Source organism: Vibrio sp. 1CM23M (assembly GCF_023161755.1).
Classification (GTDB): Bacteria; Pseudomonadota; Gammaproteobacteria; order Enterobacterales; family Vibrionaceae; genus Vibrio; species Vibrio coralliirubri.
The window spans coordinates 554208-611878 of the sequence record NZ_JALNTR010000003.1 but is presented as its reverse complement, the minus strand read 5'-3'; the positions used below and the strand labels follow the sequence as shown (position 1 = coordinate 611878).

At 37.6% G+C, this 57671-nt stretch carries 54 protein-coding genes and 1 pseudogene (2 of these 55 cut by a window edge); 22 read left to right on the top strand and 33 right to left on the bottom strand.

Going from position 1 to position 57671, the window contains the following annotated elements; translation table 11 throughout:
• A protein-coding gene (locus MSG35_RS13610; RefSeq protein ID WP_050620776.1) for an ATP-dependent endonuclease crosses the window boundary here: on the top strand, positions 1-609 show its final stretch. 1140 nt of this gene lie to the left of the window's left edge; the window shows 609 of its 1749 coding nt (coding positions 1141-1749); its start codon lies beyond the left edge, outside the window; the stop codon is at positions 607-609.
• A gap of 171 nt (positions 610-780) precedes the next feature.
• On the opposite strand, the gene MSG35_RS13605 is transcribed toward MSG35_RS13610, so the two are convergent.
• Both MSG35_RS13605 and MSG35_RS13600 read right to left on the bottom strand, forming a co-directional pair.
• A complete protein-coding gene (locus MSG35_RS13605) occupies positions 781-1275 on the bottom strand; it encodes a DUF1097 domain-containing protein (RefSeq protein ID WP_017059817.1) in 495 nt (164 codons plus the stop codon).
• A 204-nt stretch (positions 1276-1479) separates the two neighbouring features.
• Entirely contained in the window at positions 1480-2385 is a 906-nt protein-coding gene (locus tag MSG35_RS13600) for a LysR substrate-binding domain-containing protein (RefSeq protein WP_048613690.1), read from the bottom strand.
• A gap of 259 nt (positions 2386-2644) precedes the next feature.
• Here MSG35_RS13600 and focA point away from each other — a divergent pair, with 259 nt between their 5' ends.
• Positions 2645-4096, top strand: a complete 1452-nt coding sequence (gene focA, locus MSG35_RS13595; protein WP_248384282.1) for a formate transporter FocA — start codon at positions 2645-2647, stop codon at positions 4094-4096.
• Positions 4097-4377: 281 nt separating this feature from the next.
• On the opposite strand, the gene MSG35_RS13590 is transcribed toward focA, so the two are convergent.
• The 3 genes from MSG35_RS13590 to MSG35_RS13580 form a co-directional block, all read right to left on the bottom strand.
• Positions 4378-4947, bottom strand: a complete 570-nt coding sequence (locus MSG35_RS13590; RefSeq protein WP_017059819.1) for a YceI family protein — start codon at positions 4945-4947, stop codon at positions 4378-4380.
• Positions 4944-5483, bottom strand: coding sequence for a cytochrome b (locus MSG35_RS13585; protein WP_248384280.1), 540 nt, complete (start codon positions 5481-5483; stop codon positions 4944-4946). Before MSG35_RS13585 ends, MSG35_RS13590 begins: the two co-directional genes overlap by 4 nt.
• 153 nt (positions 5484-5636) lie before the next feature.
• Complete coding sequence (locus tag MSG35_RS13580; RefSeq protein ID WP_017059821.1) at positions 5637-5882, bottom strand: DUF2164 domain-containing protein; 246 nt, start codon at positions 5880-5882, stop codon at positions 5637-5639.
• A 252-nt stretch (positions 5883-6134) separates the two neighbouring features.
• On the opposite strand from MSG35_RS13580, the gene MSG35_RS13575 reads away from it, so the two are divergent.
• Both MSG35_RS13575 and MSG35_RS13570 read left to right on the top strand, forming a co-directional pair.
• Positions 6135-6770: a hypothetical protein gene (locus tag MSG35_RS13575; RefSeq protein ID WP_061038302.1), complete on the top strand. Its 636-nt coding sequence runs from the start codon at positions 6135-6137 to the stop codon at positions 6768-6770.
• Between the two features lie 575 nt (positions 6771-7345).
• The gene (locus MSG35_RS13570) at positions 7346-8083 is read left to right on the top strand and encodes an EAL domain-containing protein (protein WP_248384279.1); all 738 of its coding nucleotides are present in this window, start codon (positions 7346-7348) and stop codon (positions 8081-8083) included.
• A 180-nt stretch (positions 8084-8263) separates the two neighbouring features.
• On the opposite strand, the gene MSG35_RS13565 is transcribed toward MSG35_RS13570, so the two are convergent.
• From MSG35_RS13565 to MSG35_RS13555, 3 genes are read right to left on the bottom strand one after another with little or no spacing between them, the layout of a single operon-like run.
• A complete protein-coding gene (locus MSG35_RS13565) occupies positions 8264-11323 on the bottom strand; it encodes an efflux RND transporter permease subunit (RefSeq protein ID WP_248384277.1) in 3060 nt (1019 codons plus the stop codon).
• Positions 11320-12375: an efflux RND transporter periplasmic adaptor subunit gene (locus MSG35_RS13560; protein ID WP_248384276.1), complete on the bottom strand. Its 1056-nt coding sequence runs from the start codon at positions 12373-12375 to the stop codon at positions 11320-11322. Before MSG35_RS13560 ends, MSG35_RS13565 begins: the two co-directional genes overlap by 4 nt.
• The gene (locus MSG35_RS13555) at positions 12375-13463 is read right to left on the bottom strand and encodes an efflux RND transporter periplasmic adaptor subunit (protein WP_248384274.1); all 1089 of its coding nucleotides are present in this window, start codon (positions 13461-13463) and stop codon (positions 12375-12377) included. The genes MSG35_RS13560 and MSG35_RS13555 overlap by 1 nt, the downstream gene beginning before the upstream one ends.
• A 150-nt stretch (positions 13464-13613) precedes the next feature.
• Between MSG35_RS13555 and MSG35_RS13550 the strand changes: the two genes are divergently transcribed.
• Positions 13614-14354: a TetR/AcrR family transcriptional regulator gene (locus tag MSG35_RS13550; protein WP_248384273.1), complete on the top strand. Its 741-nt coding sequence runs from the start codon at positions 13614-13616 to the stop codon at positions 14352-14354.
• 127 nt (positions 14355-14481) lie between these two features.
• Here the strand turns inward: MSG35_RS13550 and MSG35_RS13545 are convergent, their stop codons facing one another.
• From MSG35_RS13545 to MSG35_RS24045, 3 genes are all read right to left on the bottom strand, one after another.
• Positions 14482-15753 (bottom strand): DEAD/DEAH box helicase, encoded by a 1272-nt coding sequence (locus MSG35_RS13545; RefSeq protein WP_248384272.1) that lies wholly within the window; start codon positions 15751-15753, stop codon positions 14482-14484.
• Positions 15754-15810: 57 nt separating this feature from the next.
• Positions 15811-16422 (bottom strand): ACP phosphodiesterase, encoded by a 612-nt coding sequence (locus tag MSG35_RS13540; protein ID WP_248384271.1) that lies wholly within the window; start codon positions 16420-16422, stop codon positions 15811-15813.
• Between the two features lie 206 nt (positions 16423-16628).
• A complete protein-coding gene (locus MSG35_RS24045; RefSeq protein ID WP_017059831.1) occupies positions 16629-16757 on the bottom strand; it encodes a hypothetical protein in 129 nt (42 codons plus the stop codon).
• Positions 16758-17203: 446 nt separating this feature from the next.
• Between MSG35_RS24045 and MSG35_RS13535 the strand changes: the two genes are divergently transcribed.
• Together MSG35_RS13535 and MSG35_RS13530 are read left to right on the top strand one after the other, a co-directional pair.
• Positions 17204-18427, top strand: coding sequence for an aromatic amino acid transport family protein (locus tag MSG35_RS13535; RefSeq protein WP_059018584.1), 1224 nt, complete (start codon positions 17204-17206; stop codon positions 18425-18427).
• Positions 18428-18575: 148 nt separating this feature from the next.
• A complete protein-coding gene (locus MSG35_RS13530) occupies positions 18576-20000 on the top strand; it encodes a methyl-accepting chemotaxis protein (protein ID WP_248384270.1) in 1425 nt (474 codons plus the stop codon).
• 407 nt (positions 20001-20407) lie between these two features.
• Here the strand turns inward: MSG35_RS13530 and MSG35_RS13525 are convergent, their stop codons facing one another.
• The 3 genes from MSG35_RS13525 to MSG35_RS13515 all read right to left on the bottom strand — a co-directional run bounded on the left by MSG35_RS13525 (position 20408) and on the right by MSG35_RS13515 (position 23799).
• On the bottom strand, positions 20408-21133 hold the full coding sequence (locus tag MSG35_RS13525; RefSeq protein WP_248384268.1) for an HAD-IA family hydrolase: 726 nt from the start codon (positions 21131-21133) through the stop codon (positions 20408-20410).
• 302 nt (positions 21134-21435) lie between these two features.
• Positions 21436-23244 (bottom strand): HD domain-containing phosphohydrolase, encoded by a 1809-nt coding sequence (locus MSG35_RS13520; RefSeq protein ID WP_248384267.1) that lies wholly within the window; start codon positions 23242-23244, stop codon positions 21436-21438.
• 60 nt (positions 23245-23304) lie between these two features.
• Positions 23305-23799 (bottom strand): hypothetical protein, encoded by a 495-nt coding sequence (locus tag MSG35_RS13515; protein WP_248384266.1) that lies wholly within the window; start codon positions 23797-23799, stop codon positions 23305-23307.
• Between the two features lie 248 nt (positions 23800-24047).
• Between MSG35_RS13515 and MSG35_RS13510 the strand changes: the two are divergent.
• From MSG35_RS13510 to MSG35_RS13500, 3 genes and pseudogenes are all read left to right on the top strand, one after another.
• Positions 24048-24149, top strand: a pseudogene (locus MSG35_RS13510) (lipoprotein); the annotation flags it as partial.
• A 96-nt stretch (positions 24150-24245) separates the two neighbouring features.
• Positions 24246-24719, top strand: coding sequence for a CreA family protein (locus MSG35_RS13505; RefSeq protein ID WP_248384265.1), 474 nt, complete (start codon positions 24246-24248; stop codon positions 24717-24719).
• A 162-nt stretch (positions 24720-24881) separates the two neighbouring features.
• Positions 24882-25193 (top strand): hypothetical protein, encoded by a 312-nt coding sequence (locus MSG35_RS13500; protein ID WP_248384264.1) that lies wholly within the window; start codon positions 24882-24884, stop codon positions 25191-25193.
• A 48-nt stretch (positions 25194-25241) separates the two neighbouring features.
• Here MSG35_RS13500 and MSG35_RS13495 read toward each other — a convergent pair whose 3' ends face one another.
• The 4 genes from MSG35_RS13495 to MSG35_RS13480 form a co-directional block, all read right to left on the bottom strand.
• On the bottom strand, positions 25242-26498 hold the full coding sequence (locus MSG35_RS13495) for a Y-family DNA polymerase (RefSeq protein ID WP_248384263.1): 1257 nt from the start codon (positions 26496-26498) through the stop codon (positions 25242-25244).
• A gap of 2 nt (positions 26499-26500) precedes the next feature.
• The gene (locus tag MSG35_RS13490) at positions 26501-26905 is read right to left on the bottom strand and encodes a S24 family peptidase (RefSeq protein WP_248384262.1); all 405 of its coding nucleotides are present in this window, start codon (positions 26903-26905) and stop codon (positions 26501-26503) included.
• 144 nt (positions 26906-27049) lie between these two features.
• Positions 27050-28765, bottom strand: a complete 1716-nt coding sequence (locus tag MSG35_RS13485) for an LA2681 family HEPN domain-containing protein (protein ID WP_248384261.1) — start codon at positions 28763-28765, stop codon at positions 27050-27052.
• A gap of 105 nt (positions 28766-28870) precedes the next feature.
• Positions 28871-29110 carry a hypothetical protein gene (locus MSG35_RS13480; RefSeq protein ID WP_248384260.1) on the bottom strand — a complete coding sequence of 80 codons (240 nt, stop codon included), beginning with the start codon at positions 29108-29110 and terminating at the stop codon, positions 28871-28873.
• Positions 29111-29275: 165 nt separating this feature from the next.
• Between MSG35_RS13480 and MSG35_RS13475 the strand changes: the two genes are divergently transcribed.
• The 6 genes from MSG35_RS13475 to MSG35_RS13450 all read left to right on the top strand — a co-directional run bounded on the left by MSG35_RS13475 (position 29276) and on the right by MSG35_RS13450 (position 33550).
• Positions 29276-29671 (top strand): XRE family transcriptional regulator, encoded by a 396-nt coding sequence (locus MSG35_RS13475; RefSeq protein WP_248384258.1) that lies wholly within the window; start codon positions 29276-29278, stop codon positions 29669-29671.
• Positions 29672-30095: 424 nt separating this feature from the next.
• A complete protein-coding gene (locus MSG35_RS13470) occupies positions 30096-30638 on the top strand; it encodes a hypothetical protein (protein WP_248384257.1) in 543 nt (180 codons plus the stop codon).
• 59 nt (positions 30639-30697) lie between these two features.
• On the top strand, positions 30698-31225 hold the full coding sequence (locus MSG35_RS13465) for a GNAT family N-acetyltransferase (RefSeq protein ID WP_248384256.1): 528 nt from the start codon (positions 30698-30700) through the stop codon (positions 31223-31225).
• Positions 31226-31338: 113 nt separating this feature from the next.
• Positions 31339-31854, top strand: coding sequence for a GNAT family N-acetyltransferase (locus tag MSG35_RS13460; RefSeq protein ID WP_248384255.1), 516 nt, complete (start codon positions 31339-31341; stop codon positions 31852-31854).
• Positions 31855-31935: 81 nt separating this feature from the next.
• Positions 31936-33063 (top strand): N-6 DNA methylase, encoded by a 1128-nt coding sequence (locus MSG35_RS13455; protein ID WP_248384254.1) that lies wholly within the window; start codon positions 31936-31938, stop codon positions 33061-33063.
• 142 nt (positions 33064-33205) lie between these two features.
• On the top strand, positions 33206-33550 hold the full coding sequence (locus MSG35_RS13450; RefSeq protein WP_248384253.1) for a hypothetical protein: 345 nt from the start codon (positions 33206-33208) through the stop codon (positions 33548-33550).
• A gap of 35 nt (positions 33551-33585) precedes the next feature.
• Here the strand turns inward: MSG35_RS13450 and MSG35_RS13445 are convergent, their stop codons facing one another.
• Both MSG35_RS13445 and MSG35_RS13440 read right to left on the bottom strand, forming a co-directional pair.
• Positions 33586-34545 (bottom strand): hypothetical protein, encoded by a 960-nt coding sequence (locus tag MSG35_RS13445; protein ID WP_248384252.1) that lies wholly within the window; start codon positions 34543-34545, stop codon positions 33586-33588.
• Between the two features lie 77 nt (positions 34546-34622).
• Positions 34623-35144, bottom strand: coding sequence for a hypothetical protein (locus MSG35_RS13440; protein ID WP_248384251.1), 522 nt, complete (start codon positions 35142-35144; stop codon positions 34623-34625).
• A gap of 138 nt (positions 35145-35282) precedes the next feature.
• Between MSG35_RS13440 and MSG35_RS13435 the strand changes: the two genes are divergently transcribed.
• On the top strand, positions 35283-35879 hold the full coding sequence (locus MSG35_RS13435; RefSeq protein ID WP_248384250.1) for a putative immunity protein: 597 nt from the start codon (positions 35283-35285) through the stop codon (positions 35877-35879).
• A gap of 445 nt (positions 35880-36324) precedes the next feature.
• On the opposite strand, the gene MSG35_RS13430 is transcribed toward MSG35_RS13435, so the two are convergent.
• The 9 genes from MSG35_RS13430 to MSG35_RS13390 form a co-directional block, all read right to left on the bottom strand.
• Positions 36325-36813, bottom strand: a complete 489-nt coding sequence (locus tag MSG35_RS13430) for a hypothetical protein (protein ID WP_248384249.1) — start codon at positions 36811-36813, stop codon at positions 36325-36327.
• 11 nt (positions 36814-36824) lie between these two features.
• Complete coding sequence (locus MSG35_RS13425) at positions 36825-37712, bottom strand: hypothetical protein (RefSeq protein WP_248384248.1); 888 nt, start codon at positions 37710-37712, stop codon at positions 36825-36827.
• A gap of 288 nt (positions 37713-38000) precedes the next feature.
• Positions 38001-38837, bottom strand: a complete 837-nt coding sequence (locus MSG35_RS13420) for a hypothetical protein (RefSeq protein ID WP_248384247.1) — start codon at positions 38835-38837, stop codon at positions 38001-38003.
• A gap of 93 nt (positions 38838-38930) precedes the next feature.
• A complete protein-coding gene (locus MSG35_RS13415; protein WP_248384246.1) occupies positions 38931-39884 on the bottom strand; it encodes a hypothetical protein in 954 nt (317 codons plus the stop codon).
• Positions 39885-39957: 73 nt separating this feature from the next.
• Positions 39958-40233, bottom strand: coding sequence for a hypothetical protein (locus MSG35_RS13410; RefSeq protein WP_248384245.1), 276 nt, complete (start codon positions 40231-40233; stop codon positions 39958-39960).
• Positions 40234-40302: 69 nt separating this feature from the next.
• Positions 40303-40680, bottom strand: a complete 378-nt coding sequence (locus tag MSG35_RS13405; protein ID WP_248384244.1) for a hypothetical protein — start codon at positions 40678-40680, stop codon at positions 40303-40305.
• A 26-nt stretch (positions 40681-40706) separates the two neighbouring features.
• The gene (locus MSG35_RS13400; protein WP_248384243.1) at positions 40707-41633 is read right to left on the bottom strand and encodes a hypothetical protein; all 927 of its coding nucleotides are present in this window, start codon (positions 41631-41633) and stop codon (positions 40707-40709) included.
• 1733 nt (positions 41634-43366) lie between these two features.
• Complete coding sequence (locus MSG35_RS13395; protein WP_248384242.1) at positions 43367-44038, bottom strand: hypothetical protein; 672 nt, start codon at positions 44036-44038, stop codon at positions 43367-43369.
• A gap of 25 nt (positions 44039-44063) precedes the next feature.
• A complete protein-coding gene (locus MSG35_RS13390; RefSeq protein WP_248384241.1) occupies positions 44064-46169 on the bottom strand; it encodes a hypothetical protein in 2106 nt (701 codons plus the stop codon).
• Between the two features lie 242 nt (positions 46170-46411).
• Here MSG35_RS13390 and MSG35_RS13385 point away from each other — a divergent pair, with 242 nt between their 5' ends.
• Positions 46412-46573, top strand: a complete 162-nt coding sequence (locus MSG35_RS13385) for a hypothetical protein (RefSeq protein WP_248384240.1) — start codon at positions 46412-46414, stop codon at positions 46571-46573.
• 222 nt (positions 46574-46795) lie between these two features.
• Here MSG35_RS13385 and MSG35_RS13380 read toward each other — a convergent pair whose 3' ends face one another.
• Positions 46796-49978: a hypothetical protein gene (locus MSG35_RS13380; RefSeq protein ID WP_248384239.1), complete on the bottom strand. Its 3183-nt coding sequence runs from the start codon at positions 49976-49978 to the stop codon at positions 46796-46798.
• Positions 49979-50712: 734 nt separating this feature from the next.
• On the opposite strand from MSG35_RS13380, the gene MSG35_RS13375 reads away from it, so the two are divergent.
• A complete protein-coding gene (locus MSG35_RS13375; RefSeq protein ID WP_248384238.1) occupies positions 50713-51270 on the top strand; it encodes a hypothetical protein in 558 nt (185 codons plus the stop codon).
• 50 nt (positions 51271-51320) lie between these two features.
• Positions 51321-52445, top strand: a complete 1125-nt coding sequence (locus tag MSG35_RS13370) for a hypothetical protein (protein WP_248384237.1) — start codon at positions 51321-51323, stop codon at positions 52443-52445.
• Positions 52446-52591: 146 nt separating this feature from the next.
• Here MSG35_RS13370 and MSG35_RS13365 read toward each other — a convergent pair whose 3' ends face one another.
• The 3 genes from MSG35_RS13365 to MSG35_RS13355 form a co-directional block, all read right to left on the bottom strand.
• A complete protein-coding gene (locus tag MSG35_RS13365; protein WP_248384236.1) occupies positions 52592-53692 on the bottom strand; it encodes a hypothetical protein in 1101 nt (366 codons plus the stop codon).
• 125 nt (positions 53693-53817) lie between these two features.
• A complete protein-coding gene (locus tag MSG35_RS13360) occupies positions 53818-54117 on the bottom strand; it encodes a hypothetical protein (RefSeq protein WP_248384235.1) in 300 nt (99 codons plus the stop codon).
• Between the two features lie 146 nt (positions 54118-54263).
• Complete coding sequence (locus MSG35_RS13355) at positions 54264-55388, bottom strand: hypothetical protein (protein WP_248384234.1); 1125 nt, start codon at positions 55386-55388, stop codon at positions 54264-54266.
• Positions 55389-55543: 155 nt separating this feature from the next.
• On the opposite strand from MSG35_RS13355, the gene MSG35_RS13350 reads away from it, so the two are divergent.
• A complete protein-coding gene (locus MSG35_RS13350) occupies positions 55544-55918 on the top strand; it encodes a hypothetical protein (protein ID WP_248384232.1) in 375 nt (124 codons plus the stop codon).
• A gap of 27 nt (positions 55919-55945) precedes the next feature.
• On the top strand, positions 55946-57671 hold the 5' portion of the coding sequence (locus tag MSG35_RS13345; RefSeq protein ID WP_248384230.1) for a hypothetical protein. The gene runs 917 nt beyond the window's last position; only the first 1726 of its 2643 coding nucleotides appear in the window; its start codon is at positions 55946-55948; its stop codon lies off the right edge, out of view.

Sequence of the window (57671 nt, the reverse complement as noted above, 5' to 3'; positions counted from 1 at the left end):
GCCAATCAACTCAACATGAACCACTTCAGTAAAGATGAACTTCGTCGAATTGGTTTTCATATCCGCTTCCACCGATCTGGGGCGCTGTTTGCTCGCTGTTGGCTATTAGTCGAAGGTGAAACCGAGGTTTGGTTGTTCAATGAACTTGCCAATCAATGTGGCTATAACCTAGCAGCGGAAGGTGTGCAGATTATAGAGTTCGCTCAATCGGGACTTAAGGCGCTGATTAAAGTTGCACAAGAGTTTGGCATTGATTGGCATGTAGTGACCGACGGTGATGCCGCTGGTAAAAAGTATGCCGCGACAGTGTTATCGAAGCTTGGTAATGATCAGGAAAGACATCGACTCACGGAACTGCCAGATAAAGATATCGAGCATTACCTTTATATGAATGGGTTTGAGAGCTTTTTCCGTGACATGGTTAAGATTCCCTACGATCACCCTATCCCTCCGAAGAAAGTGGTTGCCAAGGTATTGAAGAAACATGCAAAACCCGACCTTGCACTCGCCATTGTTTCTCATTGCGAGAATCAAGGACAAGAATGCATACCGCTTTTATTAAGATGGACATTAAAACGCGTGATCACCATGGCGAACGGAAATACCTAAGCATAATTTGTTTTATAGAAGCTATCAGTTGCTCTACTGATTAAATATTTAGCTAATCACCTTAACCAAAAAAGGCACACCAAACGGTGTGCCTGTATAAATCGATATACAAATTAATTGGGGGTTATCTTGCAAGAGTTCACAGTGACTAACTAAGGTTAGGTTAACGAATTAAGCCTTTGCCTGTTTAGCGTGTTGTTCAACAACTTCCGAAGATTGGGTCGATTTCTCGTGAAGCCATAGCCCCGTTGCTTTCATCAAGTATCCAAATACACCACCAAGCAGCAAAGATGGCACTACAAGTTGCCAATCGCCACCTGCAGCAAACGTCGCACAGCAACCAATAAAGGTTCCTGGGATATAACCTAGCCACGCTTGTTTCGCTTGGATACACATAAAGAAAGCCACAATAGCAGTAATCATGTAGCCTAAAATCTCTAACCCTGCGAAGGTTGAGCTTTCGATAATCACCATTGCCCAGAATACGCCAGTCATGTTGGTCAATAAGCTACCTGCAAGCCCTTTAACGCCGCCTGTTGGCGAAGCAAAGTAACTGGTGCAACCTAAGAAACCTGCCCATGACAATAAGCCGAAAGAGATGGCAATCCATCCCCATAGACCTGACAAAATACCTGTTGTTAATGAAATCGCGACTAATGTACTCATACTATTTCTAAAGCCTAATTACGTAATTGTCCGCAACCGGATTTAGCCTCACTTAAAATCAAGTAAGCATACTATGGGAAGACAGCCCTTATTTAGCCGATCACGATCACATTAATAATGTATGCGAACATGAATTTATCACCATATAGATACCGAAATCGCTTATTCAACACAATTAGTTATTAGTATTTTATCAAATCTACCTTACAGAACCGATGGCTTGCCTTTCATCATGCGCTTACCTTCACGCTTGATACATTCAGCAAGTGGGTTCTCTGCCATGTCAGCTCGCCAAATAAAGGACAAGGTTCTTTCCATTTCAAGCTCAGGAACATTCAACGTCACCAGTTGACCTGACTCAACAAACTGTTCGACATCTAGATAAGGTAAACACGTTAAATATGGGCCGTTTGCAACCAAACTTCTTAAAACAGGAACGTGTTCATACTCTCGCCATACATCGAGATCGCCAATTAAATGGTGAATAGAGCTATCAAAAACTTTGCGAGTACCCGAACCATGTTCGCGTAATACCCACTTTGCTTGTTCTAATTGTGCCAAGCTGACTCGTTCACGCTTCGCAAACGGGTGATGAGCCGATGCAACCACCGTTAAATGGTCAGTACACCACACTTCTTGGTGAACTCGGTTGTCATCACAACGACCTTCGATAACACCCAAGTCATATTGATAATCTAATACACCATCAATGACTGCGTCGGTACTTTGCACGCCAAGCGAGATTCGCATCTCAGGAAAGTCGTTATCAATAATACTGATGAGATCCGGAACGAGGTGTTCCGCTGGAGTTTGGCTAGCACCTAATTTGAGTTCGCCACTCAACAAATGCTGCTCGTAAAAACCCATCTCAATTTGCTGCGCATCTTGCAGTAAACGCTTCGCTTTTGGTCTTAACCACATGCCCCAATGAGTCAGGGCCATTTGCTTGCCCTGCCTTTCAAACAAAGGTCTTCCGAGCATTTTTTCCAACTGTGCAAGAGACATACTTGTCGCCGACTGAGTCAACGCCAATTTGTCTGCTGCCTGACTAACGCTCCCGGAGTCTGCTACTGCATCAAATACCGCGAGTTGCTTTAATGAATAACGCAAAATTCATCCTTAATGCTTTTAATTATTTGTGTCCTGATGCTCGTTTTTTATAAAGCCGATGAGCAATCAATTTCATTCTACGCTTAACCAAATCTATATCAATAAATTTGATGTGGTTTCTAAAAATTATCAATTTTACCTCTACCCCTCAACGCCCTAATCTGAAATGGCAGGACACAACGAGCCCTGCAAAACATTACTGATTAACCAAGTCATTAACACTAGGAATTACACATGACGGATTGTTCAAGGGGGGGATATGGCAACCAGCACTTCTGAAAATCATCAACTGTTCTCACCAACAGAAATGATGGCGGAAGCAGAGAAGTTTGCATTAAGTAAAGCAAATAAAACCAGCAGCATGACATTGAGTTTGGCAATCATGGCTGGCGCATTCATCGGGCTTGCTTTTCTATTCTACATCACGGTAACCACGGGCAGCGCTGATGCTGGATGGGGATTAAGTCGCTTAGCCGGCGGTCTTGCCTTCAGTATGGGTTTGATCTTGATTGTGATTTGCGGTGGTGAGCTATTTACCAGCTCAGTGTTATCAAGCATCTCATGGGCTAACAAGCAAATCACCTTTACGAAGATGCTGTCTATCTGGGGCAAGGTGTATGTCGGCAACTTTATCGGTGCCATGTTCCTATTGGCTTTGGTAAGCGCAGCAGGCTTATATCAACTGGATGGCGGGCAATGGGGCTTAAACGCTCTAAACATTGCTCAACACAAGCTACACCACAGCCCTGTTCAAGCGTTTGCTTTGGGTGTGCTTTGTAACTTGTTGGTGTGTTTAGCGATTTGGTTAACGTTCAGCTCTGCTAACGCAATGACCAAAGCAATGATGACCGTGTTACCCGTTGCAATGTTCGTAAGCTCAGGCTTTGAACACTGTGTGGCGAATATGTTCATGGTTCCTCTAGGCATCACGATTCAAACATTCGCCCCGGAAAGCTTCTGGATGCAAATCGGTGCAACACCAGCGCAGTACGCAGACTTAAACGTCATGCAATTTGTCACAGCAAATTTAATACCAGTGACAATCGGCAACATCGTAGGTGGTTCAGTATTGGTCGGCTTAGCCAACTGGAGTATCTACCGTCGCCCACAACTTAAAGCAGCAAAAATTACCGCTATTACACAAACAACAGAAATTACGTCAGTTAAGGAAATTACTATGAACACAGCAACTACTATCAAGCAAATCATGAACACTCAACCAATTACACTGAGCGTAGAAATGCCAACATCAGTCGCGATTGATTCACTTTTAGACGCGCAACTTGTTAGCGCTCCTGTTTGCGATGTTGAAGGCCGTCTAGTGGGTGTCTTCTCGGTTCATGACGTAATGGTTGACCTTTGGTGCCAAGATTACATCCCAACTAAAGGCCAAAAAGTCGTAGACCTAATGAGCCGTGATGTTGTGGCAATCGATGCAAACGACAAGCTAGTAGACGTTGCTGAGTTCCTATGCATCGACAAAGAGCAACTGTACCCGACTACAAGCATGGGCTTCGCTACTCGCCTGACATCTCTTTCTCTAGAAGAGCGTGCAAAAGCGATGAAAGTAAGCCAACCACATATGCTTCCAGTGTTAGAAAATGGCGTGATGGTGGGTGTTTTGACTCGCATTGAAGTGATGCAAGCACTGCGTCCAATCTACGGTGACCGACTAAACGTGGTTCCTCAAGCTGAACTAGAAACGGCTTAACTAATCTTAAGTCGAACTATTAGGGATTAGTAGTTCAACTAGATAACTCAGTCATGGCAACGTTGACTGGCTAGAGGTAAATGGTGGCTTTTAACGTACTAAACGGTTTGACACAAAACAGACCTAAACACGTTGCCATTTATCTCAATAAAAAAGGCGCAAAGTGAAAACTTTGCGCCTTTCTCTATTTCTAACTGTTGACCTATTTAGTATCGATGATGTCTCTAAAAAATGTTGATACCTGTCAGAGAGCTAGAAAGCTAGAAAGCTAGAAAGCTAGATTACTTCTTTACGCCTTCAACGTGTAGATCCATATCTACATAGCTTGAAGCGCCCATTACTGGAATGTTGAAGTCAGCAAGCTCTAGACGAGTTGTACCAACGAAACCTGCACGCTCACCGCCCCATGGGTCTTGACCAGCACCGATGAATTCAGCTTCGATAACGATAGGCTTAGTTACACCGTGAAGTTTCAGATCACCCATAACTTCAAGTTTGCCGTCACCTTTATCAACCACTTTTGTGCTGTTGAATGTCGCATCAGAGAACTTACCAGCATCGATGAAATCACCGCTACGGATATGCTTATCACGTTCTGCGTGGTTTGAATCAAGGCTTGTAGTATCAACCGTTACGTTTACTGTAGACGCTTCAACGTTGCTTTCATCAAATGAGAAGTCACCTGAGAATGTGTTAAAACGACCTTGGATAAAGCTGTAACCTAGGTGGCTAACTTTAAAGTTAACTGAAGCATGCGCACCTTTTGTATCAATCACGTAATCAGCGGCGTTCGCAGCGAAAGGCATTGCCATTGCAAATGCTAATCCTGTAGCGATAATTGACTTTTTCATTTTGAAGCTCCTATCATTTTTCGTAGCGTATCGTCTTTGTCGATAACGTGGTGTTTTATCGCCGCTAAGGCGTGCACTGATGCCATGATGATCAGTACCCATGCAGCATAGTAGTGAATCGTTCCTGCGAGATCAGATTGGTTTGCAAACAGCTCGCCCATACTTGGTACAGTGAACCAATTGAATACGTCGATCCCGCGACCATCTGATGTTGAAATCAAATAACCTGAAATAAATAAAACCGCTAAGTTAATGTACATAAAGCCGTGAGCGAACTTCGCTGCTGCAACTTCATAGCTTTTACCTTCCACTTTAGGTGACGCGGTAACTAACTTCCAAACCAAGCGGATAACGGTAACAGCAGCCAAAAGAATGCCTACCGAGCGGTGGTAGTCTGGTGCTGTTTTGTACCACTCGCTGTAGTATGAAAGATCAACCATCCACAGGCCTACACCAAACAAACCAAATATCGCGAGTGCTGAAATCCAATGCATCGCTCTAGCTAAAGGGTTGTAATTTCTAACGTTGTTGTCCATGCATCTCTTCCGAATGTTAACGAGTCGTGTAGTTTTGAAAAGCGTACCCTACACTAAGTTTGTGTAACATATTATTTACCAAGCTTTACAATAGTTACATCATTGCAAATTAAACGAGTTATTCAAATTATTTGAACAAGTTTGGGCTAAACGTTAAATTTCAACAATTTGCTCGATCTCGTAGAGCTCATCTGAGATGTCTAACATTTTGCGTTCCATCACTTTCTGAGCGTCTTCTATCCCTTTGTTGTAGTAAACAGCACCAAACTTTTTGCTGATGAAGTCGACCAAGAATTCCGTGTCGAACTGACCAAGCTCCACATCAAGTTCATCTTGCAGATACTTTTGGAGCGTATGAGTAAGCTCAGACTTTTGTTTCGAATCTAATTGAATGGTCATGAATGTTTCCAAATAAAGAGTAAGTAGATCAATTGTGATTTGCTGACTAGACTATAGTCGAGGTAACTAGCTAGAATTCCTCATAATTTAGAATACAGACCTGTAGAGCGCCAGTGCTATCCATAAAATCACTCAGCAATGGTTAATTTTGATAGAGAGATCAAGAACTCGCACTTTGACGATAGGTAACGGAACCGCAATTACCGTACTATTGCCCATCAATAAGATAGTAGCTGTGTATAAGGGACTTCATTGTTATTAGATCTAGTGATTAAAAGCGTTAATCAATTTCAAGACGATTGCCTAAAGCTCTGTGAACGCCACTACCCTACTGTACACAATCAAGGGATCAGTGAGCACCATATAGGTAAGGCATTTGCCCGCCGAATGGAGCACACCTTCGTTAGCTTTAATCATGCAAGCAACATCAGCCCACTTGAAATGCTTTCCTCTGGCGAAACGCCTCGACACTTCCGAATATCTTCCGAAATCGGTACCGTTTGGATGATCAGTCATCATATGGTGAGTGCCGGGAAAACCTGTCGTAGAAAGTTGATGTTAGACATCCATAATTGGCAACAAGAGTATGGATTTTCCATTCAACCCAATGACGTTTTGATCATTGTCTCAGACCATTGGATTAGCCGAAGTAAAAACAGCGGTGAATTACTGCATTGGTGGATGGGCGAGCTCCCAGACGAGATCACGGAATATAGCCAACAAGGTATCACTCTAAGAGAGAGTGATTCTCAATTCGCCACTGAGTTAAATAACAACTTTAAAATCAGCCCTTGCTTTATTAAATTTGGACACCCTTTAAAACGGTCAGGAAATCAACAACTGGTTCGTAAGTACCTGCAACTTTATGCGGTACTTCAATGGCAGTAAGAATACGGGTCAACTTTTTCAATCAGTTTTGAAAGTACATTGTTAGACCTCTATCCCAATATTTATAAAACCAAACTCAAGCCCTGCCTAATAATCAATCAAAGTTTATCTTCGATAAAATAATAACTTATCAGATCATCATTCATATTTTGAGAAGTAGATATCATTTATATGCAAACGGAGTTACTTGTTAATATTGCGACTTTGACATTCCCCCATAACCTGGAGCTTTGTCCCTACTTTTAACTGGTGTATTTGCTTTGAAAGCTTATATTGATTGGCGTAGATATGAGATAGATTACTCAGAAGTTAAATTCACAATAGTCATTATTAATGGTGAATGATAAGTAATTTTAATGACTAATATCAACTATCATGCTGTTTTTTCGTTAATTATATTTATTTAAATATTGGCTCTACAAATGAGTTTTTATTAATTGACAATTTACTTACACCTGTCAATATTGTGACAGCCGAGACATGTAAGTCCGCCATTGAATAACCCCTCTTTACTAGCGACTATGATTTTATCAGACAGAAGTGAATTTATTAGCTGTATATCCGTAGATGCTGATATGCAGTTTATTGCGAAATACCAAGACCTGACGCTTAGCAGCGTCTATCAACCTATATTCGACTCTTCTATGACTCAAATAGGTGTCGAGGCTTTGGTGCGCATTTCAAATAACAAAGGTGATATTGTTCGTCCTGATCACTTCTTCCATTCCGACGAAACCTCAAGCACAGACAAAATCAATGTCGAGAGGCTGAGTCGAGCGATTCATATCCGTAACTTCGCACAATCGACAATCCGTCATTTACACCTATTTTTGAACGTTCTTCCAAACGTTGGTGAGTTGTTTGCTGCAGAGAAGGTCAGCGAGAGCTTGTTAGCTAAACGCCTTCACGAGCTTAATCTTTCATGTGAACAGATAGTGATGGAGTTGGTAGAGCTTAATGCAGAAAGTGAAGAGCGTTTGAAAGATGCCGCCCTTTCGCTTGCGGATAATGGCTTTCAAATAGCGGTCGATGATTTTGGAACACAAGCATCAACCGAACAGCGCGTTCGCCACATTAACCCTCATATCATCAAGATAGACCGCTCGGTTATGTTGGACTTTGAACAAGGCGACACTCGAGAAATGGAGCTAGTGCTTGATCTTGCAAACCAAATTGGCGCAAAGACAGTGATTGAAGGCATAGAAACCCAACAACAACTCCAAGCGATGCAGAGCTTAGGCTTCAATATGTATCAAGGCTATCACTTAGCCATGCCAAAGCCGATTGAATTAGACATACGCCTAGCAATCTAGAATCGCCCTATCCTTCTCAACGCCGCTTGACCATTGAGTAGCGGCTTTTTTAATGCTTGCCTATTCGTACCCTCTTGCCGCTCTCACGTGTCAACACATTTCAGGACGGGACAATACGTATAAAAAAGCCCAGTCGAATTTGACTGGGCTGGCTTAAAAGAATCTGTTTTATATCATTCCCTAATAACCCGCAGTGGACGGTTTGATTCTATATAGAATAGCGAACATCACTGGTACTACTATTAGCGTTAGTACGGTAGCAAAGCCTAAGCCTGCCATGATGGTAATCGCCATCGAGCCGAAAAATGCATCGAATACCAAGGGAATCATGCCCAAGATAGTTGTTAGTGCTGCCATAGATACCGGTCGCACACGGCTGATCGCACTGTCGACAACCGCTAAATATGGGTCTTTACCTGTTTGTAGCTCACTGTTGATTTGGTCAAGCAGTACGATACCGTTCTTCAAAATCATGCCACTTAGACTCAATAGGCCTAAGAACGCAGTGAAGCTAAATGGCATATTAGTACCTAACAGACCAATCGAAACACCAATGATAGAAAGTGGCACCGTAAACCAAATCACAAGTGGCTTACGAACCGAGTTAAACAGAAGCATAGTGATGATAAACATCAACAAATAACCCATTGGCAGTGAACCAAATAGAGATTCTTGTGCATCTTTAGAACTCTCGTACTCACCGCCCCAACTAATGTTATAACCTGCTGGTAAATCGAGTGCTTCAACCTTTGGTTTTACTCGAGCAAACAAGCTAGCTGGTGTTTCATCACCCAACACATCGTGATCAGCCAGAACCGTTAACGTACGCTTTCTGTCACGACGTTGAATCAGTGGTTCAGACCATTGAAGCTCAACCCCATCAATCACTTGTTCTACAGGAATGTAGGTTTGCAGCGATGGGCTCCAGATCTTCACATTGTTTAGTGATTCAAAGTCAAAACGCTCTTCTTCAGGCAAGCGAGCCACGATAGGTAACATGTGCGTACCATCACGCAGTAAGCCGATGTTGTAACCACCAAACGCCATTTGTAACGTCTCGGACAGATCCGTCTTTGAAATACCAAGGCGACGTGCCTTTGATTCGTTAAACAGTGGCACGAGCTCTTTGGTGCGTTCGCGCCAGTCATGACGTACATTTCGAGAGCCAGGGTCCGCCAACAGAATATCTTCTACCTCAACAGCGATGCTTCGAAGGATCTGCGGGTCTGCACCGCTAATACGAGCTTCGATTTTTGAAGCTGGCGACGGACCAAACTCAATCAGTTTAAATTGGAACGTCGGTTGTTCAAATTTATTGGCCAAGTCCTTGTCTAGCCCTTCTAGGACTTTAAACATGGTGTCTCGGTCAGTCGTTCGTACCTGCAGTTGACTGTACGCTTCGTAACTTTTCTCGGGTTGATATGTCAGCGCAAAACGTTGCATGCCCTGTCCAACCGTTGTTGTCACAAACTCAACATCGTCTTGCTGGCGAATGTAGCTTTCAACTTTTTCTGTCTGCTTGATCGTTTCACGAACATCAGTGCCTTCCGGCATCCACATGTCTACATAGAACATTGGCGTGTTTGATGGCGGGAAGAACTGCTGCTTCACCATACCAAAACCGACCACAGAAACTGCTAATAGCGCGACCATAATGACTACGGTAAGCCATCTAAATCGAAGTGCTACTTTCAGACACGCACCGAATACAACAAAAAGGATGCCTTTGTATGGGTCTTCGTTCTCATCAACCTTGTCTTCTTCTTTAAGCAACATCTCGGCAAGGAATGGCGTTAGTGTTAGTGCTGTTACCCAACTCAAAAACAGTGAGAAACACAGTACCCAGAACAGCGAACCCATGAACTCGCCTGTCGCATCTTTCGACAAACCAATCGGTGCAAACGCCGTGATAGCGATAATGGTCGCACCTAACAGTGGCCATTGTGTTTGCTTGACGATGTCTTTCGCTGCTTGAAGCTTGGTTTTGCCTTTCTTCAAGCCAACCAAAATACCTTCAACGACAACAATCGCGTTATCCACCAGCATACCTAGCGCGATGATCAAAGCACCGAGCGAGATACGGTGCAGTTCAACATCGTTGTAATCCATCAAGATGAACGTACCGAACACAGTCAGTAGCAGTACTAAACCGATGATCAAACCACTGCGTAAGCCCATCGCGAACAGAAGTACGATGATAACAATTGCTACCGCTTCCACTAGGCTGATCAAGAAATCAGCAACGGACTTGTCCACTTCTTGTGCTTGGTTGTAGAAGTAATTCAACTCAACACCGGCTGGCTTAATACTTTCTAAGCGATCAAGTTCTGCATCAAGCGCATTACCGATTTCCACCACGTTTACGCCCGATGAGAATGCAATGCCTAGGTTGATCGCTGGTTTGCCGTTGTAAGTTAATACATTCCCTGGTTTTTCTTGGATTCCGCGAGTGACCTCAGCGACATCTTTCAAGCGAATTAGGTTACCCGTATCGCGACCATGAATGATTAAGTTTTCTAACTCTTCAACCGTGCTCAGGGTGCCGTTAGGTTTGATGGTTAGGCTTTGACCATTGAGCATTACCTCGCCAGCCGATACCACACTGTTTTGCTGTGCGAGCAATGCTGTCACCGTCGACATGTCTAGATTTAACGCCGCTAAACGCTCAAGTGACATCTCAACGAACAATTGCTCTTGTTGGTCGCCTGCGATACTTACCTTGCCTACGCCTTCAACCAGTTCGATTTCACGTGTGAGATAATCAGCATACTGTTTGAGCTCGACGTAATCGTAACCATCACCCGTCAGCATGATCATCACGCCAAACACATCACCAAAATCATCGATGATCTGAACAGAGTTAACACCACTCGGCAGCATTGGCTGTAGGTCGTTGATCTTACGACGCATTTCATCCCAGATTTGTGGTAGCTCGTCCGGACCGTAGTCCATCTTCATGCTGACCATAATTTGAGACATACCATTCGATGAGGTCGATGTGATCTTATCGATGTAAGGGAGCTGTCGTATCTCTTTTTCAAGTGGATACGTCAACTCCTCTTCAACTTCCATTGACGTTGCGCCAGGGTAAGTTGAAATAATCATTGCATCTTTAATGGTAAAAGCTGGGTCTTCTAAACGGGATAGGTTGCCAAAAGACGATACACCGCCAATGGCCAAAATGACTAGAAACAGCCAGCTGATTACTTTGTTTTTTATTGAATATTCTGCGATGTTCATTCTGCTTTTCCTGACAATTGGATTCCGTCACGGAGTTTTCTTAGGTTCGAGTTTACGAGTCGATCACCTTGCTCAACGCCATGAGCGATTAATGCGCCTTGGCCACTGATCTTGTCGACTTCTACTTCGCTTTTGAATGCTTGTCCGTCGTCCATTTTCCACACATAGAATTGATTCGCTTCAGAGCCCGCTTCTAGCGTTGTCATTGGTAACTGGTAGCCTTGAACATCGCTCAGGCCCGCTTTCGCCATATCCACATTGACCGTAACGCTCGTGCCCGGCAGAATTTCACTTTCAGGCTGTTGCATCTGCATCCAAAATTCGTAGGTACGTGATTGTGGGTGCAGTTCACTGGTGTGTTCTAGATACGTCAGTGGATATTGGCCTGTGTGACCGCCAAAGTTCGCCTCAGGACGATAGCTATTTGAACGCATGTCAGGGCTTATCGACGCTAAGATCGAATCGGAGACTTGGATTCGTACGTAGACCTTATCGTTCTGATACAAGCTAAGAAGCGTTTCGCCCGGTGTCGTGTTTTCGAATCGTTGCTTATCGACAGTTGAAACTGTTCCTGAGAATGGCGCTAAAAGTTCTGTGTAACTTAGCTTGCGTTTTGCAGCCGCCAAATTCGCCGATGCGAGCTTGTAGTTAGCCGTCAGTTGGTCGTGTTCTGATTGCGATAACATTTCGCTGCCAAACATCTCAGTACCGCGGGCCAACTGTTTGCTCGCCAGTTTGAATTGAGATTGAGCATCAGTCAGATCTTGGACGTACGTTGCATTATCTAAGGTGGCTAATAACTGCCCTTTTTCGACGTTATCGCCCGCTTCGACTAGTACTTGTTGAATCTCGCCTGCTAGCTTAAATGCCAAGGGAGTCAATTCAGCTGGCATCACCTGCCCATTAAAACTTCTGAACTGATTAGTCAGCGGCGCGCCAACTTCAAAGGTAGAAACCAACAGAGGCGGTTGTTCACGGTGTATAGCTTCATTGTTACAGGCTTGAAGTAACAGAGCCGACGCGACAATAACTGATAATTTTGAAAGGTTCATTAAATACCGCCCTCACGAAGCCAAGCTTTTACTTGTTGTCCGTCTGATAACACATCCACACCAGCTTCAACGATAAGGTCACCAGACGACAATCCTTCGATAACCTTGCCTTGCTCATCAAGAAGGACTTGTACTTTAGAAATCAGTTGAGAGTCAGGGTTATAGCGCCATAATTGACCATGGCCTGCGTCTTTGTTTAACCAAGCTGAATCCACAATACCAATGCCGTAGTCAGATTTACTCTTCTGAACTTCAACTTGCGCTGTCATACCAGAAAGTAGATTGATGCCTTCTGGCTTTTCGATAGACACAACCGCTTGGTAGCTGTTGGTGTCTTCATCTGGTTGCGTTGAGATTTCTTTGAAGCGAGTCGGGATACGAATGCCGCGGTGGCTATCCATCACAACCCACATGTTTGAGCTCATTAGGTCTTGAATCGAACGGTCTTCAAGCTTTGATACTGGAATGGAAAACGTCACATCCATTTCACTGTGATTCAAGATATTCAGTACAGGCTGCTTTTCTGCGATCAATTGATATTGCTTTCCAAACACCATCGATACCACGCCATCGAATGGAGCAACTAAGGTAGTGTAGCCAAGGTTTGTTTTTGCTTGGTCCAACTCAACTTCAGCGGCAGTAAAAGTGTTTACTGCTTGGTCGTAGTAATCGGTACTGACCAATTTTTTCGCATACAACTCAGAAGCTTGTTTGTATTGGCTGTTCGCGAGATCAAATTTAGCTTGGGCAGCATCAACGGCAATACGGTAATCCCTCGCGTCTAATACGGCTAACACCTGACCTTTCTTCACTTCTTGTCCCATACGAACATCGAAGGTTTCTATATCGCCACCCACTTGGAAAGAAAGTGCCGCACGGTCGGTTGCATCAACCTTTGCAATGAAGCTATCAAGATCAATATCAGTCTGTTGCGGGATTTCGAACAACTTGACTGGCTTGATTACCTGCTCATTTTCCTCTGACTGAACTTTGTCACATCCGGTTAGAGAGCCTGCGAGCAATAGTGCTGCAATAACAGCTCCCATGCGCTTGCTCGATACGGCATTGATAGACAAATTGGACTGCATGATGTCTCTCCATTTAATTATTATGATTTATTACACAGGTGGGCAGTATATTTAATATTAAATAATTCTCAAGCTTTACTTTCCACTTGTGCAGTATTTTTTATTTCAGTAAAAACAGTGTAGAATGTGGTAATCAGGTAATTATGTGAAATGAAGATGACCGAAAAGAAACAAGGTAGAAGAAGCGCAAAAGACGCTGAAGAGACTAGATTTTTGATCATGGGTGTTGCTGCGGATATGTTTTGTGAGCAGGGTTATGATAGCGTTTCGCTTCGTAACATCAGTGAAAAGGCAGGCGTATCACATAGCCTTATTCGCCATCACTTTGGCAGCAAAGAAAAAATCTGGCATGCGATAAGCGATTGTTTACACGCCTATTTTCAGTCTTATATTGCTAAGATTATGGAAGAGTTACCAAAAGACGTCGCACCAAACATTACTATCTATTTATTTAGTATGCGGCTCTTTAGCAACATGATTCACTCACGAAAACCGATGCAACTTATCACTGACTCTGTTCGCCAAAAAGATAACTTGGTCGATTACTTTATCGACAATGTTGGCGATGTTGAAAAAGAAATCAACATGTTAGCTGAACAATATAACGATGCGAATCCAGAGAGCTTGATCAACATTTATGAGATTAAGTGGCAAATGATCATGTATGCGCACGGAGCAGTATGTCTCACTCCCTTTATGGAGAGCACTTGGAATGAAGGTGATATGGTCACCTCACCCGAAGATGCCCTACTTAAGCATTGGCAGCTTTTCAACACGCAGATGGTGAGCAAGTTCAATATTGCTGAAGAGTGGGTTCTAAATCCAACCTCGATTGAAGAGCTGATTTACGAAGTGCCCTGTGTATGGAAGTGCAATCAAGAACATCATTAATCCAATGTTTTTATCTTCCTTGGTCGTAATTTGATTTACTTGAAACAAAAACGCGCCGTTACAGAACTAACTGTAACGGCGCATTTTTATATGTATAGATCTTTAAACTGGAGCTTTTTCTAGCTTGTTAGCGACGTGCTTTTCCGCGGTTTTGGTGAATCTTAAGCTTCGCTTTCATCTTACGTTTTTCTGATGAACGGCTCTTACTGCGACCACCACGATCGGGCGCTAGATCTTTTTCTAAGCTTGGTTCAAAGCCCTCTAGCCACTCTTGAGGCAAGCGCGTATCAAGTAATCGCTCAATATCACCCAGTAGGTAAGCTTCGTCCTGACTCATCAAAGAGATCGCTAAACCACTGTTGCCCGCACGACCAGTTCGTCCGATACGGTGAACGTAATCTTCGGCTTTGAATGGCATGTCATAGTTCACAACTTGTTCAAGCTGCTGGATATCAATACCACGAGCTGCCACGTCGGTTGCGATCAACGCACGAACTTTGCCTGACTTGAAATCGTCCAGTGCTTTTTGACGCGCACCCTGGCTCTTATCGCCATTGATTGATGCCGCTTTAATACCGTCTAACTTAAGCTCTTTAACGAGAGCATCAGTGCCCTGCTTAGTCTTTGTGAACACCAACACTTGTTGCCAGTTTTTTGAGCCAATCAAATACGCCAATAATTCACTTTTACGCGACTTATCTACCGGGTAAACCATCTGTGTTACGGTTTCAGCGGTGCTGTTTTTTGGCGTAACTTGAATTTCACTTGGCTTTTGCATCATACGGTGTGCAATCGCTTTGATTTTGTTATCAAACGTTGCAGAGAAGAACAGGGTTTGACGCACTTCGTTCATGCGAGAAAGAATACGCTTGATGTCAGGCATGAAGCCCATATCTAACATACGGTCAGCTTCATCCAGTACCAGTACTTCCGTTTGGCTCAACATGATGTTTCTAGTGAACATGTGATCAATAAGACGACCAGGCGTCGCGACAAGAATATCTGCGCCACCGCGTAAGTTATCAGTTTGCACCTTCATGCTAACGCCGCCGTAAGCCACCACGACTTTAATGTCGGTTCCCTTAGCGTAGCTCGTTAAGTTATCGAAAACCTGTTGTGCCAATTCACGAGTTGGTACTAATACAAGCGCACGAACGAGCTTAGGGCTCGGAATAACGTTGTCTTTCGTCTCGATTAATCTTTGAATAATCGGTAAACCAAACGCGGCCGTTTTACCTGTACCCGTTTGAGCACCAGCAAGTACATCTTTGCCTTCTAATACCAATGGAATCGCTTGTTCTTGAACACTGGTAGGAGCCGTAAAATTAAGCTCTGATAGCGTGGCAAGAAGATGCTCAGATAATCCTAGTTGGTTAAAAGATTTTGTAGATTCAGACATAGTATGATGCTCAAAGATTAAATAGGCGCGGATTGTAGCAAACCTGCATTACGCTGTTTACCTTTCCTTTTGATTTTTCTTCATTTGGAGCGCATTAAACTGCTTCGCTTCTTCTAAAACGTTGGGGTAAAGCTCGTTAAAGTGACACTGCAACGTGTCGTAGTGACGTTCGAGGTCATCGTAACACGCCTCGAGCATACCGAGCTTGGGCCTTCTCAACGCCATTCGCTGCAATACCACCTCTATAGAAGACATGTCTTGATAGCTCTCTAACCATCGATGCTCAGCCATTTTCTGATGAACCATAACGAAACTTTCTGGCCAGTGTGGTTCTTGATGTTCAAAGATCTGCTCATGGCTATCGAAACAAAAACGCTCTAATGTCTGCTGTGAAAACTGAGCCCAATGATTGGCTAAGCAGTGATCCCAAAATACATCGAGTGCGATAGGCGCAAAGCGTCGTGTTTGGTCTGAGAAAAGTGATTTTGCAGAACGAGATACATCATGATGATCAGTATAGCTATCAACAAATCGATGAAGCCTAATGCCGTCAGAAAGGGAATCAGAATAGTGTTTATTAGGGTCGCCTTTAACAAAATCACCTAACAGGTTACCTGCTAAGTTACTGTTACAGTGCTTGGCGATGTGAAGGTGTGCGAGAAAGTTCATTGAACCTCATTAAAGTATCGAGAACTAAGTAACATGGTAAACGTACTCGTTTATCTTCGCGAACTTTAATGAGGATAGTTTTGGTATGACGTGTGAGCGAATGAGATTTGCTCAGTTTAGAATTGTTTGCTTTGAGAAGCTTTCAGCTAAGAAAACTTTTAGCTTTAAAACGTTTCAGTTGAAACTGAATTAAAGATCTTAAAAGCTTAGTTCGACGACTTAAAAAGCTCTTCTGCTAACTGTTTCACTGTCTGTTCATAGTCAGACAAATCAATACCAATTTCCATAGCATCTAACAACTCTAGACTTTCGTCATTATAAGATTGGTCACTCATAGTGCCCCCTCTATTCCTTGGTGTGGACATGTTGTCCGATTAACTAGTGCACCATCTTGGACTTATATTATGTCACTTTGATGAACGCACTCTACTCTACCCATTCCATATTCATAGCTTAAAGCTACTCGCGATCATTAACGCTTTTTTACGCTAAAGGGGTATACGCGAACGACATATGTACTGCCACCTTACACCAAGTACAACAAATTACTCTATAAATTTTGAAGCCGATCATGGTCAAACGTTTGCTTTGCTCATTTGAATGCTGATATGCCCCTTCATGTAAATATTAGTTTACAGTGGATATTTTTAATTACAATAAGAATTGCATTTGGAATTAAACTCAATCAGAATACTTCAAAATCGAGATATTCTTTGGGTTTATGCGCTTAAGCTAGAAGAATTACAATGAAAACACACCCTAACGTAAAGAATTATATACAATGAATAAATCAAAGGTTTTTGGTAGTACTTTGATCATTGCAGGCACAACCATTGGTGCTGGCATGCTCGCTCTCCCACTTGCTTCTGCAGGTATTGGCTTTTCAACTTCACTTTTTTTGATGCTGGGTTTATGGGCGTTAATGGCCTTTACGGCGCTATTAATGGTAGAGCTTCACCAATTCGCAGAATCTGACGCGACCCTACACACGTTAGCTCATACCATTTTAGGGACAAAAGGAAAGTGGATTGCGAGCTTCGCGGTAATGTTTCTATTCTACGCTCTGTGTGCGGCATACATAGCTGGCGGCGGTGCGCAATTTAACCAACGAATTTCGGATATCGCGGGTATCGAACTCAATGCTCAAATCACCACGCTTCTATTTACCCTATTAGTTGCCGGCGTTGTGACGATTGGTACACACAGTGTTGATAAAGTTAACCGCGTTTTATTTGGCTTAAAGCTTATCGCAATGGTGTTGGTACTCAGCTTCCTAGCTCCAAACATTACCTCTCAATACTTAATGAGTATGCCTTTACAGCAAGGCCTGATTGTTGCCGCGATTCCGGTTGTGTTTACCTCTTTTGGTTTCCACGGCAGCATCCCATCAATTGTTCGATACCTAGATGGTGACGTCCGCTCTTTACGTAAAGTAATGATTATTGGCTCTGCACTGCCTCTGGTTATCTACGTTTTCTGGCAAAGTGTTACTTTGGGCGTGATTAGCCAAGAGCAGTTGTTGTCTGACACAAGCTTAGGCGCGCTATTAGTCTCGCTATCGCAAACGGTTCATCAATCCAACCTAAGCGTGATCGTCGGTGTGTTTGCGGACCTTGCACTGCTGACATCTTTTATTGGTGTGAGCTTGGGCTTATTTGAATTCATGGGCGACTCACTGAGCAAGAAACTAGGTAACGCAAAACGTGTTAAGACAGCTGCTATTACCTTCTTACCGCCACTGGGTTTTGCCTTATTTTACCCACAAGGCTTCATCATGGCTTTAGGCTACGCAGCCATTGCACTTTCAGTGCTCGCGATTCTGTTACCTACAGTGATGGTATATAAAGTTCGTTACACTGATTTCTCTGTCAAACCACAATCTTCAGATGCCAGTTACCAAGTGTTAGGCGGTAGCAAAGCGTTGTTTTTAGCAGGTAGCGTTGGCGTATTTATCATTGCTATTCAAGTTCTTATTTCAGTAGGGTTATTGCCTTCTTTAGGCTAATAAACCTATACAGAACTAATTTACTTGATTCAGATCTCATAAATGACATGTCACTATCATTAATTTTCACAATTAGTCGATTGAAGTCACATTTTTATTGAGGTCGGTTATTTAGAGTCCACGGTAAAGGATTTACCGTGGAGTTTTTATGAAAGAAGTACAATTTCGAACGATAGACAAGCTGTTTATCAAGATGTCGATCAACGACAAGTTTTGGGTCATTTTCTTAATCTTTTTTGCCGCTCTGGCAAGCCTAGCTGGACTGAACTACGTCAACAAAATGGAACACATTGACGTAACGGCAAAACAGCAGGTCGAGTATCAACTGCAAGGCATTTTATCAGCATCAGATTCCCCTGCTTCTGTTCGCTCTGTTAGCCAGCAAACTCGCGCTCAACAAACCACTATTTCAAACAATGGTTCGGTGACTGCCACAGCACTCGCACAAGATGGCAACTACTACTCACTTACCGTTTCAACTAACGATATAAAGAATCAAAAGCAGCAAGCACTGTACACTTTATTACTGAGCTTCTTGTGGTGTGTGCCTTTTGGTCTTTTTTGTTACTGGGTTGCGACTTTCCTAGGTGGCGCACTTTGGGTTCTTTACTCAACGACTCAAAAGATTGGTGATGGTGACTTAACATCACGCCTTGGCTTCCACCCTGGCCGTGATGAGTTCGGCACAATTGGTTGTGCGCTTGACCGTTCAATGGACACGCTTAGTGAGTTAGTCAACAACGTAAACCACAGTGCAGCAACGCTAAGTGAAACGTCGGCTTCTTTCGAAACAGAGATGAAGCGCAGCGAAACACAAATCATGAGCCAAAATGCCTCTCTAGACTCTGTAGCGACAGCAATGGATCAGATGACAGCTTCGGCAAATGAAGTCTCTAACATCTCTGCACGCTCAACGGAACAAACCGAGCAAGACGCGCAGCAAATCAACGATAGCCACGCGAAAGTTCAACAAGCGATCTCAGAAATCACCACCCTTTCTTCTTTGATTGAGCAAACCTCATCTTCTGTTACTAGCTTGAATGTGAATACGAGCCAAATTAACGAGGTCATCACGACGATCAATGCCATTTCAGAGCAAACTAACTTACTTGCTTTGAATGCTGCGATTGAAGCGGCTCGTGCGGGCGAACAAGGCCGTGGTTTCGCTGTTGTTGCAGATGAAGTAAGAACACTGGCAAGCCGCACTCAGTCGGCTACAGTAGAAATCCAAGCGATGATTGAACGCTTACAGCAAGAGAGCCAAAATATCGCGAAGATCACCGAACAGACGGTTGACCAAGCACAAACCAGTAGCCAGTTGATTTCAAACATTGGTCACGACGTAAACTCGATTGCAGATTCAGCTCAAGCACTAATGGACATGAGTATTCAAATTGCAACATCGGCAGACGAGCAAAGTAACGTTGCCAATACGATTGCAGCAGAACTTAACGATATTCGCAGCCAATCCGATGTGATTAAAGACGTCGCTCAAAACTCTTCAAATGGTGTATCTAGACTAACAGAAGCGTCGGTTTCTCTATCTCAGACGTTGGCACGCTACCGTACTTAAGGCTCAACTGACGAACTAGCGGCGCGAATTGAAAACAAACTAATGAGGACTCGTAATGGGTCCTTTTTTTTGGCTTTTGTTTAATAACATTACAAGGGGCATGGTCAATAACGATGACATTATCAATTACCATGAAGCAAGTCGCAAAGGAGAGATTAAGAAGTGTCAGAACTGTCTAATATTCGAGCTTAGGAGTAATCTAATTGAACGGGTCTTTTTTCGCTTACCCTCTTGCTGCAGGTGACACATAATGAATAAAACAGAAACACCAAACACCGACGACATTACATGCCCTTTATGCCAACACGACGAGTATCTGCTTTCAGAAAGTGGAGAGAAGTTTACTTGTGCATCTTGCGGTTTCCATACCAAACAATTTAGTAAGGTAGTCAGCCTTCAACTAAGCTCTACCCCACCAAAGCTGCAGAATTCGATATACCACCATTTGAGCAGTGCTTGCCATTAATCCACACTGAAATTTCTTCTAAACTGTAGATATCCTGAGCCGCGAGTTCTGTTGAGTCGGCTTCGGGATCTACGATTGCTTCATCAATACTCGGGCGTAATCGAAACGATTGGATACCCGCGCGAACACCAGCCTCAATCCCTTTCAACGTATCATCCACGTAGATGCACTCATTCGGTAGAAAGCCCATGTTCATGGCTGTGTACATGATTAAATCAGGCTCTGGCTTCCAACTATTAGCATCAAAAGCTGAGAACACTTTGCCTTTGAAGTCGTCTAGCATGCCTGTCATCGCCAATGAAGATTCAACTCTAGATTTCGGTGCATTGGAAGCAATACAAAACTCGATGTCTTGTTGTTTGAGAAATTCAATAAGTTCGATAGCGCCGTCCATCGGTTTTAAATGACGCTGGAACAGTGCTTCTAATTCAGTGCGATATAACGGTTCAAGTGTATCAATCGAGATAGATAACCCAAGACGTTCTTGTGTATCCATTAAGATGTCGGCTAGCTTCCCGCCTTGAAAGTGCGCATAGCAGTCGTTGACGTTTAGCTCCGCTCCAAAGCCACTGAAAACGTTCACCAAAGCTTGGCAGCACAGCTTTTCACTATCGATAAGTGTCCCGTCACAATCGAAAATCACACATTTAGTCTGTTCTAACCGCATAGGTATCTCACTTAGTTTGAATCCAAGTTTTATCCTATAGTGTTCTTTCAATAGGCGAGATGATTGAGGTAACAGTTTGCGGATACAGGCTTATTTCTCTTCGCGAAATATGGAGTTGATCACTTTATCGCTCGGCATAAGCAACAGTTCTCATCAAATTAACCCAGATCCTACGAAATCAAATACTGCGAGGTTTGCATAAGCGACTCAATTTCAGGGGAAAATATAATCACCACTTCCTAGCCGGATCGCGATGAATAGATAAAAAATAAGACTTATAGGCTACTCAGATAAAGCAACGGTTAGCTAACAACCGACTCTTCTAATACCTTAGCTTCAATCGAAGGTGAAGACGCATATTCTATAGTTCCAGTATCGGGATACGAATCTCGGATAGCGACAAACTCGGGTAAGTGTTTCAGTAGCAATTTAGTTAGCTGAGGATCAAACTGGTAGCCACACTCTCGCTCGAACAAATCGACCACCATCTCTAACGGCCACGGTTCTTTGTAGCAACGTGCACTAAGCAGGGCATCAAATACATCGGCTACGGCGGTGATACGAGCAAACAGGTGTATTTCATCCCCCACTTTGCCATTCGGGTATCCAGCACCATCCCAACGCTCGTGATGTTCGTTAGCAATGATTGCTGCGAGGTTGGTAATATCACCCGCTCCGCTCTTCAGTAAGTTATAGCCAGCCGTAGTATGAAGCTTCACCACCTCCCACTCTTGGTCGGTTAATTTCCCAGGTTTATCCAAGATTGATTCAGGGACTGAAATCTTACCCACATCGTGCATTGGGCTGATGATCTCAATCATCTCGACCTCACGATGGCTCAAACCACGATACTTCGCAAGCAGTGCAGACAACTTGGCTACACGCTTAACGTGATTACCTGTTTCGCCAGAGCGGGTTTCAATTGCTTCTCCAAGAACATGAATCATATCCTTTTGGATATTCAAAGTCTGTTTTTGAAGCTTTAAGATTCGTTTGTTCTTATTCGCCAACTCTTTCTTTTGGCGCAGAGTGACGAATTGCATCAAAATGATCAGGCTTAAACCCACAAACACCATCGACAGCCCCAATAACAACTGGAAGTTTTTGCGAATAAAGGACGAAGGCTCATTAATGAACACCGCTTCGTCAGGTAACGCGTTTGCACTAATCCCGTATCGCTTCATTGCAGGATAATTGAATACAAAACGTTTGTTATCTCCGGGAATTAACGGTGCCGTAAAACCAAGAGGAAGATATTTATCTAATGCAACGACAGCCTCTTCAGCCATGCTTTGTGAGTGATTAACGTAGCCACCGAGTACATCACCCGAAATATAGAACTGCCATAAAGCAAACACCGGAGCAGCACTCGCTTTTGACAACGTATCCGCAATCCCTTGGTAAGTGTGGTAAACCCCTTGCTTCAACTCGGTGTTGTAATGACTGAGCAATACCGCATCGTCCGCAGAGATCCCTTCCAAAAACTGGCCTGTATGCTCCAGCGACAAGGCGCGAATTTCTACGAGATTGATATTTGGGAACTCAGCCATCATTCTGGTCATTTCTTTGTGAATCAGCTCAGACGTGACACTGTAATCATTTACAAAATAGAGATTCTTTAGATTAGGTCTTAATTTGGAGATCAGCTTAATATTAACGTTTATCTGATCGTTCTCATAAAGTACGGTTGCTCGGTCAGACACCGCGTACATGTCGGTGCTGAAATCATTAATGCCGACTGCAACGACAGGTGTAGAGCGATCAATCAAATTAGGCAGAGATTCAAGGAAATTGGCCGCGTTATCGTCCGTCACAATTACGCCATCAAATTTATAACCTGCATATTTCGCACGTAAGTAGTTCGCGAGAGAGTCGTAATATTCCGGGGTGTGGACACGTTTTGAATCCAAATACTCGATTGAGAGTTTAACTTCGGTTTGAGATTGGTTGAACGCACTGTCTATCCCTTTTTGGAAGTCAGCAGTCCATTGGTAAGAAGGTTCGTATGAGTGTAAAACTAGGATGCGCTTTATATCCCAGTCGTTAGCAACGCTGAGTGAAGAATAAGCGCTAACACACAATACAGCGATTGATATCAATAGCTTGTACATACAATACCCTTTAAATAAGACGGGGTATTGTACTTAGATTAACGCTTTGTCAAAGAATCTTTAGTTCTCGATCCACACTTTATCGCAAGAAGCATGATCTTGTGCCCAAAAATCGTATAACTGCTTAGCAAAGTTGTTGATGCTTTGACCATTTCCAGCAACGACATCCGAGATCAATAAGGAACCATCCGCTTCTGTGACGATTGCGCTCGCCACAACCTCACCATTTTGAGTACCAATATATAAGACATGATCGTCAGAAAGCATAATTTGGCTCAGGAACTCAAGCATGTGTGCCCTTTCCGTTTCATCTTGGTAAACGCTTGCTTGGTTAAGTGAAAATAGCACGGTCAATTTATGGAAATCGACTTTATGCAGTTCATCAATTTGGGAAGGAGTTTGATCTTGTGCTAGGAGTTGGTACGTCTTGGATGGAAGTTTGCTTTGATAAAGTTCACGGCCGAGGAGACTCTCTTTTGCGGGATAAGCAATATCGAGCTGACTAAATAGCCATTGGTTTTTCTTGTGTGCAATTTCAGGTATTTCGTTATTCATTCTTTTAGTACCTACGGTTAGTATCCCCAAATATCGCAATTATTTGGAAGACATACGGTCGACTGAGGTGCCGAGCTACAAGCAGAGAGCATACAGAGCATGACCAAGGCCAACAAGTACTTTAAATGCTTCATATTTTTCATTATCTAACAACATCCTTTAAGAACTTAGCGAAAAGCTCTACACTCGTATTCAAGCTTTCAATATCCTTATAGTAAACAGAACTATATAAATAAAAAGGACTTCTTATGAAAAAAGCCTTAATAGCAGCAGGTATCGTCACAATGTTAGCTGGCTGTTCGGACAACGAGGTTGGCGACGTCTCACTAGGTTTCTTCACAATGAAGGATGCATAAACCATTACACAACCATTATACACTCTAAACAAATTTTAACCATGCTTTGTGCTACAATCTGAAAACACTCTTGATTACAGGCGTTTACAAATGAAGAAAATCTTATTGGCTGGGTTATTCGCTGCCCTGATTTCTGGCTGCTCTGACAATGAAGTTGGTGATGTTAGCTTGGGAGCATTTACATTAAAAGATATAAAAATCGGGAATCTTAAAGACGAAAAAATCCCATCTGTCGTTTGTCATATTGCTTCAATCGAAGATAACTTTAGCTTTGCAGATCCATCAGACAGTTCAATCTCTTGTCGTCAGGTTGGTGAAATTACGCCAGAAATGATCGCTGACATTGATAAGAGTAAATCAGGTGAAGTAGTGTTTAAGAAGTCGAAAAGTATCTTCTTCAAAACAATGAAAGTTCGTAGAATTTTTGATGCTGAGAATCAAACCCTACTCTACTTGTCTTACACGACCAAAGAGACGGAGGGAAGCTTTAAGCACAGTCTTTCAACTGTTCCACTATACGACACAAAAGCATACGTAGAACCTACTCAGGAAGCGATACAGTAGATTCAATCAGCCACTCAATTGAGTGGCTTTTTTATAACCAAGAATGTACCGTTTTTTTAAGCCGATTTAAGCTATACAAAGGCTACAAGACATTTCATCTTCGGTATGTTGACCAACGCCATCAAGATCAGGAATATACTCTCCTTTTAGGAGTGTGTAAGAGTGACAAAAAAAACTTCATATAGAGATTCTTTACCAGTGCTGGCACGTAAAGCTTTGGACAAGGCAGAGCCAAGACAATACATTGCAATCGAACCTGAATTGATGAGCCGACTGACAAAAAACAAAGTTCTTTTCAATGCCATGACCCTGTTAATGCAGCTAAAGCCTAACCAAAGAATTCAATACGTAACCTTGGAAGAATTACAGCATAAGCAAATATTTCTTAAATTAGGGCTAATCAAAGAAACAAAAAAAGTTGGTGCTGACAGGTTCGTTGTCCCTAAAACATCAGCATATTGCGGAATCGATTAACTAAAAAAGGGAAGCGGTTTCACTTCCCTTTAAAATCCATAAATTGGTTTAGCATTTAATTTTTGGAATATCAGACCATTTGGTCGTGTATTGCTTTGAAAGCAATTGCCTTTTCATGCTCCATTCCTGCTTAATTCCCTGTCCAGCCATAAACAAACAATCAGTTCCATACTTTCGATTTAAACCATCAAAAATCTTGTTGAGTTTGTCATTTGAAGGACTTTCATTGAGCAAATCTAATTGCTGCATAGTTCCATCAGACAAATCTAACAGCCCTACTCCAATTTTGTAGAATCGAACTCCTTCTTTAAAAAGTTCATCTGCTGCTTTAGATGCTATTTGAGATAGATGAGTAATGTCTGATGTTGGATAACTAAATCTATGTGTTGTTTTTAAAGACACAGGCTTTTCGTCAAATGGTGATGACGCAGCAAAACAGAACATATGTTTTGTTAACGAGTTTTGTTCTCTGAGTTTTTTTGAAGCAATTCCTGCATGTCTAACCAGTGCTTGTTTTAAACTATCTTTATCAGTAATTCGCTCACCAACAGATCTAGTTGAAAAGATCTGTTGTTTATTTGCTTTAACCAAATCCCATGATTTACAAATTTGACCGTTCAGTTCTCGTGCTGTTCGTTCTACTTCAACATTAAACTCTTTCTTTAACAGACCAATTGGATATACAGCCAAATCATAAGCCGTGTTGATACCCATGAACTGCATTCGCTTTGATAATTTACGACCAATTCCCCAGACATCACCAACATCAACAGCTTTTAACAGTTCCAATGTTTTTGTCTGGTCATCTAAAACACATACACCATCTAAACCACGATTCTTTTTAGCCAAATGATTCGCCATTTTTGAAAGCGTTAATGTTGAGCCAAAACCAACACAAACAGCCAGTCGAGTTTCTTTCCAAACCGCCTTTCGTAAACTCTCACCATGAGTCTTTAAACATGGAATTGCTGGAAATGTTCTGTGAAATGAGAGGAAACTTTCGTCAATCGAATAAACAAATTGTTCAGGAGCAAAACGACCAATAACATTCATCATTTTTGCACTCAGATCTGAATACAATTCATAGTTAGAGCTAAACGCAATCACACCTTTTACTTCACATTCAGTTTTGATTTTGAAGTAAGGTGAAAATTTGGGGATTCCAAGATCTTTAGCCCTACGATTGGCAGCAACAATGCACCCATCATTATTAGAGAGAACGATGATAGGCTTATCTCTTAAATCTGGTCTAAAAACCGTTTCTGCACTGCAATAAAAAGAGTTGGCATCAACCAAAGCAAACATTTCTATGCGCTCAACAGGTAGCTTTTCTTAAACATTCTAACTGAACTGACCACAACACCCTCAATAGTAAAAGTATCGCTCTCAGAGATGGTTACAGAGCTATAATTACTATTTGCAGACAGTAATTGGCGATTCTTAAAGCTTATGATTTTACATACAAACTCACCATTCAAATTTGCCACAATCACATCAGACTCTTGAACGGCTGGAAACCTATCAACGATAAGTAAATCACCGTCGAAAATTCCCACTTCAATCATTGAATCACCTTGCGCAAATCCAAGGAATGTACTGGAAGGACGTTCAACCAATAACTCATCCAAAGACAAGTCTAACTGGTTGTACTCCGCAGCAGGAGATTCGAAACCAGTGATGCCAGCAGAAGCGCAAAGAGGAATTACTTTCATAAAAAATCACTATACTGTATGGATATACAGCATTATGGTTCATGCCAACAATTAGATCAATATCGCTTGAACTGAACGCTTAACTTATAAACAAAAAAAGAGAAGTAATACTCCCCTTTCTTACGATATTTCAATGAGATATATTTATTTTTTTAACGGAATATTCATTGGAATCGAAACCCCTTTTTCACTGGATTGCTTGATAGTGCTGTCTAAGTTGATTGCGAGAGATAGATACATAATTGAAGCTCTAACAAGTTTAATCAATGTAAACAAACGTTTTTCAAGTTCATCAACAGACACATGAAGAGTGTGCGTAGATAGTTTTTGTTTTTCGTAAAGCTTATGCTCATCTTTCTTTAGTTGAAGTTCAAGTGCGCTACGTTGTTCCAATAACACAGAGAGCTTTTCCGAATCCTTTTTTTTACGAGCGGCTGAAATGGATTGTCCAAGAAGTTGTAATTCATGCTGAGTTTCAAGCATTTTCTTTTCTAAATCATCCAGTTTCATTTTTGCATAACTGTTGTAATTAACGGACAAGTCATACATCTCAGCATCCACAACAATCAGTGATCTGTGCTCCATAGCATTTCTAATCTCTGTGAATTTCTTCGCTGATGGATCAACCCATTTTGAGACTGAGTCAAACCCTTTAACATCTCTGAGGTCTTGAAGTATAAAAAACAGAGCATTTATGAAAAAGTTCTGACCATTTTCAAGCTTTTCGTTAGGTTTCCAACCGTTGCCACTGAGTTTCTTAAACAGCTTATCAATGTAGATTTGGTTGTCTTTTGAGATATCGTTCAAATCGAAAAATCGATGCGTAAAGTAAGCAATCTTGTCGAAAATTGAATATAGAGTTTTGAAAGCTGATTTTAAATGACCTACTTTAAGATTGTCCAAGTTTCCGCAGTTACCATCAACATGCTGATAAGTGTTGTTGAAATAGTGCTTTTCGTTGTCCTCTATCGTAGAAGCCTGAAACATCAAGTATCTCGCATAACAATAGTCGTTCTTAATCTCGTCATAATTAGAGTGATAGGCAAGTTTTTCAGACTCAATCAGTATCGGATTTATAGCCATTCCGAATGAAGAAAGACCAAGAACGTCTTGATAAACGATTTCATTTTGGCAAACGTCATTCAAATCGTTTAAGAACAGGTTGTGATCTCCACACCATTGCAAAAATGACTGTTGTTCAGCAGATTCAAAATCTTCTTTAAAGTTTTTAAAGTGGTCAAAATCTTTGAGCTTAAAGCTACTGTGAAACCACTTTTTAAAGTCATACAGCATGCCTCCCTTCTCAATCGGTATTCGTTGTTCTGATTCGAGTTTATGTGTGAATGGTTCTAACTCTTGGATCAATTTCGCAGCAGTATAATAATGGTATTGCTTGTGTCCTACATCATATAAAGACTCAGCGATAAAAAGTTCATTACGAGCTTTTGACACGTAAGCGACTGGATTGTTATTTAACCTGATTGCTTCATCAAAAAACTCGATACAACAGAATGCTCTACCTTGCGAAGACAAGTGATTACCCAAATTTGTAGAGATCATTGATTTCAACTGTACGGAATTAGCATCAAGAGTTGATTCACTGAGCATTGACAGTGCTTTGCGGTAACAAATAACAACCTTAGAAGATTCGGCTGCATACCATTTGGAATGACTGGGATGAAACAACGCTGAATAACAATTGCCTAAAGCGTAATAAAATTGAGCTTCACCAGTCGAAGAATCGAAATCGTGATCTTTATCAGCATAACTTTCAACAAATTTTTTCAGACCATTTAGATTGCCTGATAACAAATAGTCGTCTGCTTGTTTTGAGAACTCTTCGAGGTTTTTATTATTCATGAATCAACCACCAGTTTAGAAACGAACAAAGTAACTTACTGATATTACGTGGCTGTATGCAAAAAGCCTACTGGAACATAGGCTTTGATGATGTGAATGTGATGATTAAGAGTGTTTCAAATCAGACTTTACAGTGCGCCAAGCCTGTTTACACTCTTCCACAGTGTAAAATTTCTGATTATAAGCAATTCCCAAATCCATAAGTTCATCATCGCTATTATCAAAAAAATCGACAACTGGAAAACCAAGTTCCTGAGCAATCAACCTTAAGCATTTTTCGGCATATGCTTCTTCATTCTTCATTCCAACAAAAGAAATTAAATTACTAACCACTTCCAAACGCATAATTAACATTTCCAATAAATATTTAATTTATTATAACTTAAGAAAATCAATTAAAAAACATTTAATTTAAAATAATTTATATTTTTATATCGCTTGGAGTATTTACAACACTTTAAATCATGATACAAAGTTTAAAGAATACAATAATTACGAAAAGGAATAAAAATGACAACAACAAAAGATAAAATCAAAAAAGCAAACAAACAGATAGCAAAAAATAAAAAAACAAAAGAAAAAGATGACGAAGCAAAAAAACGTATAGCAATAAATAAAAAAAGAAAAGAAAAAACTAACAAAGAAAACAAGCTAACTATAATGAATGCGATCAAAGACATTAAAGAAAAAGAAAGATTAAAGCAGAAAGAAATAGCGACATTACTGGATATAAAACAACCAAGAGTTTCAGACTTACTAAACTTAAAATACAAAAGATTTTCAATAGATATTCTGATAAATTATTTAGACGACTTCGGCCTTATAGTAAACTTCGAAAAAGTAGACACTAAAAGCGGCAAACCGATAAAAGTTAATATAATAAACATAAAAAAGAAAATCATTTAATAAAACCGCCAAAAGGCGGTTTTTCATTGCTTTAAAAACACAACAATAAACAAAAACCATTCGAGATCACATAAAACCATTCTTTTAAAATAAGGTAAATAAAGTATTTTTATTGTTTTAAAAAACGATAAATTAATATCAAGCTTAAGATCAAGCACTTACCTCACCTCACGAATTCTTTCACTTTTAAAACAATGACTTGCTTTAAAATAAGCAAAATAAAGTCCTTGTACTCCAAATTTAATTGTTCTAGAGTAATTAGCGTTCACAGAGAACAACAATAAATCGATAAACAAAATGACATTGAGGTTTAAACGGAATTAATACACATTCTAATAGTATGTGTATCTTAAACTACTACAGAAAATAATTTACTGTATATATTGGAGAAGTCGGATTGTTTATCCCAACAAAGGATAAACTTATGAAAACTACTGTAACAACTAAAATCGAAAACGTGACTGATTCAATCAACCACTTTTTGTGTAACCAAAGCAACGAACCAACTTATCAGACATTAACAACAGACACTATGTTGCGTTCATACGTCAATGCTGTGCTTCCGAACAACTATAAACAAGCAATAAGCGTTATTCGTCATCAAGTCTGGTCTAAGAACCAGATAGAGCACTTCACGCTTGCTTTGATCACTGCCTTTAAGCAGACAGACACAACTTACTGCAAATTGCTATGGAACGATCTGGAGTCATTTTCAGATAGCTACAACCAATACGATTTAGCCATTAGCTTTAACATCTTGAAAGACTACCTTGAGATCGGTAAAGACAAGCAAACAACCATGATGATTTTGTATGGTGTGCTGGCTGAATTAGTTAACAAGAATAAACACTATTTCATATTAAATGACCTATCAGCTCTGCTTGATGAAGCAAAGCTTGTTTGTCTGACACAAATACTTATTGAGCTTGAATCAATTCCAAATGTAGCTGTTGCAAATGCAGCTTAAACAATTAAACAATTAAACAATTAAACAATTAAACAATTAAACAATTAAGGAACTAAAACATGATAAACAATCAAACAAAAAAATTAGATATGGTATTTAAAACTAACAACAAAAAAACAATCAAACAACTCCAGATGAACTTTGCAAAATCGCAGTATGCAGCATCGAACAAAGCGATCAAGCAAAGTCTCAAGCAAATATTCAATTCGATTGACGAAGGTTTTCATATAGTTGAAACATGGGAGGTTCTATGTGATGGAAGACTTGTCGGATACGCACTTACAAATAAAATTGAGGGATCTAAACTTAGAATACTGGGCTTATTATACACAGAACCTGAATATCGTGGACTTGGGATTGCCAGTTCACTAATGGAAAAAATAATCAATCTGTCAGAATTAGAAGAAGATGCACTTATTGTAGAATTGCATAAAGATGAAGTATTTGAAAAGAAACCATTTTACAAGCGATTTGGGTTTGACCTTACAGCAAAAGGAATATTACGAAACAATATAGCTTTGAGTAACATTGAAAATTACGAAAAATTAGCAGATACATTGGGTCTTGATTTGAAAAAAGCTGCTTAACGAATCCTGAATATTGTTTGATCGCTACAATCGTAGCAACTTAGCCTTAATGGTTAAGTTTAAAAACATTGCAAAGTGTTTTTAAACATAGCCATTAAAAGAGGAGAAGAACTATGAAAGAACTAAAATTACACACACAAACAAGCATAAACTCGATTAAAGATATTAGATTGGCGTTAAAGCACTATTACAAGGGAACTCAAGGTGCTTCAAATATTGAGATAGAAAATCTAATCAACAATGTATATAAAAAACCATTGGAAACGGGTTTATTTGATATTGAGGTAAGTATAGTTAAAAGTGGAAACCAGATTGTGTCGGTGGCACTTTTGATGGATTACACGAGTCTAGATTTTCATATCCTCGGAATACTTTACACGGTTCCGAAGTTTCGAAACCAAGGGATCGGAAGCGATTTAGTGAAGTCTTATATTAAGAAAGCAAAAGCGGAAAATAAGCCGTTTTTTATTGCATTAGATCAAGACGAAGTTTCAGAAACAATGCCCTTTTATGAACAATTCGGAATTGATAAAATCCTTGTTGGTTTATTACCTAGCAATTTGGTAATTGGAACACAGAAAGACATAGATTTTATTTGTTCAACATTTGGAGTTTCACAAGCTGCCTAAGAGCAGCACTTAACCGTAATGGTTAAGTTTAAGAGTTCTGTTCAGTGCTCTTAAACATAGCCATTACAACAGGAGAAAACTATGAAGAAACTGCTTAAAGAAATTACTCGAATCGCAGATAGCGAAGGCATTCGCAAACAACGTGCTTTTGAATTGTTTGTCGAAGAACGTTTTGACGTAATCACAAATATTAAGCCATATACGAAGATTGACGGTATTTACCTTGACCTCGTAAAACAAAACCCTTTCGAAGACGTTCTTGAAAAGGTAGCTGTTGAATTGGGGTATTTAAACAAACGTATGGGACAGTTTATGACACCCTCCTCTGTTTCAGCGCTACTGCTATCAAATTCTGAACACTTGGAAGCGTTGGATTATTCATGTGGAACTGGTGTGAATGGCTTAACGATGTTAGCCAAGACACAAGCAAAAGCGACTGTTAAATATGGTGGTTCAACGTTACCTATGATAATTCACCATAGCGTTAAACCTGCACTAACGTTGCATTTGAATGATTTAGACGAAACAATGGCAAAAATTGCGTTTATACAAACGTTAGCAAATTACAATGTTCATTGCAGAAATTCTTTTAATCTTGATCTACTTGTGACAAACAACCACTTGATAAAAGATTGGAAAAAACCATTGAAACAAGTATTTAAGTCATATAATAGCCGTCAGAACTTCAAATCTATGAGTGAGGCAAAGAAAGACTTACTGATCTTAAATCCTCCCTTTGGATTGGCTGATTATGGCTTTGACTATGCAAAAGCAAACACCGACGAAGAACGTTTCAGTAAGATTCTGCCAAACAAAAAAGACTGTGAATCTGCTTTCATCTTATCAGCATTGGATTTAATGACTGATGATGGTGAAGCGTTCTTGATACTGCCAGAGGGTTGTAATTTCACAAAAGCAACAATGGCAGTTCGCAAGCAGGTTTTTTCTGAAAAACTAATGGATTGTATTGTTAGTTTACCACCTAAGATTTTTTCAGAAACAGCGATCCCGACTACGGTTTGGAATTTAAAGAAGAAACGTGATAAGGATAAAGTGTTTCTGATCAATCTACGTGAAGAAGCCGAGTATTTTAAATCAAAGAAAAGTTTTGACATTTTGAAAAGTTCATTCGCAATGGACTTTGATAAATGTGACTTTATGGAAGTCAATAATGAAACCCTATTCGAATATTTTAATAAAGCAGCATAAAGAAAATAGAAATACAACATAAGACCACTCTTACTAGAGTGGTTTTTCTTTTTATGGAAAACTTCTAACATAAATAAATCCTGGGCTTTAAAGATGCATCAAAATATAATTAAGTAACTTCAATAAAAATGGTTATTTAATTATGCTTAAAACATCTCAAAACTGGATTAAAGAACTGTCTGACATAATCACTCCTTGCACAGATTTAGTTCAGTCAAATTCATCTGAATATGATTTTTATGAAATTAAAGGATTTGATGCAGATCGTATTCGTTTAGCAATCTACAATCTCAATCACACGGATTGTTGGGAAATTGCATTTCAGCAGCGTAAAGATGTTTGGCATGCTTGTGGCAGCTTTCCAAATCGAAATGACTTCTATGAGCAGTTTGGGGATAACGTAGAGAATGGCTGGCGAAATGACATAGAAGTGCTTAAACATGGCTTTGAAACACCAGTTGATTGGATAAGAAGCTTTGTGAAGTAACAGAAACCAGAAAAGAGCCAAATGGCTCTTTTTCTCTATCTGCGTAATGTTGATTTACGCTTTTCTCTTGGTGTATCCACCTCTTGTGAAATTTCCGACCTTTGCTTCTCTTTAATGAAGTCTACCGCATCTAAAAGCAAATCTTGTTCTTGCGATTTGTCTTTCTCATAAGGGACAGAGCTGCTTTCGAGGACATTAGACAACTTGATACCAAGCTCAGGAACTTCAACACCTTTTCCGAACGGCATATCAGCACTATCTGGGTAGAGTTCGTTAAAACAACAGTCTTTAAAGTGATTATTGATTTGTAAATAGTGATTTTTTGGCAAACCATTATCAAAGTGTTCCAACTCCAATGACTGATAATCTGAATCATTGATATCAATCATAACCTCTCTTAGTCTTAGTTCGTCTGGTTGTAACTCGATGTTTTCATAATCAGCAAGCTCTATAATCCTTTCTTTAAACTCATCAAGAGAGTAGAACCCAAGCTTATCATCACTATCAGAGCCGTTAACATCGGTAAGGTAGAATTTAAACTCGTTTCCCACATAAACTGATGAAGCTGTTAAAAATAGATCATTCCCTGCTTCTTCGTAAGAAAGGTGAATTTTTCCCGTAGGGAGATTATTGTAATCAATACGAGAATTAATGCCATTAACGAGGTCAGCAAGCTCTTCATTTGTCGCATCGTCAAGACCTTTAATTTCATTAGTTCCAGCAGGTGAAAACTTGATCGATTCAAAGTTATCAAAAACAAAATTACCCTGATTACTCACTTGGATTTCGAAATGAATAGGATATTTATCCTGTTTTTTTATAAATTCGTGCTCGTTGTGCTTAAGGTCTTCAACCACTTCTGGTTCAGACAAATCCATTTCAGGATGTAGTTCCCACATTACACTATTATCAGATATATAATCTAAACTTTCTTCCAAATACTCTATCTCAGTTTTAAGCGCCCCAGATACAATGTAAAACTTTTCTTTTTTCATTACTCAACTCTCCTATAATTATTAGTCTTACTATTGTTATACCATAAAAAAATCATATACAAAGAAGATTATAATAATTATTTGAGCTTGTTATTACTTTTGTGTAATTTAGGCTTTAAATCTTTCCTATTATTGTTTGAAATTTTACTTTTTAAAAAACTTTCAGCGTCATTAAGCAAATTATTTTCAGATGGTGCAATCACCTGTGCTGGTTCTTTAAATTCACAGTTAATCGATATTTTATTATTATGCTGATTGATTATGTCTACAACCACCTTTTGTTCTGACAATGATAAATCGTTAAACTTGTAAGTATTAGACGAGTTTGAATTTGAAAAGTATGCGTTGTCCATATCATCAAGAATCGATCCATTTTCGCTAACAGAAAGATATATCGAAGCTAAATCATGTTCCGCTTGTTCAAGCCTATCCGATTCAAGCTTGATAAAATCAGTTATAAAGTGTTCTTTTGAAAAATCTGCGTTATCGTGTTCGACAAAAAAATCGATAGATTCACCAGCACAGCCAAGCTCACCTTCTAAAAACTGTGTTTGAGTTTTTAGCTTATCATTTATTATATAGAATATTTTCTGTTTCATTAGTCATTCCTTAATTTAAAAATCGTCCTCTAAACTTTATATCACACAATTTATATCATTCAATTCACGAAAAATAACCTGGCGATTTAATATTCAAAATCTTAGTATGAGCATAGTTGATTATGTGCGGAGGTTCGAATGAATATTTCAGTGGAATTATTGATTGCTAATGGTGCGGAAAAGAAGGATGTACAGCGTTTAAATCAGATTATAGGTCAACAAGAACTAAGCGTTACTGAATTTGTCAACAAAGCACATTTGAAGCCATACGACTACGAATACTTGATTCCTTACGTTTTGCGAAATGGCGTAAAAATTAAAGATATTGTTGGATTCGCTATAAACTGTGCAATCTTGGTTTTACCAATATTCGAAAGATACAGACCGTTTGATCGAAGACCAAGAGAAGCAGTCCAAGCGGCAAGAACGTATCTGAATCAAACAAACGAAAAGCAGAGAGAATCAACGGCAGCAATAGCCATTTACAGAGCTACATTAGCAATTAGAGCATCCAATACAGCTTTTGACGATAAAAGGTTTGAAGAGTCAGCAGCGGCTGTTGTAGCGGCAAAAACAGCGATTTTTATCTGGTCGAGCAAACAACAATTTTCAATTAACATGCATACGCTGTTTGGTGTGATTGAAGCAACAAGTAATGTAAATTCTCTTGCTGATGAATGCATAAAAGAGCTGTTTCTAAGAGTTCTGGATAGAGATACAGAATGTGCGTCATAACTTCATACTCCATAATCAACAAAGCCACTCGTTTGAGTGGCTTTATCTTTATAAGTCGAATCATTGCGAAATCTCACACTTAATTAAGTTAAATTTCTTATAATTTTTTACAAGTTGTTTTAAAAATTAAATCACTCCGACTTTTTAATCACTTCTATCATTTGAGAAAATGAAAACTGTTTTTTGAAATCTGGTAAGTTGATCGTAAACGTCTCTTTTTCGTAGTTAAACACAAAAGAACCATTTGAATTATCATTGCCAACACACATAATTTTAATGCACTTATCAATCGAGTAAACAGGAGTATGATTTGTAGATCTCGAAACACAAGTGCTGGGTATTTGAATGAGTTCAGCAATGTCTTCAATCAAGCAGCCATTTGATCTCATCGCCAAAAAAGCAAACCTGATTATTCTGTTATGGTTTTTTCTCATTAGTGCATAGTTCATTCATTATCTCCATTTTCTTTTGCCTGTTTGATTAACATTTTCAATGCTTGTATCGCATATGCGTGATGATGAGAAGTGATGGTTGTGGAGAACGGGAATAACTCTTTGTTTGCTGAATCAAACGCTTCGGTTAGTTCTCTCGTTCCTTGAAAAAACAGCTTCTCTGTGTATGTATACTTGGGAAAATCAACAATTCTGCAATTATGTATTCCGTATTGCACCAGCTTCTTCAAGATTGCACCTGAAAGAACCCTTTCCACACCTGCCGTAAATCTAATGTCTGTGTAGACCTTATACAGTTCCAATAATTCTACTGAAATGCCAATCGCCACAAGCTTGCTTTTGCCTTTGCCTTTGCTTGTTGCCGTTTCTTCGGGTGTCTCTTTTACTTCTTCTACGAGCACCGACTTTTGATTCATATCAAAAGCTTGTGTATCTTCCAAATCCTCTAAATCAAATGTTTCAAAATCATCAAATCCACTCATTTTATTTCTCCTTATGCCACTTCTTGATCAATCATTGCGTCTACAATTTTACCTAACACTTCCCTACCAGTTTTAATCTTTGATGATTTATTTACTGACAAGCCCTCTTTAAACACTCTATCTTTTTTACTTTGAATCGATTCTTTCGATGCCATGAAGTTGATGTTATGTCTGAAATAATAATCAAAATTGAAATAGCGACTCTCGATGAGTTTAATTTTATAATCGTATTTTGACTCAATCGCATCAAGACGAGCTTGAATTCTCTTTAATTCGATTTTACCAACTTTTGATGCACTGGTGTTGTTGATGATGAAATTGAATTGTGTCTTGTTTTTCAGTTCAAGTTCTTTTTCTTCTCTAACCAAATCTTCCAATCGATCTAATGCTGACCTTTCAGAGATGAAATCACCCGACTGGTGCACAACGTTAATTAAATCTGCATTGTATGTATTGTTTGAGTGTCGAGCTGGTAAATCGACGATAAGGTGATCGATCTTAATTCCCTTACCATTGATTTTGTAAAAAAGTTGTCCATTTTTTTCAACAATATTTCTAAACATTTCTTCATGTATTTCTTCTTCAGAAGAGAATGCTTTTTTGTCATAATCAACATAATCTTTGAAAAGCAACACATTGCTTGGTAAATCAAGATTATCTAATTTTGAATAATCAGAGTTGATATAGCTTTCTTTTTCATAATCAGTTTCTTCAAACATGTGCTTGTAAGATAAATTTTCGTCACAAGTTGCTAAAACAATAACAGTTTTTTCCCCGCTCTCTCGTGCTCTCTCTACCAGTCCATACGCTTTTGCTATTGCATGTGATGATTTACCAATGCCGCCCTTGATCGCTGTATAATAAGTTACAATTGTTTTTAATATTTTGTTCAATTTCATAATTAATTCCTCGACTTGATTTAATAATTTTATTGTATCGTACATAAAACAACAGTCAATAAAATAAATTAAATAACTTATAATATTTTTCAAGTTATTTAATTAATTAAACACTTTATACATATTTAAAGGAAAAAATTAAATTGAAACTCAACACAAATTTATGCTTTGACTAAATGATTATTTTTATTGGGAGGAATATTTTCAGGTTTGGAAAGCAGATGAAAGACTTTCAAGCAAAAAAAAACCACTCATTTGAGTGGCTTCTTCATTGGGAGATTGTAGAGATTAGCTAAGAGCTTCGATAGCTTCAATTCCGCCTTCGACAGTCTCATCGTTAGAAATTGCAATCAACAGTTTCTCTTGGTCAGAAGAAAGCTGATCAGAGTTTCCTTCGAAAATAAAATCCTCTGTCATTTCGATATTGAACTTGTCTTTTGCCGTTTCGATATCAAGAGCAAGTGAATATTCAACCTTAGAACCTAATTCGACTGGTTCAGAGTCTTCTTGTTTTCCGCTATTTTTTTTTTCAAAGAACTCTTTCATAGAGTCGATTTGAGATTTGTATTTTTGTTGACCAGCAGCGTCAGAAAGAAACTCTTCGACAGATTCTGGTGCAAGCAGCATCCACTGTTCAGCATAGCCGTTAGCATCCATTTCATCTTTAATGTCTTTCGATGGACGAGCGAAAGGACGCATAATAATTTCACCGCCAACGAGAAATGAATACTCTTTGCGTGGCGCACGAGGTGTTGTTGACTTTGAAGACTTAGGTGCAGAAGTGTTTCCAGTGCCAGAACCCACTCCCAGAAGATTGATTAGAGCTTCACGAGCTTGTTCTTGCGACATTAACGAACCATTAGCTTTAGCATCATCGATGAATTGATCCATCATTTTTCCAAAAGCATCTTCCATTAATTTTTTGGCTTCTTCTTCACGAGCAATTTCTTCAAGCTGTTCAGCAACAACTACATCAACTGTTTTTTTACAAGATTCAAGAACGTCTAAACCGTGTTCTTCAACAAATTTTCTTAGTGAGCGTTTTCCTCGAAAAACTTTCAATGCTACATGAAGTTCTTCTGTATCCGTTAAGTTTGGCAGTTCAAATGTGTTTTCAGTAGACATGACAAGTTTCCTTTGGATTATGTAAAGCAATTTCTATTAAGTTAAATTTAAATCAATTTTTTATTTTGAGCAAGATAATCTTTTTGTTTTTGTTTAAATGTTTTGCTGTTGTATAAAAGTGTCGTTATCCCCAATGAAACTTTCACTTACCAGAACCCAGCGTGAGCCTTTTGGAATGTTTGAGTATTCATTATTATAATACTTCGGATGTTGTAAATTTCGGAAGTGTGCAGAGCGAATATGTGCTGATACCGCTTTTGATTGCGAATAGTCTATGTGTGACGCTGTCCAGTATACACGAGTCGTGTTAAGCGGTAGACGGAAATCACAATCGCTTGGAAAACCAGAAACAAGGTGTTTGTTGTTTGTCGCAGAATTGAAGATGAGCAATTGGACAGCTATTTTCATAAGCGTATTTGTTGTGAGTTGTTCTGTGTCATTTAAACGCTGATCAAGAATAGAAGAAAGTTCATTAGATTCTCGAACACCAGTATCGATTTTATTCATTACTTCCCTAATGTCCACGCAGCTTCTGTAAGTTACGTCATCAATTTTATAAGAAACAGTTATAGTTAGGTTTAATGATGGATTACGCTGGATGTTAAAACCTGTTAGTTCTCCAAATGGCTGATGGATACGTTGATACATCTCTTCTTCTTCCATTACTGTTATTTGGCATGGATAAAGACGCACTTGCTTACCGTTAACCTCAACAAATGTGTCTTTTTCAAAACAAAGGGCAAACGTTTCAAAGCCAGCAGGAGGTAAAATTTTAGCTGATGAATTTGAAGTAAATTTGGCACGATTAAGCATTTCAACAACACTCTTTTCAACAAAAACTAATTTTCGACCAGTCTTGTCAAAAAACAATTCTTCTGCATTTGTGTTGATACCAAGTGTATCATCAAGCTGTGCTGCTAATTCAGTATCTTGAATCAACAACTCTTCGAAACTGGGAGTTTTGCCAAACATTTTTTTTAAAGAACGCATGATTTTCTTGTTTGAAAAAAGAGTTTGAGTTTTAGTTTTAAAAAGATCGTACTTCATAAATAACACCAAAGTTGTTCGAATTAAAATAATTCTAACTCCAGTACACTTTATATACAACTCAAGTTTTAATTTAATTGAAACTTTTTAAAAGTTTTTTTAAACCAAAATCAGGAATGCGACTATTTAAATAGATGTCTATAAATTCACTATTGAGCTTGTCGTGCAAATCATATTTGATATTAACAATTGAATCATTATCAAAATCAACTTTTAACAACAACGTATCTCCGTCAAAAAAAAGAAATGAGATCAAATAGGTTTGTTCTGACTCTACAAAATCATAGATACAGTCTTCGTTAACAGATCTATCCAACATAGATTTGATTTGTTTGATTATAAAATTCATTAAAACTCCAACAGATTCGATATCAAAATTATAAACACTTATAGGATAAGTACAACAAGGTAACGATGATCAGTTTTGTATCTGACCGACAAACCAGTCATAAAAATCGATTCCTTCGAGCACATATTGATCCCTTTCAACAAAAATCCCATGATCAAAAGATAGATATTGGTCATTTTTAAACACACATCCAAAACCTGATATCAAAGTGATATTTTCAAATACATCTTTAAAGCTAAGGAACGTGTCTTTATCCTCCAAGATGTAATCGATTTGAATCATTGGTACCGTATTAGAGATCGATTCAGTATCAGCTACTGATACGAATAATTCATATTCATTGTCGAATTCACTACCTTTAAAAAGTATCACTCCTTCAGATATTTCATAATCAACCTGTATGTCGTAACTAAGGCTAATTGTCTTGTGTAATTCTTTTGCATCCATTATCAGTCTTCTCCTATTGATTTGATTTAAAATGGTATCTGATTGTCATAATCAATCACTGCCCCATCAGTGACAGCCAAATGTTGCACACCAACACCTGATTTTGTGTTTATGACCGCTTCAAAAGCTTTGATGTTGGATTCAGAGATCGATTCGGTTAACTCAACAGCTTTAATCGCTGTTTGCTTTACTGCAGCTTTAACAAGGTTAGCCAGCTTCATAACCGATACACCAAGCTTTTTAGCAGCCATTGGTATAATTTCAACAGACGTTCTTTTTACTATTTTAAAAGTGTATGTGTATGTTTTTGCGTCGAAAGCAATCATCAAACCTGCGCTGATACTATTAACGACATTCTTGATGTTTCTGCGTTTTTGAGCACGGTCTTTTTCGTTACCATACTCCCATAAATTGTTTGTTAACGCTGCTATAAACCCTTCTTTTAGCGTCACTGAATCTTGACCCTGTTGTGATAGCAAGAATGCTTGTAGAGAGATTTTAGCCAATGATTTACTATTAATTTCTTCGTAGTTGATACGAAATTTGCCTTTAGAACCTTCGATGTCAGATAAATACTGATCTTTCACAGTGTATATAAGAACTTTTCTTTCCTCATCAAAATCAATTGATAAGTGCTCATCTTCAAAATGATTGTCGAATACATCTACCATATTGCTAAATGTTTTGAAAGTTTTGTGCAAAACTGATTTATTGTTAAAGTTACAATATATTTCGCCTGAACGAGCAAGATCGACGTTAACACCATTGTTAGTTAAATAGTGAAAGTAAGATAGTATTGCTATTTTTGATTTAATAAGTGATACAGAAAGCTCTAAATTAAACAAACGATTACGTTTTTCTTGAGCATTCCATTCGGTGAATGAAGTTGGTAATAACAAGTATAAGTCTGTGATTATCTTTGAAAAGTTTGTGTTTTTATTTTTTGAATACATTTTTATTTCCCTGCTGTAATTGATTATCCAGAAGAAATATCTTTGTAGGGTGTTGACAAATAAGATTATCCATCATATAAAGTACATAGTTTTGAATAACTACATTTTTTAATTTCCCAAAAGACACGTTGCAAGTGTCTTTTTTTATTTCTGCTGTATTGGTTATTAGACCATATCAATTTAATTCGTCAAATGCTCTCATATAAATAATTTTAGTATTATATTACTTGCTTGTTATTCACAACAAATAGTACAAGTTATTTATTCCCCTACATAAAGGCATAATATCATTTTAATTATCCATCTTACTCACTACCCTAATAGATTTAACATATCAAACTTTTCAAACTGATAGAAATAAACAATCAAAACTTTGTCATTTTTTATAATTACAATTCGTGATCGTCACTAATTACAATTCGTGATCTCTTATAATTACAATTCGTGATCTAAAGAGTTATTTTTTCTAAAAGAATTATCTATCTTTAATAATTAAATGTGTTTGTAGTTTCTACCAACACGGAATTTGGAGAATCAATGAGATTAGAAGATTAAGATCAAAAGCCTATCATTCTGGAGAGTAAGCGAAGCTTACCAAGAGCCTAAGAGCTTCTAAGTGTTTTAAAGTGCGCTTGCGCATATAATCAGAATATAGAGTGGCTGAAAGACGCTCGACAAGCCCTGGCTTCACTCTTTTGAAAGTCATACTGCCATACACTTTTCTAAACGGATTACGATGAATACAGACCGTTTAACAATGGTTTAATCAACTTCATTCGTAGAACTCTAACGAGTTAATGGTTATGAAATGTTTGAAATGCTATTCAATAGGAAAAACCTATCAATATTTAATTATTAATAGGTTTAGTATTTTTAAAGTCTTACGCCTTTCGATAGGTTACACCAATCAAGATTGGATATTTAATAGTCAGTATCTATTTGGTGATACTTTATAATATCAATAAAAAAAAGCGCCAATGCGCTTTCCTTTTTTAAGATACAATCTGTGTAATGAAATTGCACGTTTGATATAGAGCCAATGGAATGGCTGCGAATAAAATAAACAAGTTGCTAAACACTTCAATTCTTTTATCTCTAACATATACTTTATGACCTTCTTTTGTAAACCTATTCATATTACTTTCCTTATTAATTAAATGTTTGTATTTCTTAAATATGTTTTAACCTTTATTAGATATATTGCAAATTATTTTTTTATTTCGCATAATTTTTTACGCAATAAAAACACTTTCCTTTTTGAAAATACATTTATCTATAAGCAATTCTCATAAATTAATTATTTTGAAAATTATTTTCTGCATTTATTATTACGCAAGAAAATTGATTTTTACAAATGGAATGGTAAAACATTAGTGAGACTTACAAAAGGAATTACAAAAGGAATTACAAATGACAATAAACGAAGTTAGTAAAGTGCTAAATTTCTTGCAAAACAAGAATCTGACGAAACAAGAACAACAACTGTATATGGATATAATTAATCTTGCAATTAAAAATGACAGTTTGATATTTCCGATGACAAGTTATGCAAAATTTTTACGCAGGAACAATATATTTTATATCGACGGACAAAATGCGAGTAAGATTTTTAAATCTCTAATAGAGAAAGGTGTTATAACGTATCAAAACAACATTTTAAGATTAGTAACAAAAAACAATGGTCAAATAATTTAACCATACAAAAACACCTCGTTAATAAGGTGTTTTTTTGTTTACTCTATGCATTTCACGACTTCACGAGCTTTTTTTGATTCTTCTGTAATTTTGTAAATGTAAGAAGTTGATTCAATGTTATCCATTGTGTATTTTCTTACCCATTTCGAAATCCACTTCCCTGTCTCATCGCTTATGACATAATCCGCTGCACGATTTATTTCTACCTTAAACTTATCATTACCAAGCTTAGTTAAAACAATCTTTTCGCCTCGTCTTTTTGCCGATCTCCATTCTTGGGCTTTCGTGTAAAAAACAATCTCCTTATCTGTCTCTGTTAAGCTACGGATCGGAAAATATCCTCTTTTATGAGTGTATAAGCCCATCGTTGAATCGTAGTATGGAGCAAAATCAATTCTTTTAACAAACGCTTTGATGTTTGGATCTTCTGAAGGTTCTGGCAATAACACCAAACCTGTCAATGAATGAGAACCATAGTATTTCAGTCCTTGTTCTACATTTCTACATGTTCTGGAAGGGAAGAACTGCACAGGAGATTCAGACATCTCTTCCTCTCTCGTTAATACCTTCTCTTTGCTAATCTCAACACTTTGTGCAATTTCAGCTTCTGACCTTGCCTCTTCCAATGCGAATTCTTGTATCGCATCAGCATAAGCGGTTGTAGCACTTGTCGCTGCTACTACGATTAAACATATATTTCTTAATTTCATTTTATTTCCTTATTTTGTTGTTGTGTTATTTGCTGTTGGTAAGTAAGTTTTGACCTTTTGCTTTTAATGACTGAGTTTGATTTATGCCATCATTGTCTTCCATCAATTTATTGCTACTTGTTTCGCTTACTGAGAATTTCTTATCTAATACTTGACCTATTAAACTAATTTGCTTCAAGAATACGACCGTTGATAAAACAATGTTTAAAATTGATAACGTAATGAAGCGAGATAAATCATTTAAAGAGCTTAATTTCTGGTCTCCGTTTAATATTTCAACATAATCAAATGATGTAAATATTATTGACATTAATAAATGTGTAGTGATTAACGCTAATGGAAAACTCAACATTTTTCCGATTGAGACAATCAACATCATTATCAATTCTTTAATGATAGTGTCTGATTTCACACCTGGCTTAAAGAACATCAAAATCTGAAATGAAATAATAATCATACCTTTTAAAAGGATATACATAATATTTATAACTGCGTAAAACATCATCATCAAAGGCATTAATGCAATGATTGGAGATAACATCAACCACTCGCCTTTTTGTGATAACCACAGAAGCATTTTTTTCTTTTTCGTGCTTACAGTCATATTTGATAAACCACCCGCACCAACCTTGATGATGGCTCCAGCCAACATCGTCTGCATAGCCGCATCGTGCACTCTTCTTTGCACAAAAAAATCCAATTTGAAATTTTCATTATCAATTTTGTTTTCGTATTCTCCAAACATCGACAAAGGTTCTTCTATCATTTTAAATGCTTGTTCTGTAACACCAATGTTTAAATCATTAGAGTCTAATAGTTTTTCCGATTTACGAGTGATTAAGCCGTAATATGCATCAACTGAAAATATGTAAGCCGAATAAACTTCTGCATTCCCAAACTCATTTCCTGCTGTGCTTCTATCCAACCCTTCAATCACAACCACTTGATTAATCATATCCTCTGTTTGAATGGCAACTTCATCAAAGTTGTCTTCAGAACGCAATAGGCTATACATCTGATCTAATAGTGATAGCAACATGACATCTCTTTTCGCTTTTACTACATCTAAATTCTCCAAGATGTAATTCGACCAAGTTTCTCTGCTTTCTGAAACTCTATCCGTAAACTCGATTTCAAGTTGAAATTCATCCAAATATGTTTGTTTTAATTTAAAGCCTTCTGGAGTCCATTCCTTACACAAGCCTTCTGCAATTTCTGGATCTTGAAGACTACAATTAAACCTGTCTAAATTATCAACCCATGTTGCCGTTTTCTTACTGTAATCATTAAGAACAATTTTAAAGCCTTCATCTAAATCATTAACAGCAATACTTCCACAGTCCTTAGACGTGATATATTTTACACTACAATGCTTTACAGCACTGTTTAAAGGACTTCTCCCTGTTTCTGAAAACTTTGGAGCGGTTGGTAAATATTCTTCAATACAGTTGTTGTATAAATCTTCTTGAAACGAATCTTTGTCGGTAAAAGAATACCCTGTCGTGTTTTGAGATATCGATCTAATGGCACACACTTCTGATTCAACCATACTCAATAGCACGCTATCTGATTTTTCTTGTATTTTTGGTAACAACGGGTCTATTTGTTTTTTTAATTCAGCATCCGATTGAGCATATAAGTTTGATAAAGCTGTTGGAACCAACAAGACATTCGAATGAATCGTGTTGGATATTTTGTTTGATACATACTTCATTAAATCAACATTATTGATCATCATAACAAAGCCAATACCAAGAATTGATTTTAAAATTAATTCTGATGGTTTTGTTTTACCCTTTTCTTCTCGCATTTTCATAATTAAAAACTTAATAAAAACCACACCAAAAAGAAAATTAAGAATATACATTAAGTCTCTAATTAGAGCTGTGTTTGCTTCTGCCGAGGCGTCAATAAGATTTTTATTTGCATTCGCAATTGGGGAGTTTGAGTTCTCTACTTTGTCTTCTATGCATTTTTGAGTTTCTTCTACAAATTTATTGATTCCTAATTCTTTTACATTAAAAGCACAATCGGGTAAAAGTGGTTCTTCTTCTTGTATATGAAGGTTTTCAGCATAAACAAATGCGTTCAATGTTATTATTGATATTAATGTTAACCATTTTTTTAACATGATAAATTCCTTTTCTATATAATAATATTTATAACATTTAATCAATTTAACACAACAGCGGTATATTAAAATTATTAATAAATAGCTATTTACAGGTAAATATTACTTTCAATATGATTATTAAATTGTTTTTAATTTCTCTGCGTATCATTTTTTATAAATATTTTCAAATAATTCCTGGGGTATAACGATTTATTGTGGTATATTAAATATATAACTTAAACTTTAGAGAGGAAATTATTATGTTAAGTCAACGCACACAAGGTCATCTTATATTGGCGACAGTATTTATTGCATGGTTATTGTTTTCACCAGCAGCACTTTTTTTCTTTTTGATATTTGTTGCTGCTCCAGTAGGATTTGTTATGTATCTACTTTACCGTATTTTTGGTTGGGGCTTGTAATGGAATTCAATAGAAACTAAAAAGAGTTAAGGATTAAGTTCTTAACTCTTTTTTTGTATCAAAAAAAACGCTCTCTTGCTTTCTCTTTACCTTGATTTAACAAACCCTTGTAGCGAAATTAATCCACCATTGTTTACCTTATCGATCTTCTATTTATTTTTATTATATAGCCAAACTCTTTTTTGCATCCAAAAAAAAACACTCCCGAAGGAGTGCCTTATTTTAATCATCCGAATCTAACTCTTTCTTTTGACCTTGGTTAAGCGAATTCTGTGTTTTGTAAGCCGCTACCCTTTTGTTGATTCCATCTCCAAGAATTTCTGCACTCTTTTGTGTTGCCACGTTTGACATGCTATTTGCTCTTGTGATGTTACTAAACAAGCGACCTCCACCAAATCCAATCAATCCTGCTACAAAAGTATTCGTCTCATTAAATGTTGGCGTTGTTTCAACATTTAACAATCTTAACATGTAAGCTTCCAAATCATTGATAATAGGAATTGATTTAAATAGTGCCCAAATGTATGAAACACTCATTATCATGTTCTGAATCCAGAAATAGATAAGTCCATCATTGTTAAAGATTGAGCTTACCAAATGATATACCGCACTTCCGACGGCAGGGCTTGTGTTAATGAAGGTAAACACCTCTATTGCAACATAAAGAATGAGTCCTCTAACAAAAAACACTTTCGCCAACATTATCGTTCCATCGAACTTTAAAGAACCACTTTTGTCACCTGAAACCGAACTTGACACACTTTTTGTAACGTCAATCACAGGAACAATCGGTATAAGCAAAATAGGAACAACAATGTAGATATGTTGATAAAGGGTCAATACAAGATCTGTTATCAATGGCAAATGTTGTGCCAATTTACCCGCCAATATCATGAGACCAATAATTACCACAATGAAGTCAAATACCCAACCCAACGTTGAATCAATCATCACTGCAATGCCGTGTATACCTTTACCCAGCCAGATTAATAGCTTCTGAGGACCTTTCACGTCACCAATGATTGTATGATCTGCTGTGTCAGCCGATTCACCAATTCGATCTCCTCCAAATCTTATCAAACTGATGGTTTTCTGTATCATTACTGCCCAAATTTCAACGTCTATCATTTGATTAGTAGACGTATAATTTAATTCTTGCAAACTCGATAGACAAATTCCGTCTTTGTTTAGAATCGGACACGAACCTGTTGACAAAAGCTCTCGAATCATTTTATTTGCACCAATCGATTTCCAACTAAATCCTCCTACAGAAGCTTGCTGAATGTCGCTGTCAGTATTCGAAAATATTGTATCGAGCTTGTAAGGTTCTAATTTTCTATCGTTGATACTTTGAAACATGTCTTCATTGGTTACAATGTCGTCTGAAAACCTATTGTAGTTGAAAAAGTATTGAGGGTCTGTCAATGCTTTCAAAGGAACACTTGTGTCGTAAGTGTAAATTTCTTCAACAGACGCATACACATTTTCCATATCTCTTTTCATCTTCAAAAAACCAAGTTGACTCTCACTAACTGAATGTAAAGTTGGACGTATCTTGTTAAGATATTCAATCTTCGCTTCCGCCCACATTTCATTGTTATTCGAAACTGTTGCGTTTAAAATTCCGTTTGTCATTGCTGACAATAAAATTTCAATTGCTTGTGCTCTCGCTGCAATTTCTTCTTTGTTCGATTCGATTAACAATGGATTAGCGTATGATGCATTTAACATCCCGTCTTCAAGAACGAAACACGCATAATCTGATCCGTTTCCGATACTTGTCATTGTGCTATTCTTGATGCCTTTATCCATCGCATTCCATCGATTTGCATATTCTTCTTTAAAGCTAAACATTGACTTTCCGTTGCCATTTGATCTGTCTTGCAATGCACAGTCAACTGCCATTTGCATACGAACAGTTTTTTCAACGAACGGTTGTATGAAGTGCCAACCATTTACTCGATGTTTTAAAACATCGTCCTCTACACCTTCAGAAAAAAGCATACTGAATGACGCCATAAAAGATTTCAATGCATTCATTTCAGCAAGCTCAGTTGTTGTGAAATTCTGCTGACCTTCATACTTAAAAACTGGAGTTGCTATTTTTTCAAAATCACTAACCAACGATTTGTATGTTGACGTGTTTTTAAAATCCGTTTTTGATACTTGGGCTTCTTTCGCTGCTGCAAAAGCTAACGCTAATTTACCAGTGAGGTTTTGTTGTATTCCACCAAACGCAGCATCCACTTTTTCGAATTCATTTTCCATATAGTTTAAATCTTGAGATTGCATTGATTTAAAATCTTCAAGCGCTGTTGTTTCTGCATTAATGTTTTGTGCAGTTTTTTCTTGAATGAAGTTTTGTGCAATGTTAAGAGCGTTGTTTTGAATGGTAGCAAACGATTGTTCAAGACCAAATCTTGAATCGCCACAATTATAGTCTTTCGTTTCTCCACCATTTTTAAACTCTGCCCTGTAAGGAATGTCTAAAATGCTTGCACCTGTTATTATCTTAGAACCGATACCGTCATCCGACCAAGTCTTAAAATTAAGTTCAAAGTCAGAATCAGTTTCCACTCTATCTTTTGATAAACAAGCTGCGTTTTGTTTGAAGAATTCTGCAACACTTGGTTCGCTAATGTCATTGCTTCCTGAATACATTAAATCAAAATCAACTTTTATATCCGTGCCGTAAGTATTGGAAGTGATTGAGTTTCCAGTTGCAATATTGATTGCCTCTGTTATGTGTAAAAAGTTTGCAAGCTGTTTGTGTTGATCTTCAATAATTGATGACTTCAAATCTAATTGAGCGTTGCTGTCAAAACGCTGAATGTTTTTCTCAACGTCATGGTTCGAATACAACAGATGATTGTAGTAAGCTGTTGCGTAAGTCCAACTTCTTGCTGCAAGCTCAGGTGCTCGTGTTCCTGCATATGTTAATATGGCAAACAGAACAGTATAGGCTACGCCTTTTAGTTTGGATTTGTTCTCGCCAACAATAGAAGAAATTAATGCAATGAAACCAATGATAAACATTGTAATCGGAAGCAACACTTCAATATAATTTTGAAGCGGCATATTGTCTTTAAAGTATCCAGACATCTCTTCTGAATCACCACCAAATGATTCAACCAATGGCGAAATTTTTTCGAACGTTTCTTTGTCAATGATTGAAGGCAAGACTGACAAAAGTCTAAAATCATTTGGCATCAAATGAGCACCACAAGATTCGTACATGGAGAGATCATTATCTCCTTCTTGGAAGTTTCCATATTTGCTTGACAACTCTGTCGCAGTTAAACAATCTTTGCTTTCTTCCAAATCTTCAACCGCATAACTAAATGACGTTGCAAAAATTGAAAAAATTAAAAACAAAAATGAAAACTGTTTTCTTATTTTATTCATAATTTTAATGCTCCTTATTCTTCTTTTAGTTAACCATCGATTAAAAAAATTACAATACAACAAATGATATAATTAAAAAATCAACACCTCAAAAAAGTCTATCTCTACTACATAGAATATTTATATCCTTTAAATTCTTGAAAAAACAAAGACCAGAAAAAATCACCATCGAAAAAATAAATATTTATTTTTTAAAGAAATAAAATTTATCAACGATGATTTTTAGGCAACACTCACAATGATATACATTCCTCTTAATAAACATATCAAAATTACAAAAGAAAAAACAAAATCTGATGCAAAACAACAGAACAAAACTCTACCGTTAGATCCTATCCAGATAAGCGACTTGTCGTAGGCTCTTCAATTCAAATGTAACAACATCCAAAAACCACCTCATTTTGATTTTGTGAAAAATTAATTTCGAAAAAATCGATCTATTAGAATATAGTTTCATTCGAAATCAATAGAAGCTAAAAAGCAAATATTAAGAAAATAAAGAATTACGGCTTAAAAACAAAAAAATATTATTTCCTTAATTATAAATAAATTTTTTTCAATGCAAGACATGACCTTCTATGGTATGGCGATAAATCACCATAGCCATAAAAGGTCGGGCAAAGATATAAATTTTAATTACTTCCATTCGGTCGTTGTTGAGGGATTGACTGATTTCTTTTATATGGCTTACTGTATAGTATTAGTTATTTATTATTTTTATAAGGAGAGACATTATGACTATTAAAACGGACAAAGCAACAATTACAAAAGCACATAAGCGATTTGAGGATATTAAACAAGAAGAGAAAATAGTTTTCGAAATTGACTTGTTTATTAAGTTAGCCAAAACGACATCAGATCGAATAGAACAATGCACAACAGAAACAGAACCAGACTTACTTTTTGCTGTTGTTCTGGACGGCATTGAAAGACGAAATGATTTTATTACTGATCTTTGGACAAAGTATACCAGCAAGCTTGAGCAGGTATCAAAAACAAAAAATACATTAGATAGTTTTTACACTTTTTGTTTGGATGCACATCCAAAAGATGAGATTTGCAAAAAGTATAATGATTCGGATTTCGAAAAAATCAAACAAGCAGTTCTTCAAAAAATTGAAAAACTTGCAGGCAACAATAAAGACAACTGGATCAACTTAAGTAAACTGACTATGGGTGCTTTGAAAGAGAAATCAAACACAAAGCAAGCCAACCCAAGATCTCCTATTTCGAACAACTCAGATTTGCAAAGTAGCTCGGTTAAGCAATCAAACCAACAGCCAAACTCTTAACTACGTAAAGGTTAGAAGTCATATCAATTAGAAATTAGGAACTACTAAAAATGAACACACAAACAAATCACAAAAAGGACTTAAAAACGATTCTATATGTTCCGATGAAGGAAGAAGCAAAAACAAGACTTCGAGCAATCTATAGTCAGTTTGGAGTGAGGAATCTCGCTCCTTTCCTCGAAGGAATTATCAACGGTAAGAAATTCACTTTCATGGCAAGTGAAGATAGATCAGTTAAGAGAAATTCTGGAAATCTGTTCAATCGTAATGCAGCACAAATTAGAGAATACTTTGCTATATACGTCAAAAAAGGAAAACCAGTTTTTGACCAGAATAATGCTGCAGCAATCGACATTGTGTATGACTTACCGCTTACACAAGGACTTAACTATTTGAAGACAACTCCAAAGACAAACACTGATTATGTTAATGTTTGTTTGGAGTACATAGAGCTGGCACTAGAGCAACGTGATACATACTTTACAGAGTATGAGATGGTCGATGTTGAGCACGATGATGAATGGTTTAAATGGTACTTTAATGAGCTTACAGAGTTAGTGCAATTGTCTGGCGGCAACGATACCAGTATCAACATTGATAGAGCTTTGTTCGATACGTATGTAACAGAAATATTCAAACCACGAGCGAACGAATTACAGCACGAAACAGCACAGACCTTATCAAAACTATTGGAACAAATTGATCGTTGCAACGATACATCAGACGAGTCGAATCAGTTTGTAAAGGCAGTCATTCAAAAGGAAGTAAAAGAGTTATTAAGTGGCGAAACGGTTTACATACCCAGCACAGGTAAACTCTCAAAAAGGTCATTGGCAAAAAAACCAACTCGATACCAATCATTAATACGAGTTGCACAAGACTTGAAAATCGAAGAGCGTGCGATTAGCAACAAACACAAAGCAGTCGTTAGTGAAATTGATGCTGCTATGTTAAATCTTAATGAAGCAGTTCTTGAATGTAATAAGATCAAACTATCGGCAAAAAATGAGCAAGGTTTGGAACGTGATTTGAACACAGAAGAAAAGCAACAAATTTACAAAATCTTAATGAAAGCGATATCTCTTGCTGCTCAAATTTGTGTCAATGCAATTACAAGAAACGCTGAACAAAAATATATAGATATTATGACTAAAGACTATGGATACAATTGGTAAGATTAAAATCTGTAAGTGTCTTTCGAGTTCATCCACAATCAATCGACTGCGATTTTTTACACCCATGAAGAATAATTACAGTAATAAAAATTGACAAAAGAAGTGTATCTCTACACTTCTTTTTTTATATCAATATAATTCATGTATTACTTGTTTCCAACTCTGACTTTCGATTTACGCTTTGGTGTGTAATCTGGGGATGGAGGTGCAACATCTGCACGAGACTGTTCAAATTCGATACAGTTTAGATTTACAGGTTTACCGTTCTTCATTTTTAGAGGCTGAATCTTATCATTTAACACTAAGTAACCCTTGTCAGCATTTTGAGATTCATAAGCTACATAAGTGCGCTCTCTGTCGATAGTAGGATTACCATCACTAAACAATTCAAGTTCATCATTATCGAGCTTTATGAACACTTCCCCATCAATAATAGACTTAGACCTAAGCTTGCTGTACTGTCTGCAAAATTTGTAGTTACCCTTCTCCAATACACTGTCAAGTCGATTCTCAAGCTGGTTCAATATGTAAATGTCTAATTCATTTGATACTCCCATAACATCATCTTCAAGCGATGAGTAGTTATCGATATCAAGAAGTGATCTCATTTCATATCCAACACCAGAGTTAGTTTTGCATGGAATGTTTTTGTCGTGAATCAATCTCATCTTATGGTCATTCTCAAATTTGAAAGTAGTCTCATGAAAATCTTTTTTAAATGTAGTTTTAAAGTATTGTGAATCCCTGTTCGCATAAATAAATGCATCGTGCAGCACAACACCATTTGGGTTATCCAGCTCAACGATGTAATTCTGAGTGTTCAAAAATCTTTTGCCTGACGTTTTACTTTCAAGTAAAGTAATTCTCTTTGGACTTTTGGTTACATCAGACACAAATCCTTTTAACTGACGATAGTTTTCATTATCTTCAACATCATTTTTATATTTCTTATCTAAGCCAAAGTAAGCTTCGCCAACTAATGCTAACAATTCTAAATTGTTAACTCCGTTGACATTGCCTTTTGTCTCATTTTCTAAAATGTCATCTTCATAAAGTCTTACATCTAAACCCATCGACGTTTTTTTAACTGTTATATTAGTATCATTGTTGTTCTGTATGACCTGTTGAAAGTTAAGCTTTGTGTCAACTTTGTGATAGTTCATTTCGACGTTTAATCTTTTTTGTTCACTTGCTAATTCCATATCTGGTTGAAATTCAGCAAGAAGTTTTGAAATCGTGTTACTCATATTAAAAATCTCCTTGTATTGAATATGATAAAAATTTATGTTTGCACATATAATACTTATACCATTTGTTTTATAAAAAACAAAATCACCACTATATAAGTGGCGACTTTTAAATTTATACATTGTTAATATTTGGCTAAGGGGATTGTATGTTTTGATTCTATCTGATTTAAAATACCTACATCTACCAAATCATCTGAAGCAAAAATTTCATTACAAACTTTTGAATATGCATCATTAATTAACAATTTCTTTTTCTCTGGACACACCTGTTCATCAATCCTTTTCTGACACTGATCAGTATAACTTAAAACTACTATCTCCCCCGTCTCAGCTATATCTATTTTTGCCCCTTTAAGATCATTGTGAATAGTTGCATTGTGATTAAATTTACCGATTGCAAATAGTATTCTTTCCATGTTCATTTCTTTCTCCTAAAATTGTTTTGTCGTTAATATATCTAATATCATAAATATTGTATATTACAAATAGACACTATACATTATTTAGAATATTGCCAGCGTATAAAGAAAAATTAAAGTCTATTACCAAATATTTTAATGATCGAATATTAATCTTCTTTTAGTGTGAGACAAAGTTCGTAACCTAAATGACTCTTAATTATCATTTCATACTTCATTAACTCATTGTGTTTAAAACTTGTGCCAATCCAGTTAGGTAATAGATTCTTTGTTTTACAAAACAAATCAGGGAATTTGTTCACATAAAAGTTCGAGTCTGAATCAACTAATATTTCAAGTCCTTTCGTAAACCTCGATGAATCGAACAATTCATTTATCTCGCTGAGTATTTCATCATTTTGCACATAGACAAGCTGGAAGTCAGTGTAATCTATGTCACTAACATCTATGTCACCTATATCTTCAAACTCTATATCTAAGAATTCAAATTCATCATGACCATCAAGAATCTCATCACTCTCATTGCTTTCCTTGTCAGTACCACTCTTCATTGCTTGAAGTTCTTCTTGTAAGCTCTTGTTTCTCTTTAACAAACATAATTTTTCAACTTCCAGTTTATTCATAGTAACCAACATTGGATATATGTCGTTGAGAACCATTTCACTGACATTATGTGTTAAGTTTGATTTGGTTCTATTTAGATCGATACTAAGCGTTGACATCAATTGCTTTAATGTATAAAAATCATCAATCATATCTTCATCCAGCTTATCAAATGCTAATTTAAGCAATGCTGGTTGAGTAACAGGATCAATTTCTTTTAACGCTCTAATTGCGTTTTTACGTGCTCTATATTCTGCTTTGAAGTTTGGGACTATAGCATTTTGGTAGTGCTCAATAAGCTGATTTGTTTCATTATACTGAATCATTGAATAATCAAACAGATTCTTTTCAATTAGATGTTTAACCCTTTGTTCGTCAGAAAAGTCAGACAGTTTCATCAAGTGTATATTCTGCTCTACAAAATATGGAAAGTGTTGTTGTTTGTCACTCCACTTCAAAATATCAAGCATTGGAAAGTGTTCACTGACGTAAGAACCTAACGCTCTTAAATTCTCCAAATTTTCTTCAAACATATCCCCTTCTTCAGCTACATAAAGAAATAATTCTTCATTATAATTTAAAACGTCCAGTTTTAATTCTTCATAACGAGTATTTGATTTGTTTAAGTCGTTAAACTCTATAACACTCATATAAATGTGTATTGTTTGCATAAATTCCTCCATTAATTTTATACATTGCATTATATTTAATTAGCATACATATAATATATTGCAACTTTCTTAGTCATATAATCAGTCACCTAAGTACACATTTAAAATATTAATGATACGATATAAGTACAACATTATAAAAAGGAAATATTATTATGAGCAAGCAGTTAGGCAAATATAACTTTGATACAAACCTAGTTAAAATTCGAAGTAATCACGTAGAGTCAATTGAAAAAATGGTTGATATAATTTTACAGGAAGCTTTCAATTCATTATGTATTGAGAAGGGAGAAGATAATCAAGAAGATAATCAAGAAAATAATCAAGAAATATTTTCGTATTACGGTGCTATAAAAATATCTAGTGCAGAAATTGCAGAACGAACAGCAGATCTGAGAGCAAATATTGTAGAACACGCAGCACATTATGGAATTGAAATATGCTCATTAGAACAATTAATTTATAATAAGTTAAAGTCTCAGTTAATCACTGAAATTAGATATATGCAATCTTTAACTAATAATTTTTAGTTCTATCACTATCATGGAGTTTTAAATATGGTTCACGAAGGAAAAAGATTGGTATTTGATAGGAATGCATTATACAACCTTGTAATGTATTTTATCATTAATAAAAACACAAAAAAGTACGATCCAAACCGTGCGGATTTTGTCGGAGATATGTTTCCAGAAGAAATGAATGATCTGGGTACTTGGTTAAAGAAAAATGGCGAACGTGTTTCTAAACGTGTTTTAGAAAAGCATGTTAGAAATTATACAGATGAAGCATTTACTCTTATTGCTGAAAAGTATATTTTAAGTTCAGATCAGAAACGAAAATCAATTGTTCCAGTTTATTTGGACAAAAATAATAAACCAGTACCATTATCAATACTCAAAGAATACTTTCACAAAAAATGTAAGGGTGAATTTACCCATGATGCTCTATACAAGCTTTTAGGAACTTCACCAGCAGACAAGCCATTTGAATCTGTCTCATATGAAGTTGCAAGTTTTAGTAAGGGAGGAATTCCTTCCATGTTCATGTATTACGGCTCTATAAACCCAACTGAGGACGCATTTGAAAGACTCGAATCCTATCTACGTAATAAGCATAAAGGCGCTTCAGATAAGTTTATAGCTCAACAAATGAAAGACGAATTGATGGAAGCAACAAAGTATTTTCTAGCTGAATTGTCTGGAGATTTAGAAATCAGCGATGTTAGAGGTTTTTTCAACTTTCACATGGAACAAAATGATGGCCATAACCAGCATCATGGACATTTGCACTATGTAGTATCGGCTTTCAACCCTGTTACTAAGAAATTCTTTAATCCTAAGCGATATGACCTTGCCAAGCAAAAAGCTCACATTGCGACTGAGAAGAAATATAAACACTGGTTCGAACAAGGTATTGCTGCTGGGTTAACACCAGAAGTTCAAGCGCTACGTAATAACTCATTGAGTCTGATTGTAAAGCAATTGCGTAAGTCTCAAGGAATAACAGATGAGTCAACTCTATGCTCTATGTCGGAAGAAGTGTACGACAAGAGTGTCAATCGTGTTTCTGAGGTCATAGAGGACTTTGCAAGCGTATCAGGTTTATCATTTGAAAAGTATCAAGAGGCATTTAAAAAGCTTGGTATTACTGTTGAAGCTGGCGCAACGAGAATCAAAAACGAAAATAACAAAAGAAATCATGAAACTGAGCAATTTTTGGTATTCACTGATGATCGAACTGGCGCTGTAATGACGAACCCTCACCTTAAATCCAAAGCCAGAACTGTTGTGAAGCGTCTTGGCAATAGATACATGGATGATAGATCCTTAGCACAGATTTATGGTAACAAGTCGCTAGTGTTTCAGTATGATCAAATCGAAACGGTTCTTAAGGACACTCTCGATAACGTAAAGAGTGACATGGATAGAAAGTTGAAGCGTTCTGAAAATACGATTTTTGAGAATGACTCTGACAATATGAAGGAATTGAAAAAGGACAATATTAAGAAAATCAAACACGATGCTTATAAGCAGTTTTTCGATATGTCTTTGAAGAAAGGCATAATCGTAAACATGACTAAACCGAACAGCAATGGCGTTTCTAACCTTACGTATCACAAAATCTCTTCCAGTTTTAGAGATAGTGAAGATTTTCAAGCGCAAAGCTATAAATCAAGTAACTTCGTTTTGGATCTTCAAGGAAAAACGATATCTGAAATCATGGCGTTAGATCCTGAAATTGTTCAATTCCATCAGGACAAAATCATGCAGTATCTTCAAGTTG

Coding starts and splice junctions, on each gene's coding strand:
- MSG35_RS13560 (WP_248384276.1), bottom strand. CDS start 12,375: ATGAACCTTTCAAAATTATCAGTTATTGTCGCGTCGGCTCTGTTACTT.
- MSG35_RS13505 (WP_248384265.1), top strand. CDS start 24,246: ATGAAGAAAATCTTATTGGCTGGGTTATTCGCTGCCCTGATTTCTGGC.
- MSG35_RS13580 (WP_017059821.1), bottom strand. CDS start 5,882: ATGACCATTCAATTAGATTCGAAACAAAAGTCTGAGCTTACTCATACG.
- MSG35_RS13535 (WP_059018584.1), top strand. CDS start 17,204: ATGAATAAATCAAAGGTTTTTGGTAGTACTTTGATCATTGCAGGCACA.
- MSG35_RS13450 (WP_248384253.1), top strand. CDS start 33,206: ATGCTTAAAACATCTCAAAACTGGATTAAAGAACTGTCTGACATAATC.
- MSG35_RS24045 (WP_017059831.1), bottom strand. CDS start 16,757: ATGAGTGACCAATCTTATAATGACGAAAGTCTAGAGTTGTTAGATGCT.
- MSG35_RS13395 (WP_248384242.1), bottom strand. CDS start 44,038: ATGAAATTAAGAAATATATGTTTAATCGTAGTAGCAGCGACAAGTGCT.
- MSG35_RS13555 (WP_248384274.1), bottom strand. CDS start 13,463: ATGCAGTCCAATTTGTCTATCAATGCCGTATCGAGCAAGCGCATGGGA.
- MSG35_RS13605 (WP_017059817.1), bottom strand. CDS start 1,275: ATGAGTACATTAGTCGCGATTTCATTAACAACAGGTATTTTGTCAGGT.
- MSG35_RS13530 (WP_248384270.1), top strand. CDS start 18,576: ATGAAAGAAGTACAATTTCGAACGATAGACAAGCTGTTTATCAAGATG.
- MSG35_RS13390 (WP_248384241.1), bottom strand. CDS start 46,169: ATGTTAAAAAAATGGTTAACATTAATATCAATAATAACATTGAACGCA.
- MSG35_RS13550 (WP_248384273.1), top strand. CDS start 13,614: ATGAAGATGACCGAAAAGAAACAAGGTAGAAGAAGCGCAAAAGACGCT.
- MSG35_RS13480 (WP_248384260.1), bottom strand. CDS start 29,110: ATGCGTTTGGAAGTGGTTAGTAATTTAATTTCTTTTGTTGGAATGAAG.
- MSG35_RS13385 (WP_248384240.1), top strand. CDS start 46,412: ATGTTAAGTCAACGCACACAAGGTCATCTTATATTGGCGACAGTATTT.
- MSG35_RS13415 (WP_248384246.1), bottom strand. CDS start 39,884: ATGAAGTACGATCTTTTTAAAACTAAAACTCAAACTCTTTTTTCAAAC.
- MSG35_RS13375 (WP_248384238.1), top strand. CDS start 50,713: ATGACTATTAAAACGGACAAAGCAACAATTACAAAAGCACATAAGCGA.
- MSG35_RS13365 (WP_248384236.1), bottom strand. CDS start 53,692: ATGAGTAACACGATTTCAAAACTTCTTGCTGAATTTCAACCAGATATG.
- MSG35_RS13380 (WP_248384239.1), bottom strand. CDS start 49,978: ATGAATAAAATAAGAAAACAGTTTTCATTTTTGTTTTTAATTTTTTCA.
- MSG35_RS13465 (WP_248384256.1), top strand. CDS start 30,698: ATGATAAACAATCAAACAAAAAAATTAGATATGGTATTTAAAACTAAC.
- MSG35_RS13400 (WP_248384243.1), bottom strand. CDS start 41,633: ATGTATTCAAAAAATAAAAACACAAACTTTTCAAAGATAATCACAGAC.
- MSG35_RS13420 (WP_248384247.1), bottom strand. CDS start 38,837: ATGTCTACTGAAAACACATTTGAACTGCCAAACTTAACGGATACAGAA.
- MSG35_RS13585 (WP_248384280.1), bottom strand. CDS start 5,483: ATGGACAACAACGTTAGAAATTACAACCCTTTAGCTAGAGCGATGCAT.
- MSG35_RS13545 (WP_248384272.1), bottom strand. CDS start 15,753: ATGTCTGAATCTACAAAATCTTTTAACCAACTAGGATTATCTGAGCAT.
- MSG35_RS13360 (WP_248384235.1), bottom strand. CDS start 54,117: ATGAACATGGAAAGAATACTATTTGCAATCGGTAAATTTAATCACAAT.
- MSG35_RS13515 (WP_248384266.1), bottom strand. CDS start 23,799: ATGAATAACGAAATACCTGAAATTGCACACAAGAAAAACCAATGGCTA.
- MSG35_RS13520 (WP_248384267.1), bottom strand. CDS start 23,244: ATGTACAAGCTATTGATATCAATCGCTGTATTGTGTGTTAGCGCTTAT.
- MSG35_RS13475 (WP_248384258.1), top strand. CDS start 29,276: ATGACAACAACAAAAGATAAAATCAAAAAAGCAAACAAACAGATAGCA.
- MSG35_RS13435 (WP_248384250.1), top strand. CDS start 35,283: ATGAATATTTCAGTGGAATTATTGATTGCTAATGGTGCGGAAAAGAAG.
- MSG35_RS13440 (WP_248384251.1), bottom strand. CDS start 35,144: ATGAAACAGAAAATATTCTATATAATAAATGATAAGCTAAAAACTCAA.
- MSG35_RS13570 (WP_248384279.1), top strand. CDS start 7,346: ATGCAGTTTATTGCGAAATACCAAGACCTGACGCTTAGCAGCGTCTAT.
- MSG35_RS13460 (WP_248384255.1), top strand. CDS start 31,339: ATGAAAGAACTAAAATTACACACACAAACAAGCATAAACTCGATTAAA.
- MSG35_RS13350 (WP_248384232.1), top strand. CDS start 55,544: ATGAGCAAGCAGTTAGGCAAATATAACTTTGATACAAACCTAGTTAAA.
- MSG35_RS13405 (WP_248384244.1), bottom strand. CDS start 40,680: ATGGATGCAAAAGAATTACACAAGACAATTAGCCTTAGTTACGACATA.
- MSG35_RS13485 (WP_248384261.1), bottom strand. CDS start 28,765: ATGAATAATAAAAACCTCGAAGAGTTCTCAAAACAAGCAGACGACTAT.
- MSG35_RS13490 (WP_248384262.1), bottom strand. CDS start 26,905: ATGAAAGTAATTCCTCTTTGCGCTTCTGCTGGCATCACTGGTTTCGAA.
- MSG35_RS13540 (WP_248384271.1), bottom strand. CDS start 16,422: ATGAACTTTCTCGCACACCTTCACATCGCCAAGCACTGTAACAGTAAC.
- MSG35_RS13590 (WP_017059819.1), bottom strand. CDS start 4,947: ATGAAAAAGTCAATTATCGCTACAGGATTAGCATTTGCAATGGCAATG.
- MSG35_RS13410 (WP_248384245.1), bottom strand. CDS start 40,233: ATGAATTTTATAATCAAACAAATCAAATCTATGTTGGATAGATCTGTT.
- MSG35_RS13470 (WP_248384257.1), top strand. CDS start 30,096: ATGAAAACTACTGTAACAACTAAAATCGAAAACGTGACTGATTCAATC.
- MSG35_RS13355 (WP_248384234.1), bottom strand. CDS start 55,388: ATGCAAACAATACACATTTATATGAGTGTTATAGAGTTTAACGACTTA.
- MSG35_RS13370 (WP_248384237.1), top strand. CDS start 51,321: ATGAACACACAAACAAATCACAAAAAGGACTTAAAAACGATTCTATAT.
- MSG35_RS13445 (WP_248384252.1), bottom strand. CDS start 34,545: ATGAAAAAAGAAAAGTTTTACATTGTATCTGGGGCGCTTAAAACTGAG.
- MSG35_RS13495 (WP_248384263.1), bottom strand. CDS start 26,498: ATGTTTGCTTTGGTTGATGCCAACTCTTTTTATTGCAGTGCAGAAACG.
- MSG35_RS13430 (WP_248384249.1), bottom strand. CDS start 36,813: ATGAGTGGATTTGATGATTTTGAAACATTTGATTTAGAGGATTTGGAA.
- MSG35_RS13525 (WP_248384268.1), bottom strand. CDS start 21,133: ATGCGGTTAGAACAGACTAAATGTGTGATTTTCGATTGTGACGGGACA.
- MSG35_RS13425 (WP_248384248.1), bottom strand. CDS start 37,712: ATGAAATTGAACAAAATATTAAAAACAATTGTAACTTATTATACAGCG.
- focA (WP_248384282.1), top strand. CDS start 2,645: ATGGCAACCAGCACTTCTGAAAATCATCAACTGTTCTCACCAACAGAA.
- MSG35_RS13455 (WP_248384254.1), top strand. CDS start 31,936: ATGAAGAAACTGCTTAAAGAAATTACTCGAATCGCAGATAGCGAAGGC.
- MSG35_RS13565 (WP_248384277.1), bottom strand. CDS start 11,323: ATGAACATCGCAGAATATTCAATAAAAAACAAAGTAATCAGCTGGCTG.